At 51.9% G+C, this 56915-nt stretch carries 57 protein-coding genes (2 of these 57 only partly in view); 45 read left to right on the top strand and 12 right to left on the bottom strand.

All coding sequences use genetic code 11. From position 1 onward, the window contains the following. From CHB59_RS04815 to CHB59_RS04805, 3 genes are all read left to right on the top strand, one after another. Positions 1 to 325, top strand: the 3' end of a protein-coding gene (locus CHB59_RS04815; RefSeq protein ID WP_089375096.1) for a TonB-dependent receptor family protein. Its footprint begins 1868 nt before the window's first position; the window shows 325 of its 2193 coding nt (coding positions 1869–2193); its start codon lies beyond the left edge, outside the window; it ends in the stop codon at positions 323 to 325. A 204-nt stretch (positions 326 to 529) separates the two neighbouring features. After that, a complete protein-coding gene (mutS, locus tag CHB59_RS04810) occupies positions 530 to 3055 on the top strand; it encodes a DNA mismatch repair protein MutS (protein ID WP_089375095.1) in 2526 nt (841 codons plus the stop codon). A 96-nt stretch (positions 3056 to 3151) separates the two neighbouring features. Beyond that, positions 3152 to 3400: a hypothetical protein gene (locus CHB59_RS04805; RefSeq protein WP_089375094.1), complete on the top strand. Its 249-nt coding sequence runs from the start codon at positions 3152 to 3154 to the stop codon at positions 3398 to 3400. A 94-nt stretch (positions 3401 to 3494) separates the two neighbouring features. Here the strand turns inward: CHB59_RS04805 and CHB59_RS04800 are convergent, their stop codons facing one another. After that, on the bottom strand, positions 3495 to 3974 hold the full coding sequence (locus CHB59_RS04800) for an FKBP-type peptidyl-prolyl cis-trans isomerase (protein WP_089375093.1): 480 nt from the start codon (positions 3972 to 3974) through the stop codon (positions 3495 to 3497). A 165-nt stretch (positions 3975 to 4139) separates the two neighbouring features. On the opposite strand from CHB59_RS04800, the gene CHB59_RS04795 reads away from it, so the two are divergent. From CHB59_RS04795 to CHB59_RS04785, 3 genes are all read left to right on the top strand, one after another. Next, a complete protein-coding gene (locus CHB59_RS04795) occupies positions 4140 to 5309 on the top strand; it encodes a cupin domain-containing protein (RefSeq protein WP_089375092.1) in 1170 nt (389 codons plus the stop codon). Between the two features lie 76 nt (positions 5310 to 5385). Then, positions 5386 to 6141, top strand: coding sequence for a nodulation protein NolW (locus CHB59_RS04790; protein ID WP_143738691.1), 756 nt, complete (start codon positions 5386 to 5388; stop codon positions 6139 to 6141). A gap of 185 nt (positions 6142 to 6326) precedes the next feature. After that, positions 6327 to 6539, top strand: coding sequence for a hypothetical protein (locus tag CHB59_RS04785; protein WP_089375090.1), 213 nt, complete (start codon positions 6327 to 6329; stop codon positions 6537 to 6539). 78 nt (positions 6540 to 6617) lie between these two features. Here CHB59_RS04785 and CHB59_RS04780 read toward each other — a convergent pair whose 3' ends face one another. The 6 genes from CHB59_RS04780 to CHB59_RS04755 form a co-directional block, all read right to left on the bottom strand. Beyond that, positions 6618 to 7391, bottom strand: coding sequence for an MBL fold metallo-hydrolase (locus CHB59_RS04780; RefSeq protein WP_089375089.1), 774 nt, complete (start codon positions 7389 to 7391; stop codon positions 6618 to 6620). Positions 7392 to 7419: 28 nt separating this feature from the next. After that, on the bottom strand, positions 7420 to 8634 hold the full coding sequence (bamC, locus tag CHB59_RS04775; RefSeq protein WP_089375088.1) for an outer membrane protein assembly factor BamC: 1215 nt from the start codon (positions 8632 to 8634) through the stop codon (positions 7420 to 7422). A gap of 30 nt (positions 8635 to 8664) precedes the next feature. Beyond that, the gene (gene dapA / locus CHB59_RS04770) at positions 8665 to 9537 is read right to left on the bottom strand and encodes a 4-hydroxy-tetrahydrodipicolinate synthase (protein WP_089375087.1); all 873 of its coding nucleotides are present in this window, start codon (positions 9535 to 9537) and stop codon (positions 8665 to 8667) included. Positions 9538 to 9610: 73 nt separating this feature from the next. Next, positions 9611 to 10222 (bottom strand): YqiA/YcfP family alpha/beta fold hydrolase, encoded by a 612-nt coding sequence (locus tag CHB59_RS04765; protein ID WP_089375086.1) that lies wholly within the window; start codon positions 10220 to 10222, stop codon positions 9611 to 9613. Beyond that, positions 10222 to 11025: a TIGR01458 family HAD-type hydrolase gene (locus CHB59_RS04760; protein WP_089375085.1), complete on the bottom strand. Its 804-nt coding sequence runs from the start codon at positions 11023 to 11025 to the stop codon at positions 10222 to 10224. Before CHB59_RS04760 ends, CHB59_RS04765 begins: the two co-directional genes overlap by 1 nt. Before the next feature lie 103 nt (positions 11026 to 11128). After that, on the bottom strand, positions 11129 to 11905 hold the full coding sequence (locus CHB59_RS04755; protein ID WP_089375084.1) for an elongation factor-1 alpha: 777 nt from the start codon (positions 11903 to 11905) through the stop codon (positions 11129 to 11131). A gap of 193 nt (positions 11906 to 12098) precedes the next feature. Between CHB59_RS04755 and rsxB the strand changes: the two genes are divergently transcribed. From rsxB to CHB59_RS04735, 4 genes are read left to right on the top strand one after another with little or no spacing between them, the layout of a single operon-like run. After that, entirely contained in the window at positions 12099 to 12764 is a 666-nt protein-coding gene (gene rsxB, locus CHB59_RS04750) for an electron transport complex subunit RsxB (protein ID WP_089375083.1), read from the top strand. Then, on the top strand, positions 12761 to 13417 hold the full coding sequence (nth, locus tag CHB59_RS04745) for an endonuclease III (RefSeq protein ID WP_089375082.1): 657 nt from the start codon (positions 12761 to 12763) through the stop codon (positions 13415 to 13417). The genes rsxB and nth overlap by 4 nt, the downstream gene beginning before the upstream one ends. Positions 13418 to 13445: 28 nt before the next feature. Next, the gene (thiD, locus tag CHB59_RS04740) at positions 13446 to 14315 is read left to right on the top strand and encodes a bifunctional hydroxymethylpyrimidine kinase/phosphomethylpyrimidine kinase (protein WP_245835035.1); all 870 of its coding nucleotides are present in this window, start codon (positions 13446 to 13448) and stop codon (positions 14313 to 14315) included. Next, positions 14315 to 14752, top strand: a complete 438-nt coding sequence (locus CHB59_RS04735; RefSeq protein WP_089375080.1) for a DUF1841 family protein — start codon at positions 14315 to 14317, stop codon at positions 14750 to 14752. The genes thiD and CHB59_RS04735 overlap by 1 nt, the downstream gene beginning before the upstream one ends. Positions 14753 to 14830: 78 nt before the next feature. On the opposite strand, the gene nadB is transcribed toward CHB59_RS04735, so the two are convergent. Further along, positions 14831 to 16456: an L-aspartate oxidase gene (nadB, locus tag CHB59_RS04730; protein WP_089375079.1), complete on the bottom strand. Its 1626-nt coding sequence runs from the start codon at positions 16454 to 16456 to the stop codon at positions 14831 to 14833. 197 nt (positions 16457 to 16653) lie between these two features. Between nadB and rpoE the strand changes: the two genes are divergently transcribed. From rpoE to CHB59_RS04660, 14 genes are all read left to right on the top strand, one after another. Next, complete coding sequence (gene rpoE / locus CHB59_RS04725; RefSeq protein ID WP_089375147.1) at positions 16654 to 17271, top strand: RNA polymerase sigma factor RpoE; 618 nt, start codon at positions 16654 to 16656, stop codon at positions 17269 to 17271. Next, the gene (locus CHB59_RS04720; RefSeq protein WP_089375078.1) at positions 17271 to 17735 is read left to right on the top strand and encodes a sigma-E factor negative regulatory protein; all 465 of its coding nucleotides are present in this window, start codon (positions 17271 to 17273) and stop codon (positions 17733 to 17735) included. The genes rpoE and CHB59_RS04720 overlap by 1 nt, the downstream gene beginning before the upstream one ends. Positions 17736 to 17742: 7 nt before the next feature. After that, entirely contained in the window at positions 17743 to 18699 is a 957-nt protein-coding gene (locus CHB59_RS04715; protein WP_089375077.1) for a MucB/RseB C-terminal domain-containing protein, read from the top strand. 160 nt (positions 18700 to 18859) lie between these two features. Further along, positions 18860 to 20290, top strand: a complete 1431-nt coding sequence (locus CHB59_RS04710) for a DegQ family serine endoprotease (protein ID WP_089375076.1) — start codon at positions 18860 to 18862, stop codon at positions 20288 to 20290. A gap of 102 nt (positions 20291 to 20392) precedes the next feature. Continuing rightward, positions 20393 to 22186: a translation elongation factor 4 gene (gene lepA / locus CHB59_RS04705; protein WP_089375075.1), complete on the top strand. Its 1794-nt coding sequence runs from the start codon at positions 20393 to 20395 to the stop codon at positions 22184 to 22186. Next, positions 22183 to 22929: a signal peptidase I gene (lepB, locus tag CHB59_RS04700; RefSeq protein WP_089375074.1), complete on the top strand. Its 747-nt coding sequence runs from the start codon at positions 22183 to 22185 to the stop codon at positions 22927 to 22929. Before lepA ends, lepB begins: the two co-directional genes overlap by 4 nt. Before the next feature lie 9 nt (positions 22930 to 22938). Then, positions 22939 to 23298 (top strand): DUF4845 domain-containing protein, encoded by a 360-nt coding sequence (locus CHB59_RS04695; RefSeq protein ID WP_089375073.1) that lies wholly within the window; start codon positions 22939 to 22941, stop codon positions 23296 to 23298. 78 nt (positions 23299 to 23376) lie between these two features. Beyond that, the gene (rnc, locus tag CHB59_RS04690) at positions 23377 to 24057 is read left to right on the top strand and encodes a ribonuclease III (protein WP_089375072.1); all 681 of its coding nucleotides are present in this window, start codon (positions 23377 to 23379) and stop codon (positions 24055 to 24057) included. Next, the gene (gene era / locus CHB59_RS04685) at positions 24054 to 24944 is read left to right on the top strand and encodes a GTPase Era (RefSeq protein ID WP_089375071.1); all 891 of its coding nucleotides are present in this window, start codon (positions 24054 to 24056) and stop codon (positions 24942 to 24944) included. The genes rnc and era overlap by 4 nt, the downstream gene beginning before the upstream one ends. Positions 24945 to 25080: 136 nt before the next feature. Further along, a complete protein-coding gene (gene recO / locus CHB59_RS04680) occupies positions 25081 to 25812 on the top strand; it encodes a DNA repair protein RecO (RefSeq protein WP_089375070.1) in 732 nt (243 codons plus the stop codon). Beyond that, complete coding sequence (gene pdxJ, locus CHB59_RS04675; RefSeq protein WP_089375069.1) at positions 25806 to 26531, top strand: pyridoxine 5'-phosphate synthase; 726 nt, start codon at positions 25806 to 25808, stop codon at positions 26529 to 26531. The genes recO and pdxJ overlap by 7 nt, the downstream gene beginning before the upstream one ends. A gap of 8 nt (positions 26532 to 26539) precedes the next feature. Beyond that, positions 26540 to 26923, top strand: a complete 384-nt coding sequence (acpS, locus tag CHB59_RS04670; RefSeq protein ID WP_089375068.1) for a holo-ACP synthase — start codon at positions 26540 to 26542, stop codon at positions 26921 to 26923. A gap of 29 nt (positions 26924 to 26952) precedes the next feature. Continuing rightward, entirely contained in the window at positions 26953 to 27852 is a 900-nt protein-coding gene (locus tag CHB59_RS04665; protein WP_245835034.1) for a hypothetical protein, read from the top strand. After that, complete coding sequence (locus CHB59_RS04660; protein WP_089375066.1) at positions 27845 to 28642, top strand: tRNA threonylcarbamoyladenosine dehydratase; 798 nt, start codon at positions 27845 to 27847, stop codon at positions 28640 to 28642. Before CHB59_RS04665 ends, CHB59_RS04660 begins: the two co-directional genes overlap by 8 nt. A gap of 8 nt (positions 28643 to 28650) precedes the next feature. On the opposite strand, the gene CHB59_RS04655 is transcribed toward CHB59_RS04660, so the two are convergent. Next, a complete protein-coding gene (locus tag CHB59_RS04655) occupies positions 28651 to 28914 on the bottom strand; it encodes a hypothetical protein (RefSeq protein WP_089375146.1) in 264 nt (87 codons plus the stop codon). 33 nt (positions 28915 to 28947) lie between these two features. Beyond that, complete coding sequence (locus tag CHB59_RS11860; protein WP_281252016.1) at positions 28948 to 29079, bottom strand: hypothetical protein; 132 nt, start codon at positions 29077 to 29079, stop codon at positions 28948 to 28950. A gap of 23 nt (positions 29080 to 29102) precedes the next feature. Here CHB59_RS11860 and htpG point away from each other — a divergent pair, with 23 nt between their 5' ends. The 13 genes from htpG to CHB59_RS11725 all read left to right on the top strand — a co-directional run bounded on the left by htpG (position 29103) and on the right by CHB59_RS11725 (position 44512). Further along, the gene (htpG, locus tag CHB59_RS04650) at positions 29103 to 30989 is read left to right on the top strand and encodes a molecular chaperone HtpG (protein ID WP_089375065.1); all 1887 of its coding nucleotides are present in this window, start codon (positions 29103 to 29105) and stop codon (positions 30987 to 30989) included. Positions 30990 to 31224: 235 nt separating this feature from the next. Further along, entirely contained in the window at positions 31225 to 31842 is a 618-nt protein-coding gene (rpsD, locus tag CHB59_RS04645) for a 30S ribosomal protein S4 (RefSeq protein WP_089375064.1), read from the top strand. 622 nt (positions 31843 to 32464) lie between these two features. After that, a complete protein-coding gene (locus CHB59_RS04635; RefSeq protein ID WP_245835033.1) occupies positions 32465 to 33142 on the top strand; it encodes an energy transducer TonB in 678 nt (225 codons plus the stop codon). A gap of 56 nt (positions 33143 to 33198) precedes the next feature. Then, positions 33199 to 33948, top strand: coding sequence for a MotA/TolQ/ExbB proton channel family protein (locus CHB59_RS04630; RefSeq protein ID WP_089375061.1), 750 nt, complete (start codon positions 33199 to 33201; stop codon positions 33946 to 33948). Further along, entirely contained in the window at positions 33945 to 34370 is a 426-nt protein-coding gene (locus tag CHB59_RS04625) for an ExbD/TolR family protein (protein ID WP_089375060.1), read from the top strand. Before CHB59_RS04630 ends, CHB59_RS04625 begins: the two co-directional genes overlap by 4 nt. 349 nt (positions 34371 to 34719) lie before the next feature. Continuing rightward, the gene (locus CHB59_RS04615) at positions 34720 to 37206 is read left to right on the top strand and encodes a glycogen/starch/alpha-glucan phosphorylase (protein ID WP_089375058.1); all 2487 of its coding nucleotides are present in this window, start codon (positions 34720 to 34722) and stop codon (positions 37204 to 37206) included. A 50-nt stretch (positions 37207 to 37256) separates the two neighbouring features. Then, positions 37257 to 37937, top strand: a complete 681-nt coding sequence (locus CHB59_RS04610) for a DUF4197 domain-containing protein (RefSeq protein WP_089375057.1) — start codon at positions 37257 to 37259, stop codon at positions 37935 to 37937. Between the two features lie 166 nt (positions 37938 to 38103). Continuing rightward, positions 38104 to 38436, top strand: coding sequence for a DMT family transporter (locus CHB59_RS04605; protein ID WP_089375145.1), 333 nt, complete (start codon positions 38104 to 38106; stop codon positions 38434 to 38436). A gap of 105 nt (positions 38437 to 38541) precedes the next feature. After that, complete coding sequence (locus tag CHB59_RS04600) at positions 38542 to 38940, top strand: hypothetical protein (RefSeq protein WP_089375056.1); 399 nt, start codon at positions 38542 to 38544, stop codon at positions 38938 to 38940. A gap of 212 nt (positions 38941 to 39152) precedes the next feature. After that, positions 39153 to 39662 carry a sigma-70 family RNA polymerase sigma factor gene (locus CHB59_RS04595; RefSeq protein ID WP_089375055.1) on the top strand — a complete coding sequence of 170 codons (510 nt, stop codon included), beginning with the start codon at positions 39153 to 39155 and terminating at the stop codon, positions 39660 to 39662. A gap of 30 nt (positions 39663 to 39692) precedes the next feature. Continuing rightward, complete coding sequence (locus tag CHB59_RS04590; protein ID WP_089375054.1) at positions 39693 to 40652, top strand: FecR domain-containing protein; 960 nt, start codon at positions 39693 to 39695, stop codon at positions 40650 to 40652. Between the two features lie 121 nt (positions 40653 to 40773). Next, the gene (locus CHB59_RS04585) at positions 40774 to 44370 is read left to right on the top strand and encodes a TonB-dependent receptor (RefSeq protein ID WP_089375053.1); all 3597 of its coding nucleotides are present in this window, start codon (positions 40774 to 40776) and stop codon (positions 44368 to 44370) included. Between the two features lie 4 nt (positions 44371 to 44374). Then, positions 44375 to 44512, top strand: a complete 138-nt coding sequence (locus CHB59_RS11725) for a hypothetical protein (RefSeq protein ID WP_179212078.1) — start codon at positions 44375 to 44377, stop codon at positions 44510 to 44512. Between the two features lie 89 nt (positions 44513 to 44601). Here CHB59_RS11725 and CHB59_RS04580 read toward each other — a convergent pair whose 3' ends face one another. Both CHB59_RS04580 and CHB59_RS04575 read right to left on the bottom strand, forming a co-directional pair. Next, positions 44602 to 45345 carry a nucleotidyl transferase AbiEii/AbiGii toxin family protein gene (locus tag CHB59_RS04580; RefSeq protein WP_179212077.1) on the bottom strand — a complete coding sequence of 248 codons (744 nt, stop codon included), beginning with the start codon at positions 45343 to 45345 and terminating at the stop codon, positions 44602 to 44604. Continuing rightward, on the bottom strand, positions 45338 to 45811 hold the full coding sequence (locus CHB59_RS04575) for a helix-turn-helix transcriptional regulator (RefSeq protein WP_089375051.1): 474 nt from the start codon (positions 45809 to 45811) through the stop codon (positions 45338 to 45340). Before CHB59_RS04575 ends, CHB59_RS04580 begins: the two co-directional genes overlap by 8 nt. A 376-nt stretch (positions 45812 to 46187) precedes the next feature. On the opposite strand from CHB59_RS04575, the gene purL reads away from it, so the two are divergent. The 8 genes from purL to CHB59_RS04535 form a co-directional block, all read left to right on the top strand. After that, positions 46188 to 50081: a phosphoribosylformylglycinamidine synthase gene (gene purL / locus CHB59_RS04570; protein WP_089375050.1), complete on the top strand. Its 3894-nt coding sequence runs from the start codon at positions 46188 to 46190 to the stop codon at positions 50079 to 50081. 147 nt (positions 50082 to 50228) lie between these two features. Next, positions 50229 to 50717, top strand: coding sequence for an ankyrin repeat domain-containing protein (locus CHB59_RS04565; protein WP_089375049.1), 489 nt, complete (start codon positions 50229 to 50231; stop codon positions 50715 to 50717). Between the two features lie 245 nt (positions 50718 to 50962). After that, positions 50963 to 51532: a hypothetical protein gene (locus CHB59_RS04560; RefSeq protein WP_089375144.1), complete on the top strand. Its 570-nt coding sequence runs from the start codon at positions 50963 to 50965 to the stop codon at positions 51530 to 51532. Positions 51533 to 51650: 118 nt separating this feature from the next. Beyond that, complete coding sequence (locus CHB59_RS04555) at positions 51651 to 52889, top strand: MFS transporter (RefSeq protein WP_179212076.1); 1239 nt, start codon at positions 51651 to 51653, stop codon at positions 52887 to 52889. A gap of 73 nt (positions 52890 to 52962) precedes the next feature. After that, a complete protein-coding gene (locus CHB59_RS04550; RefSeq protein WP_245835032.1) occupies positions 52963 to 53847 on the top strand; it encodes an SMP-30/gluconolactonase/LRE family protein in 885 nt (294 codons plus the stop codon). Positions 53848 to 54139: 292 nt separating this feature from the next. Then, complete coding sequence (locus CHB59_RS04545; RefSeq protein ID WP_089375048.1) at positions 54140 to 55432, top strand: MFS transporter; 1293 nt, start codon at positions 54140 to 54142, stop codon at positions 55430 to 55432. A 35-nt stretch (positions 55433 to 55467) separates the two neighbouring features. Further along, positions 55468 to 56667, top strand: coding sequence for an isochorismate synthase DhbC (gene dhbC, locus CHB59_RS04540; RefSeq protein WP_089375141.1), 1200 nt, complete (start codon positions 55468 to 55470; stop codon positions 56665 to 56667). Then, positions 56668 to 56915, top strand: partial view of a (2,3-dihydroxybenzoyl)adenylate synthase gene (locus tag CHB59_RS04535; RefSeq protein WP_089375047.1) — the start only. It continues 1381 nt past the right edge of the window; the window shows 248 of its 1629 coding nt (coding positions 1–248); its start codon is at positions 56668 to 56670; the stop codon falls past the right edge of the window.

The raw sequence follows: 56915 nt of genomic DNA, 5'->3' as shown, positions 1-56915 counted from the left end.
GCATGTTGCATCCCTGAACTTTGGTTATGAGCATCCAGTCGGCTTCAATGCCCGTATTGGTGTGGATTATGTCAGTGCCCAGAGCGAGGATGTAATTTTCCGTGCCGGTCGTGCAGATTATGATCCTTTGAGTGGAATGAGCGGCCAGATTCCATCCTATACGTTGGTGAATGCCTCGGTCAGTTACCGGCCAATAGGCAGCAAGGCAACTTTCTTTGTCAGTGGGCATAACCTCGGTGACAAAGAGTATCTGGCAAGCCGGGTAGATGGTATGGCGGCAGGCCGTCAACGCCAGGTATTCGGGGGGGTACGCTACGACTTCTAAACACTGACTGCATCCTTCCGCCAGATTTTGCTGGCATTGTAATCACACGCCTCGTTTCGCGAGGCGTTTTTTTTTGCATGGCGATCAAGGGGGCAGCGCTATAATGAAAGTTTGTGATCGCGATGTTTGTATCCTGGCAAACGCATATGAATAGGCAATGGTTTGAGTAATACAGAAAATGTTTCCCTAGAGCAGCACACCCCCATGATGCGCCAGTATCTCGGCATCAAGGCGCAATATCCCGATATGCTGGTGTTTTACCGCATGGGAGATTTCTACGAGTTATTTCACGATGATGCGGAAAAGGCGGCGCGGTTGCTCGGTATCACGCTGACAAAGCGCGGCAGTTCCAATGGTGAGCCTATCCGCATGGCAGGTGTGCCTTACCATGCGGCTGAACAATATTTGGCCAAACTGGCAAAAATGGGTGAGGCCGTTGCCATCTGTGAACAAGTGGGTGATCCGGCAAAAAGCAAAGGGCCTGTAGAGCGCCAGGTCACACGTATCCTGACGCCAGGAACCCTGACGGATGCAGCGTTGCTGGATGATACACGTGACAATCTATTGCTTGCGATTGCACGAGGTGACGGTGTGCTGGGCCTGGCACGTATCAGTCTTGCTTCAGGGAGATTCGTATTAAGTGAAATTGCGCCGGGACTGCTGGCGCAAGAGCTGGAGCGCATCAGCCCCGCAGAAGTCATTTATGCCGATGATGATGCTCATCCCGCCCTCGAGGCCGTGAAGTGCTCCAAGAAACGCCTGGCGCCCTGGCAGTTTGACCTTGATTCCGCCATGCAGGGGTTGACCAAGCAGTTTAATACATATGATCTGGACGGTTTCGGTTGTGCCGACATGTCAGCAGCGATCATGGCTGCCGGCGCTCTGCTCGATTATGTCAAGCATACGCAGCGTACCAGCCTGCCGCACATCCAGGGCCTGCTGGTGGAGCAGGGCAATCAGTTTATCCAGCTGGATGCGGCAACACGACGCAACCTGGAAATAGACCAGACTTTACGGGGAGAGGCTGCGCCGACATTGTATTCACTTCTGAATACGACGGTGACAGCGATGGGCGCGCGCCTGCTCAGGAACTGGTTGCATCATCCCCTGCAGCACCAACCGGATATCCAGGCACGATTACAGGCCGTGGCCAGATTGCAGCCCCAGTATGAGGCGTTGCGTCCGGTGTTGCGTAATGTGGGGGATATTGAGCGCATTACCGCAAGAATTGCCTTGAAAACGGCACGGCCAAGGGATTTGTCTGGTTTGCGCGATAGTCTGCGGCAATTGCCGATATTGCAGCAGACTATCATGGCGGATGATTCTGCCTTGCTGCAATCCTTGCAGCATGAGCTGGAGGTGCCACAGGCCGCACTTGAGCTGCTGCTTGCAGCGGTCCAGGATGAGCCTGCAGCAGTATTGCGCGAAGGCGGGGTGATTGCCGATGGGTTTGACGCAGAATTGGACGAGTTGCGTAATATTCAAGCCAATTGTGGCGAGTTCCTCCTCAAGTTTGAAGCGCAGGAACGTGAGCGCAGTGGTATCAATAACCTCAAGGTGGAATATAACAGTGTGCATGGCTTTTATATTGAAGTCAGTCGTGCACAATCAGAACACGTGCCTGCTGAATATCGCAGACGGCAGACACTCAAGAATGTAGAACGCTACATTACCCCTGAGCTCAAGACGTTCGAGGATAAAGTATTATCAGCGAATGAGCGTGCCTTGGCGCGTGAAAAAATATTGTTCGAGACTGTGCTGGAGGAGTTGCAGCCTGCATTGGCGGTACTGCAGCGGAATGCCGGAGCTGTAGCGCAGCTGGATGTACTGGCAACCTTTACCGAGCGGGCAGAAGTGCTGAAATATGTGTCGCCGCAGTTCAGCTGTGAGCCTGGACTGAGTATCGAGGAGGGGCGCCATCCCGTGGTGGAGCAATTGACGCAACCCTTTATCGCCAACAGCGTATCGTTGTCGCCATACCGTCAATTGTTGCTGATCACCGGGCCAAATATGGGGGGGAAATCGACCTATATGCGGCAGACTGCATTGATCGTGTTGCTTGCGCATTGCGGATGCTTTGTCCCGGCAAAATCTGCCAGGATCGGCCCAATCGACAGGATTTTCACGCGCATCGGCGCTTCTGATGATCTGGCTGGTGGGCGATCTACATTCATGGTGGAGATGACGGAAACTGCCAATATTCTCCATAACGCAACCGAGCAGAGCCTGGTATTGCTAGATGAGATTGGTCGGGGCACATCTACATTCGATGGTCTGTCGCTGGCCTGGGCCGTGGCGCGCCAATTATTGGAAAAGAATCGCAGTTATACCTTGTTTGCAACGCATTACTTCGAACTGACCAGAATCAGTGACGAATTCAAGCACGCAGTCAATGTGCACCTGGATGCTGTGGAACATGGAAACGGCATTGTCTTTCTGCACAACGTGGAAGACGGCCCGGCAAGCCAGAGCTACGGCCTGCAGGTCGCACAACTGGCAGGTATTCCCCGATCAGTGGTCAATGCTGCCAGACGCAAGCTGGTTCAGCTTGAACAAAGCCAGGTGGCACAACAGGCTACTGCATGGCAGGGAGATATGTTTATTGCGGCCGAAGTTGAGCCTGAAGCTGTAATGCATCCTGCAGTGGCGGAGCTGGAAGTGGTTGACCCGGATGAGCTGACTCCCCGGCAGGCATTGGATGTATTGTACAAATTGAAAAAATTACTATAGAAAACCGACATAATTCTGAAACAACTCGCTGTCAGAATATGAACTGTAGTCCTTACCGGGACTGCAGTTTAATAACGTTAATCCCAAAAGGAATATATGGTTGTCGAGTATTTTATCAAGATTGTCATCCCAGTAGTCTTTGCCTCATTTGTGGCCATGATCGGCTGGTTTGCTGACGAAGAAATAGGTGCCATGGTGGCTGGTGGTGTGGCGTTGGCAGTATCCATTGCCTGGACCAGTTACAACTGGGCACTTTCCATCAGGCAGTCACGCGTCAGTGAGCGCCTGGCAAAACGCAAGAAAGTCCGTGCGAAAAAGCTTGGCCGCACAGTGTCTTGTGCATGAAATAAATAGTCTGGCGGCTTTCCAGAGTCGCCACCGGATACGAAAAAGGCAGCCAACAGGCTGCCTTTTTTATTGGGCATGCGCCCATGGTGTTTTAATGATGGTGGCCGCCAGCACCGTGTACATGGCCATGCTCAACTTCTTCCTTACCTGCTTCACGTACTGCAGTAATGGTCGCCTTGAACAATACGCGCTCGCCAGCCCATGGGTGGTTGCCATCCACAATGACTTTGCCATCCTCGATATTGGTAACTGTATACAGTATGACATCCCCGGTTTCATCTTCGCCTTCGAACTGCATGCCTACTTTCAATTCTTCCGTAGGAAAGGCTGAAGCTGGCTCAATTTGTACCAGCTCTTCATCGTAATCACCGAAGGCATCAGCAGGCTCAAGGCTTAGTTCGATCGAGTCACCGGTGGACTTGCCGTGAAGTTCTTCCTCCACGCGTGGAAAAATATTGTCATAACCACCATGCAGGTAGCTGACTGGGTCTTTACTGGACTCCAGGATATTTCCATCACTGTCGCGTAATTCATAAGTGATGGTGACAACGGTGTTCATGGCAATCTGCATGAAAGATCCTTCTTTAAAATAATGGGATAAGGCTAGTGTTATTAATGCAACAAGATGCAGCATACAACCCGGTGCGGTTGCCTGCAACATGACTGTGTTGTTGGAACTTGCAAAAGATTCTAACCTAATTTCTTTTCAAGGTAAGCAATACGCTATGATGCACACATGAAAAACACTAATTCTTCACATATCCTCCCCAATCAATCCTTGAGTTTGCTTGGTGGTTTGAGCGTTGAACAGTTCCTGGCTGAGTATTGGCAAAAAAAGCCCTTGTTGATCAGGCAGGCGATCCCTGGGTTTAGCGGGCTGCTGAGCCCAGATGAACTGGCAGGTCTTGCCTGTGAGGAAGAGGTGCAGTCCCGGTTGATTTCATTCAAGAGCAAGCGTTGGCATATGGAAAGTGGTCCATTTGACGAGGCACGTTTCAGCCAATTACCAGAACGGGATTGGACTCTGCTTGTGCAAGGGGTCAATCACCACATGTCTGAAGCAGCAGCATTGCTGCAACAATTTTCTTTTATACCGCATGCCAGGCTGGATGATTTGATGGTGAGTTTTGCGCCTGATATGGGCGGGGTAGGGCCGCACTTTGACTCGTATGATGTATTCCTTCTGCAAGGAGAGGGCAAGCGTTTATGGCGGATCAGTGAGCAGGAGGATTTGAGTCTGGTCGAAGGTGCTCCGTTACGCATATTGCAGAACTTCAGTATGGAGCAGGAGTGGGTGCTGGAGCCCGGAGATATGCTCTATTTGCCACCTCATGTGGCACACTGGGGGATTGCAGTCGGCAGTGCAATGACGTATTCCATCGGTTTCCGTGCTCCTGCTGCCCAGGAGCTTGCCGGTGAGTTTCTCAATTATCTTCAGGATAAATTGAAGGTGGAGGGCATGTATGCGGACCCTGAACTGCAATACCAGGAACATCCGGCGGAAATCAGCAATACCATGCTGGAAAAGGTAAGCACCATGTTGAATCAGGTGAGATGGCAGCCGCAGGACGTGGCGGCTTTTCTCGGGCGTTATCTTTCTGAGCCGAAACCTCACGTGATCTTCGATGCCGCAGACCATATCAGCCTGAAGACATTCAGGCAGCAATTGCCAAAACACGGTATTGTGATGTCGGGTAAAAGCCAGATGTTATTTCATGAAGCTCAGTTTTTCATGAATGGAGAACAGTTCACTCCTGCCAAGCAAACACAACATCTGTGGACAATGTTGGCGGATCAGCGCCAGTTACCTGCATATTGTTTTGATCAGTCAGTATTGCAAGATGATATCCTGATACAACAATTATATGACTGGTACCTGGCTGGGTATTTGTACTTGAATAAGTGAAGCAGTATTTTGCCATCCGGCACTTTCGAATCTTGCAGGGACAAAAATGCGGAGTTTGTTAATCAGTATATATCTGGTGAGCTTTTCTTTGCAGGCGGCAGAGCTGGATTTCCGCATGATCCCGCTTCAACACCGTTTTCCGCAGGATATCCTGCTAGCAATCCAGCAAGTGGTTGGTCCTGAGGGGTCTGTCAGCACCATGGACTATCACTTGGTTGTGCGTGCAACTCCGGAAGATATGGCAGTAGTAGAGGCTCTGGTGGAGAGGCTGGATGCGATACAACGGAATATGTACATTACCATCAGCCATGAGGAGCACTCTCCTGGTATGGGTGTCACTGAAAACGACACAGTGAACGATGTTGATGTGTCACAAGTGGCTGAGAAAGACGAAATTGGATCTGCACCGATTGAGTCTCACTCAATGGACATACACAAAAGCGAGCGATTTCTCACTGTGCAGGATGGAGAGCAAATTTTTATTTGCGTCAATGAGCAGACCACGCTCAATCCGCAGTGGGAGGAATTGATGACGCAATATCTTACTGAAGAACAAACTGTTGCACTTGATAAATTCGCAACAGGTTTTGCGGTGCGGTTTCGCTATATTGGTAACGAGATAGAGGTGGAAGTGACACCACGTATTGTACGTCAATATGATGATCATGATATTGATTTTGAACATCTTTCATCTGTTGTTAGAGTTGGGAGGGGACAGTGGTTGGATATCAATGCCGTGATGTGGAACCATGACCAGATGAGCCGTGAAATATTGTTCCAGCATCAGTATGCTGAAAGCAGAAATAAGCCTCTGCAAATCAAAGTGGATTAGCTTATTTACAAAAGATACAGAGCTACAACAATTAAACGGAATTAGGCAAAATCGAGAATTAAGTCTAAAAAACAGTGGTATTTTCTGTCGGAGATGGTAGAATTTTTGACACTCGGTTAGCCTTGAGGGCTGGCCGTAACTGGTTTTAATTATTTATTTGTCTACATATTAAATAGGGATACAAAATGACACGTTCCGCTCTGCTTGCCGCTCTGCTCGCACTTGCTCTGACTGCTTGTGGTCAAAAGGAAGAAGCACCTGCTGAAGCTCCTGTTGTTGAAGAAGCTGCTCCAGCTGTTGAAGAAGCACCTGCTGAAGCTCCTGCAGAAGAAGCTGCACCTGTTGAAGAAGCTGCTCCAGCTGAAGAAGCTGCACCTGCTGAAGCTCCTGCAGAATAATTGAGTACTGGCTTTCTGCCAGTCTTGATTGACGAAAAAAGCCGACTGATGTCGGCTTTTTTCATGACTGTAGCAAGGTTATTTTATTTCTCGCCAGTCAAATCCTTCGGCTTGCTGCGCAATGCCAATCCAGTGTTCCTCACAGTTGAGGCTTTGGCTTAAGGCTGCACTGACTAATGCCGGCTGATTGTTTTTTTCGCTTAAATGGGCTGCCACGATATGCTGTAGTTTACGGTTATCCAGCACTTGCAGCAGCCTGGCGGCACTGTCATTATCCAGATGTCCCAAACGGCCACCAACACGTTGTTTCAATGAATGTACGTAAGGACCTTTGCGTAGCATTTCCAGATCATGGTTACATTCCAGAATCAAGGCATCTGAGCCACTCAGCATGGCTTCGATATGAGGGGTGGATATGCCTGCGTCTGTCAGCACCCCAAGTTTATGTGAGCCATTCTCGAAGATATATTGCACAGGTTCACGTGCATCATGCGGGACAGGATAAGGCTGAACGTGTAAATCGCCAATGCTGAATGCCTGGTGACTGTCGATGATGTGCAGCTTGAAATCCTGCTGTTTTGGTAGGAATTTCTGGCTCGAGGCATAAGTGCCATGGGTCAGCCAGACAGGGATACGATATTTATTGGCAAGCTTGAAAACACCATGGGTATGGTCATCGTGTTCATGAGTGACCAGAATCCCGTCAATGGTGTCAGGCTCCAGGCTCAGCCTGGCGATACGTTTAATGGCATCACGCAAGCCAAATCCACAGTCCAGCAATAAGCGGGTGGCACTGTGCTCTATAATCAGACCGTTGCCTGCGCTGCCACTTCCGAGTGAAGCAAACCTCATGCTAAGCAGCGCGGGCTGGTTGTCATGACTATTTCAGTTGTTCGAATAGCAGGTTGATAATACGGTTGGCCGTGCTGGAGCGCTCACGTTGACCATCATTGTCGGTGATTGTCACGATAGAGTTATCTGAACCGGAACCTTCAACCTTGACCTGATATTGGGTGTCTCCAGCCTTACGCTTCTTGATGCCATCCTTGTCTTTGTCGTCACCCCAGAACTTCAGGCTTGCCAGCAGGCCCTTCTTCTCTTTTGGTGCTTCATCAATGTCGGTATCAGAATAACGTACATAGAATACGCCAGCAGAGCGATCCCGATCCTCAACCACGAAGCCGATACGATCCAGTGCAAGGCCAACACGACGCCAGGCACGATCAAAAGCATCATTGGTGCTGAGGCTGAGTGTGCCATCAGACTCTTTGTTGATGCTGGCACGAAGCTCTTGTGCTGGGTTGGCAACAATTTCGCGAGATTTCTTTTCTTCCACGCCTAGGCGTACCATGAGGCGGCGCAGCAGTTCGGCATCGATATCTTCTGCCATGGCGCGGGATTCATCGGCTCCTGCACGCTTGGTTTTTGTTGGCGCATAGCCCATATCGACCTCACCGGCGAGGGTACGTACCTTGATCTTGCCGTCATCAACGGTCTCGCTGACCGCACGGTGACTCATATAAATCTCAGTAGTACCTGTATCGAGACCACGATCAATACGGGTACGGAATTTTTGTCGACTTTGCAATGCATTCAGCTTGTCCAGCCAGCCCTGGAATTTCTCCAGGTAGCTTTTGTCTGTCGCTGTATCCAGTGAACTGGGGTCAACCCATTCTGTTTCCATGACGCCTGTCTGTGGATTTTCCACTTGTACAGCAAAGCCCAAGTCAGTCCAGAACTCACGAATGACTGGCCAGACCTTTTCCGGCGCGGCGTTCACTACCAGCCAGCGCTGGGCACCTGCACGCTCCATGCGTACACCGTCTGCATTTGGTAGCAGTTTGTCCTGCTCGTTTTCTTGTTGCCCGCTTTCATTGAGTGTCTGGCTGTAATCTGAGTAGTTGGTGGCAGCGCCAGGAATGGCATAGGCATCACTGGCAGAAATATTAGTCAGGTCAGGAGGCACTTCCAGCGGACGAGCACGTCCCGCAGCCTTGTAGTCTGAATCTGAGTCAAGAAAAGGCAGGGAGCAACCGCTCGCGGACAGGGTCAGTAATGTGGCCAGTAAAACAGGTTTCAGTGCGAATTGATTCATGGTCTCTATCTTGGCTGGTAAACGATAATATTAAAGGCCAGCTTGCTGCATGGCATGGCGTAATATCTCATGGTATTGCCCGGAAAGCGGTACCAGGGGCAGGCGGATACCTCCCTTGATCAGCCCCATTTGCTGTAATACCCATTTAACCGGGATCGGGTTTGCTTCAACAAACAATTTCTGGTGCAGCGCAAACAGTTTGGCATTGATCTCACGCGCAGCGGTAAAGTTCCCGTTCAGGGTCGCAGTACACATTTCGTGCATGAGCCGTGGCGCTACATTGGCCGTGACTGAAATCACGCCATGTCCGCCCAGCATAAGCAGGGCGAGACTACTGGCATCATCACCACTGTAAATGGCAAAATCTGCTGGCGCGCGCAGGATCAGGTCCGTAGCACGCTCAATATTGCCGGTTGCATCCTTGATGCCGACAATATTCTCGATGGCTGCGAGGCGCAGCACCGTCTCGTTGCTGATGTCGCAGCCAGTACGTCCTGGCACGTTGTACAGGATTTGTGGAATATCTACTGCTTCTGCCACAGCACGGAAATGCTGGTACAAACCCTCTTGTGTCGGCTTGTTGTAGTAGGGGGCAACCAGCAGGCAGGCATCTGCCCCGAGTTCTTTTGCCTTTTGCGTCAGGGAGATCGCTTCATTGGTCGAGTTGGCGCCAGTACCTGCGATGACAGGAACACGACCGGCACTGTGTTCGACAGTGGTTTTGATCAGCAGGGCGTGTTCATCGAAGTCAACAGTGGGAGATTCGCCGGTGGTACCCACGATCACAATGCCATCAGTGTTCTGTGCGACATGGAAATCTATAAGCGAACGTAGCGCCTGGATATCCAGGCTGCCATCGTCGTGCATGGGGGTAGCGATGGCAACAAGACTGCCTTGCAACATGGTTATACGACCTGATAATGATTAAACTTAGCCATTTTAACCGAAACTTGCACGATCATTACATGATTTTGTGCTATTTCAATGCTGTAGGTACAGGGGAGTGGATTGCATGAGTGGGTGCGCCGCTCCCATGCTGATGTGAAAGCATATCCTTGATACTGCTGATGATCAGCTCGGTACGAACGAAACGATGATTGCCGCCGCCTGGCAGCAACAACCTGGCCCTGCCCATGAAGTTTCTGATGCTTTCCTGGTAGGGAATCAACTCATCACCTTGTTCATGCAGTACACAGGTATGGCGCGGCTGTCCTACAGGCTGGTAGTGGGCATACCTGTCCAGATTGGCCTGCGTCAGTGTGCCACGTTCGTGGGTGTAGAAATTCTCTACGGTACCCAGATAGCGGTGCAGGCTTTTTTCTGGATACATACAGGGGTTGATCAGCAAGCATGGCAGGCGATAGCGGCAGGCAAAATGATAAGCCCAGAAACCGCCGAGTGATGATCCGGTGAGAAGTGCCCCCGATGTTGCTAGTGGACGGATGGTCTGGTCGAGCTGAGTATAGGAAATATCAGGATCCCAGGTATTGTATTCCGGCACCACGATATGCGGGAAATGCTGTCTGAGCAGGCATGATTTCTCACTGGCCGGGCTGGAGTTGAAGCCTGGCATATAGACGATACTCATCAGTCCGGTGTTCCTTCGGCTGTGGTTGACAATTGCAGCAAGCCGGGAAGATCGGCGATGGAGTCTATCACTGCATGCGGTTTGATGGTGGAAGTATCAAAGTATTCCTGGCGGAATTTCCCTGTGCGCACCAGTACACCGCGCATGCCTGCTTTTTGTGCGCCATCAATATCCGAATCGATATCATCGCCAATCACCATGACTTCTGATGGTGGTAGCTTGAGATCGGCAAGTGCGATCTTGAAAAAATCCACCGAAGGTTTGCCTATGATCATGGCTTCAGTGCCAGAAGCGTATTCCAGTCCATCAATAAAGCAACCGATGTCCAGTTGTAACCCATGCTCAGTTTGCCAGAAGCGGTTTTTATGGATGGCAATGAGTTTTGCGCCTTGTTTCAGGCAGTTGAATACTTCATTCATGATGGTGTAAGACCATGACTTGCCAATATCGCCCACCACGATGTAGTCAGCCGCGGTATTAGATTGGCGGAAGTGGGAGAAATCCTTCTTCACATCATCTGCCAGCAGGAATCGGCATAGCGGATTGCCTAGTTGTTCCAGGTATTTTAATGCCGCTTCCGGCGCACTGATGATTTCTTCCGGCGTGACGTAAAACCCCATATCCAGGATTCTTTTGTGCAATGAAGCACGGGAAAGGGTGCTGGTATTGGTGACAAAGCGGCAGCTGATGCCTTGAATGCGCAATTGGTCAATTGTTTCTATTGCGCCAGGGAGTGGACTCTTGCCAACATGGAGTACACCGTCCAGATCAAACAGAATGGCATTGACTGATGAAGTGTTCATATCAACCTCCTTACATGTCTTTGCTATCAAGCAAACCTTGTGCCCAAAAAAGCAAAGGGCCTGTGTATGGCCCTTTTGCAGTATGTCTTGATGATATCAGGACTCAGCCCTTCAGGTCTGCTTCCCAGGCGTTGCCGTAGATTTTACCCTTGCGGGACATGATGAGCATCTGGTACATACTGGTCACCCACATGAAAGTAGACGCCAGGCTGTAGCCAATGCCACCAATGATGGTCAACCAGGCAAAGCCGGGATTCAATTTTGTCAGCCACCAGGACAATACATCCAGAATCAGAAAGGCAAACGGGAAAGCAATTGCCAGCACTTTCAGTACGCGGGGCACGTTGACAGCGAAGCTGAAAATAAATGCCATGAGGAAAAAGATAAAACAGATGCCGAACAAGTGGATATGGGAAACACGGGTCAGGCTCTGGATGCTGGCACCTTCATTCACAGCCGATACTTGTTTGATGCCTTCATACGTTCTGTAGTCAGGAATGCCGGGAATGACGCTGTGGCACATGACACAGCGTTCTGCAAATACGCTCTTGAAATGGTTTTCCCACTGGGATTCTGGTGCACCATTGCGTACCCATTTGATGATATCCAGGCGTACCTCGGGAGGTGCATGAGGCTTCATTGAGCCATTGAGCTTGCTTTCCAGCTTGCTACCACTACGATCACCGTAATAACTGTAAACAATGTCATCCTTGGACAGCCCCAGTTTCCCGTCAGCCATGCCGTGCGTCAGCATGATTTGCAGGCCTGCCATGCACAGCCCGACGCCAATCACCAGCAGGTAGCCGACAAACAATGCCTTGATTGAAGTGGGTAAGTTGGGAAGGTTCAGCCAGGGTAGGCTGGAGGATGTGTCTTTCATGATAATCTCAATCGTGCGTTAACAGCGCAAGCATACCTGAATTTCAGTGTTAACACATAATTAAAGTAGGGTTATTGCAAATGAAAAGCCTTCTCTGCGACAGAGATGGATTACGTGAGCTAAATTGTGCAATGCACGGAATCTGCCTGGCTGTCAGGATATAATCAGGAGCTTGAATATAGTCAATGATGCCATGAGCGATTCTTCCATCACAGCATTAGCCGAACAGATTGATGCGATATTGCCGCAAACGCAGTGTACGCAATGCGGATATGCAGGTTGCCGCCCTTATGCGGATGCGCTTGCCAGGGGCGAAGCCCGTATCAATCAATGTCCGCCGGGAGGCGAGGCTGGTATTCATGTGCTCGCGCATATGCTGGGCCTGCCGTATATTTCCCTGGACCCGGCACATGGAGTGGAAAAGCCCCGATCAATGGCCGTGATTGATGAGTCCACCTGTATCGGTTGCACCTTGTGTATCAAGGCATGTCCTGTGGATGCCATTCTGGGGGCACATAAGCAGATGCATACTGTCATTGCGGACGAATGTACGGGATGTGAGTTGTGCATTGCGCCATGCCCGGTTGATTGCATCAGCATGCAGGCTCTGGAAGAGCAGGATTGGCATTATGCCGAGGCAGGCAGCCAGGCGCGCCAAATGGCTGATGCAGCACGTGCGCGGCATATGTTCCGGTTGCAGCGCCAGGAGAGTGCAAGCAAGAATGTAGTGCCTGCAAAACCACAAGTCGTAGGCGATACTGTCGCTGCGAAAAAAGCCGCCATTGCTGCTGCAATGGCGCGTGCCCGCGCTCTTCGTGAGCAGGGAATGTCACCTTCCAATATATCGCAAAAAACATGAACGCAAAAAAACGCCAGGAGCTGTTCCGGCGGCTCAGTATTGCCATCCCGGAGCCAACCACTGAACTGGTGCACCACAGCACATTCGAGTTGTTGATCGCCGTGATCCTGTCTGCGCAGGCAACCGATAAAGGCGTGAATATTGCGACGGCCAAACTGTTTCCGGTGGCCAATACACCACAGGCAATCTTTAATCTTGGCGTAGAAGGGCTGGAAGACTATATCAAAACCATAGGCTTGTACCGTAGTAAGGCAAAGAACGTGATAGCGACTTGCCGCATGCTGGTGGAGCATTATGATGGCCAGGTTCCGGATACGCGCGAGGGACTGGAAAGCCTGCCTGGTGTTGGCCGCAAAACTGCCAATGTCATTTTGAATACTGCATTCGGACAACCTACCATTGCAGTGGATACCCATATTTTCCGCTTGGGAAACCGTATTGGGATTGCGCCGGGGAAAACGCCGCTGGAAGTGGAAACCAAGCTGATGAAAGCAGTGCCCAAAGAGTATTTACATGACGCCCATCATTTGTTGATTCTGCACGGGCGTTATGTATGTGTGGCACGCAGGCCGAAATGTGAAGCGTGTGTCATTTACGATTTATGCGAATACGGGGCCAAGCCGACAATGGGACCTGTACCAGTAGCCGTGTAGTGAGGGTTGATAGAATGGTTAAGCGGAAATGAGTGAAATGAATACAGCGTTGAATTTAACTAACCGCTATCCACGCGTGCTGTCGATTGCAGGTTCGGACAGTAGTGGCGGGGCGGGCATCCAGGCGGATCTCAAAACATTTTCTGCATTGGGTTGTTATGGCATGACTGCCATCACGGCGTTGACCGCGCAGAATACACAGGGCGTGCGTTCAATTCATAGTATTCCACCCCAAATGTTGCGAGACCAGATTGATGCCGTTGTGGAGGATATCGGTGTGGATGCTGTCAAAATTGGCATGCTGCATTCTCCTGAGGTTGTCATGACCGTGGCAGAAGCGCTGGATGCACACAGACTGACGCAGGTTGTGCTTGATCCAGTGATGGTGTCAGCCAATGGTGCCAAGCTGATTTCTGATGAAGCGGTTGCCGTGGTGGTCAGCGAATTATTTCCTCGAGCACTGGTAGTAACCCCGAACCTGGATGAAGCCATGCTGTTGCTTGGCAGAAAGCTGACCGCTGCGGATGAGCTGGAGCTGGCGGCAGAGGAGTTACTCAAACAAGGCGCCCATGCCGTGCTGCTCAAGGGAGGACACCTCCCTGGGCATGATGTGGTGGATATCCTGGTACAGGAAAGTGTGGCAGGGCAGCTGGCTGAATTGCACAGATTACATTCACTGCGGATATCTACCCATAACCTGCATGGCACTGGATGTACCTTGTCCTCGGCGATTGCGGCTTATTTGGCGCTTGGTTTTAGCTTGCCTGATGCCGTGCAGGCGGCGCGAATTTATGTGCGATCTGCACTGGATGCCGGATCCCATGTGCGGACAGGAGCAGGAATCGGCCCATTGAATCATGGGTTTGCCCCGCAGGCCATGCAGGTGCGAGCAGCATAATGGCATTATTCAACCCCAGCCGCGATCAGGTGCGCCAGTTCTTTTTTGACAGTTGGTCCAAATGCAAGGCAAGACAGGCATTGACGGCTCTGGAGCAGTTGGCCGTCGATATCATGCAGCAGCACCCAGAATATCATCATGTGCTGGATGCCCCTGAAACCTACATGGATCAGGCTTATTTCCCGGAACTGGGTGAAACCAATCCTTTTCTGCACATGAGTTTGCACCTTTCTGTCCTTGAACAGGTATCGATAGACCAGCCGCCGGGAATCAAGACGGCCTACCATCGCCTATGGAGTAAGCACGGGGATGCCTGTGAGGCGCAACATGTACTGATGGAGTGTCTGGCCGAGACTATCTGGCAGGCACAGCGCACCGGAGGTGGGTTGGATGCCGAGGCCTATGCTGCTTGTGTCGGTGCGAAAGCGAGTGAATAGTGCCTGTCTATCTGCAGGCAAAACATGCAGCCGTACTTGATCTTGATCTGCTGAGTTTTTTTGTGCTGCGTGCAATGGCTAGGATGTTTCGCGGTGGTGATGGCCGTGATGCCTGTCCAGCAGACTGTAATAGTTTGAAGGTTCGAGCACGGTAGGGACAGCCTCTTCTGCCAGGAGCGGATAGTCCTTGCTGTAATGCAGGCCTCTGCTTTCCTTGCGCTCCATGGCGCTTTTCACGATCAGCTCGGCTACTTGCAGTAGATTGCGCAGCTCGATCAGGTTGTTGCTGATGCGGAAGTTGCTGTAGAACTCATGTACTTCATCGCGTAGCAGATGAATGCGGTGCATGGCACGGGTGAGGCGTTTATTAGTGCGGACGATACCCACGTAGTTCCACATGGTACGCCTCAGCTCACTCCAGTTATGGGTAATGATGATTTCCTCATCCGCATCGGTGACCCGGCTTTCATCCCAATATGGCAGGGTGATTTCCGGCATCCGGGGCTGGCTGATAATGTCATTGGCAACGGCCTGGCCAAATACCAGGCACTCCAGCAATGAGTTGCTGGCAAGGCGGTTGGCGCCATGCAATCCTGTGCATGCGGTTTCACCAATGGCATACAGGCGGGGTATATCAGTACGGCCGATATGATCCGTCATGATGCCGCCACAGCTGTAATGTGCAGCCGGAACCACGGGTATCGGTTCGCGGGTAATATCGATGCCCAACTCAAAGCATGTGCGATAAATAGTCGGAAAATGCGACAGGATGAAATCTGCAGGTTGATGGGAAATATCCAGGTATACGCAATCCAGGCCGCGTTTTTTCATTTCAAAATCAATGGCGCGTGCGACGATATCACGAGGCGCCAATTCCGCACGTTCGTCATGCCAGGTCATGAAGCGTGACCCATCTGGCAGTTTCAATATTCCGCCTTCGCCGCGGACGGCCTCACTAATCAGGAATGACTTGGCTTCGGGGTGGAACAGGCAGGTCGGATGGAACTGGATGAACTCCATATTGGCTACCCTGCAGCCGGCACGCCAGCCCATGGCAACACCATCTCCGGAGGCGACATCGGGATTGGTCGTATAGAGATATACCTTGCCAGTACCTCCTGTGGCCAGCACTGTCTGTTGGGCACCTACGGTGAGTACCTCGCCTGTCGTGTTGTCAAGCACATAGGCACCCAGGCAGGCACTGCCTTCCATATTGACTTTGCCTGCTGTAATGAGATCAACCGCGATATGTTCTTCCAGTACCGTAATATTCGGATGTTGGCGTACTTTTTCCGCCAGGGTCTTCTGCACGGCATGCCCGGTTGCATCTGCGGCATGGATGATGCGGCGGTGGCTATGCCCACCTTCGCGGGTCAGGTGGAAGCCACTGTTGTCATCTTCGCGTGTGAAAGGTACGCCTGCTTCAATCAGCCACTCAACAGTTTCCCTGCCATGCTCGGCGACCAGTCGCGTGACAGCCGCATCACACAAGCCGGCGCCTGCGATCAGGGTGTCTTGTATATGCGCTTCTGTCGAGTCATCATCTGTCAGTACTGCAGCAATGCCTCCTTGCGCCCAGTTGCTGGCACCATCATTGATACCTCGCTTGCTGATCAGGCAGACCTTCCGGTCTGTGCCGACTTTGAGTGCCAGTGTTAGACCTGCCAGGCCGCTGCCGATAATAAGGACATCATATTGCTGCATCAAGAATCCGTAGTTGGATGAACTTTCGCGAGTGTAGCGCTGTCTTCAACACTAAGCTAGTCATGAAAATTTATTAAGGGCAGGTCATGATCAAGACAAATAATTTTGAAAGATTTTCTCGCTTGAGCTTCGTTGATTCTGGTATGCGCGGGTATACTCCGTCTGTCAAGAACATACAGGCAGGGAGCATGACCGCGATGGCAGGGAGTCCTCCAGCGGGTAATCGGGAAATTGACCAGCAATTGGTAGAGCGCGCGCAAAGTGGTGACAAGCGCGCTTTTGGCCTGCTGGTGGAGAAATACCAGCGTAAGCTTGGTCGTTTGCTTTCGCGCTTGATTCGTGATCCGGCGGAAGTCGAGGATGTCGTGCAGGAGTCTTTTATCAAGGCTTACCGGGCATTACCCAGCTTCCGCGGCGATAGTGCTTTTTATACCTGGTTGTATCGTATCGGTATCAATACAGCCAAGAATTACTTGGTTGCCATGGGTCGTAGGCCGCAGGCAACTGGGGATATCGAAATTGAAGATGCCGAGAATTTTGATGACGGTGATGAGTTGCGCACCATGGATACCCCGGAAACCGAATTGATGAGCAAGGAAATTGCTCAGACGGTGAATGACACGGTAGCCAGTTTGCCGGAAGAGTTGAGAACGGCTATTACATTGCGCGAAATCGAAGGTTTAAGTTACGAAGAGATTGCGACCATGATGGATTGCCCTATCGGTACTGTACGGTCGCGTATTTTCCGTGCACGTGAAACAATTGCCCAGAAATTGCGTCCGTTACTGGACACCCCCGAAAACAGGAGATGGTAATGAAAAGTCAAGTTTCAGCGCTGATCGATGGAGATATTGCGCTTGAGGATGCAGAATACCTGTATACGACTTTGAAGTCAGGTGGAGAGTCCACCCGGACTTGGTCTGATTATCATTTGATTGGCGATGCCATGCGTGGCAATCCTGTTTTCAGCGCCGATTTCACCGAGCGCCTGATGGCACGCCTTGATGCAGAGCCTGTTGTCCTGGTGCCAGCTGCTGCGGCCAAGCGAAAGCGCGCATTGCTGCGAAACAGCAGGCTGTGGTCAGTGGCGGCATCGGTGTCTGCCGTGGCATTTGTAGGTTGGGTAGTATTGCAACAGCAGGTACAAACAGATATCGAAGACGATACTTCCCCGATGGAAATAGCGCAGAACCTGCCTGCTGATTACTGGCTGGCGCACCAGTCCCAGGCCTCAAACAACTCTGCGTACTATATACAGCCTGCCAACTATGCGGAGTAGTAGTTAGATGAAGCGCTTCCTGCTGGCAATTCTGCTGGTGACTCCAATTGCAACAGTGCATGCTGAATCAGAAGACCCTTGGCTAGTGCTGCAAAAAGCAGCCCAGGCAGCTCACGATCTTAGCTACAAGGGAGTGTTCATTTACCAGTCGGGTGACAACATCAAGTCAGTCCAGATTACGCATACGAATTCCAGGCAGGGAGAGTATGCGCGTGTGGTTGTGCTGGATGGTACGCCGCGTGAAATGTTGAGCCAGGGTGGCGATGTCGTCATCTTCAGCTCAAAAAATGAAAAAGTCGTGATGGAAAAACGACGGGCACACAATATGTTTCCAGCTGTGCTGCCTGACGATATTGAATACCTGAAAACCAGTTACAAGGCCAGGGTCGGCGGGATAGAGCGTGTGGCTGGCCGGGATGGCCGTGTGGTTTTTCTCGACCCACGGGACAATTTGCGCTATGCCTATAAATTCTGGGCAGACCGTGAATATGGTCTGTTGCTCAAATCATTGATGTTGAGCGAGCAGAAGCAAATGCTGGAGCAGATGACTTTCAGCCAGGTCAATATGCTGGAGGACCAGGGCATGGACTGGTTCCATCCCAATGTGGATCACGATAAGCATTACATATTGGAAGAGGCAAGTGCCCAGCCGATTGATGAAGTGAGCGGATGGGCTATCGGTACATTACCAGTGGGTTATCGCAAGGTAGAGCAGCTTACCCGCCTTGTGCCTGGAAAACCGGCGCCGGTGACACAGGTGATTTTTACTGACGGCCTGGCTTCTGTCTCACTTTTCATTGAACCTTTATCCAAAGGTATCCGTCCAAAAATCGGGCAGACATCAAAAGGCACTACCAATTTTTATGCTAATGTCAGCAAGGGCTACCAGATTCTGGTCGTTGGCGAAGTGCCGGCAGCTACTGTGGCTCAGATCGGCAGTGCAGTCAGTTTCAACGATAAGTAAATCTTGATAGTACAAGTTTAGGTATTGGATGTTTGCATCGTATTTATGCCTGGACCATGCAGCGTAGTGGCTGTGAGGTGCAGGCATTGTAGTAAATAGTGCATGGGTGCGCTGTTCAGCTGGATGGCGCAAGAGTTTGACGTATGAACGAGGTGAATCAATGGTTAAGAAACTGATTGCCGTTTCCGCAATTTGTTTATCTTTAGGATTATCTGTCGCAACGCCGGTTCTGGCGAAAGAATTGCCGGATTTCACGGAGCTTGCTGAAAAACAGGGTGATGCAGTTGTTAATATCAGTGTGACGCAGGTAGTGCAGGCCGGTTCCGGCTCTCCATTCCAGGGCATGCCGGACGATGAGGCGTTAAGTGAATTCTTTCGCCGTTTCGGGATTCCTGGTTTTCCAGGCGGACCACGTGGCCCGGGCAATTCCCAGCAGCCTGAATACAAGTCGCAATCGCTGGGCTCAGGGTTCATTATCAGCAATGATGGCTATATCCTGACCAATGCCCATGTAGTGCGTGAAGCAGATGAAGTCATTGTCAAACTGAATGACAAGCGCGAGTTCAAGGCCAAAATCATTGGCGCGGACCGCCGTACGGATGTGGCCTTGCTCAAGATCGATGCAACAGGCTTGCCCAAGGTGGTCATTGGCAATCCTGAGCAACTCCGGGTGGGGGAATGGGTGGTAGCGATTGGTTCACCTTTTGGCCTGGAAAGCACCTTGACGGCAGGGGTGGTCAGCGCTAAAGGGCGTGCCTTGCCGCAAGAGAATTTTGTGCCTTTTATCCAGACTGATGTTGCCATCAACCCCGGTAACTCCGGAGGTCCTTTGTTCAACCTCAAGGGTGAGGTGGTCGGTGTGAACTCCCAGATTTACAGCCGTACCGGTGGATACATGGGTTTGTCCTTCTCGATTCCTATTGATGTGGCCATCGAAGTATCAAACCAGCTCAAGGTTTCCGGTCGTGTTGCACGTGGATGGCTTGGCATCGGCATTCAAGAGATGACTAAGGACCTGGCTGACTCGTTCGGGATGAAAAATACGGAAGGCGCACTGGTTGCCGGGGTAGAGAAGGGTAGCCCGGCAGAAAAGGGTGGCCTGGAACCTGGTGATGTAGTGACCAAGTTTGACGGCAAGCCAGTTGTTGCGTCTGCAGACCTGCCACGGATTGTGGGTGCCACCAAACCAGGCAAACAGGTTCCTGTGGAAGTATTGCGTAAAGGCTCTAACAAGGTTCTGCATATTGCGCTGGGTGAAATGCCTGTAGACAAGGATGAAGTCAGTACTTCAGCCCCATCCAGTACCAAGTCGGAAGATAACCGTCTTGGATTGACATTGCGCGAAGTGAGCCCGCAACAGCGCCGGGACCTCAATGGGCGTAATGCATTTGTGGTGGTGGATGCGCAAGGGTCTGCTGCGCAGGCGGGTATTCGTCGCGGTGACCTGATTCTGGCGTTGAATAACACCGAGGTGCAAAGCCTGGAACAATTTGCCAAGCAGGTCAACGCAGTACCCGCAGGCAAGACCGTAGCGTTATTGGTGCAGCGTGGAGACAATACATTGTATGTGCCGGTCAAGATCGGCAAGTAAATATGCTAAGCGGCTGGGTTTGCTGTAAAATCCGGTCCTAATTAGTGTGTTATGAAAGGGCGCTGCGGCGCCCTTCTTTACTTGGCTTAATCTCGACATTACATGAAAAACATCCGTAACTTTTCTATCATCGCCCATATCGACCACGGCAAATCTACGCTTGCAGACCGTATCATCCAGTTGTGTGGCGGGCTTTCTGACCGTGAAATGGAGGCCCAGGTGCTGGACTCCATGGATATTGAGCGTGAACGTGGCATTACGATCAAGGCGCAGACAGCTGCCCTGGAATACAAGGCACTGGATGGACAGATCTACAACCTCAATCTGATTGATACTCCAGGCCACGTTGACTTTTCCTATGAGGTCAGCCGGTCGCTGGCGGCCTGTGAAGGGGCACTGCTGGTGGTGGATGCCTCACAGGGCGTTGAAGCGCAAAGTGTGGCGAACTGCTATACCGCAATCGATCAGGGTGTTGAAGTGGTGCCCGTGCTCAACAAGATTGATTTGCCTGCTGCTGATCCTGAGCGCGTAATGCAGGAAATCGAGGATGTCATCGGTGTCGATGCTTCCGAAGCCGTACGTTGCTCTGCCAAGACAGGCGTGGGTGTGCAGGATGTGCTGGAAGCCATGATCGCCAAGATTCCCGCCCCAGTTGGTGATCCTGATAAGCCATTGAAAGCCCTGATTATTGACTCCTGGTTTGATAACTATGTCGGTGTCATCATGCTGGTACGCGTGGTGGATGGCGTGCTCAAGCCCAAGGACAAGATCCGCATGATGGCGACCAAGGCCACTTATCTTTGTGAGCAGGTAGGCGTATTTACGCCAAAATCGCGGCAGCGTAGTGCGTTATCGGCTGGTGAGGTGGGGTTTATCATCGCCGGCATCAAAGAGCTGACCAGTGCCAAAGTGGGCGATACGATTACTCTGGCAGACAAAGCTGCCACTGAGCCATTGCCTGGTTTCAAGGAAGTGAAGCCGCAGGTGTTTGCAGGCTTGTACCCGGTTGAATCCAACCAGTTCGAAGCATTGCGCGAAGCACTGGAAAAACTGCGGCTCAACGATGCTTCGCTGCAGTTCGAGCCTGAAAACTCGAGCGCGCTGGGCTTTGGTTTCCGTTGTGGCTTCCTGGGCCTGCTGCATATGGAAATCGTACAAGAGCGGCTGGAGCGTGAGTATGATATGGACCTCATTACCACTGCCCCGACTGTGGTGTATGAGTTGCTGCTCAAGACCGATGAAGTCGTGCAGATCGAGAATCCATCACGTTTGCCAGAACCATCCCGCGTAGCGGAAATCCGTGAGCCTATCATCACCATTAACCTGCTGATGCCCCAGGACTATGTCGGGCCGGTCATGACACTGTGTAATAACAAGCGTGGTGTGCAGCGTAATATGCAATATATGGGCCGTCAGGTCATGCTTACTTATGAAATGCCGCTCAATGAAGTCGTGCTGGATTTCTTTGACCGGTTGAAATCGGTATCTCGTGGTTACGCCTCCATGGACTATGAATTCCTGGAATTCCGTGCTGCTGACCTGGTCAAGTTGGACATTCTGGTCAACGGCGAGCGTGTTGATGCGTTGTCGTTGATTGTGCATCGCACGACCAGTATTCATCGAGGACGTGAGCTGGTCTCCAAAATGCGTGAACTGATTCCTCGCCAGATGTTTGACATTGCTGTCCAGGCGTCTATCGGAGCCAATATCATTGCCCGTGAAACGGTGAAAGCCATGCGCAAAAACGTGCTGGCCAAGTGTTATGGTGGGGATATCACGCGTAAGAAGAAGCTCCTCGAGAAGCAAAAAGAGGGTAAAAAGCGCATGAAACAGGTAGGTAATGTTGAAATTCCACAGGAAGCGTTCCTGGCTATTTTAAGGGTTGAAGATAAATGATGTTTGCATTGTTCATGGTGGCTGTCTTGGTCATTACCGGCATGATCTGGTTGCTGGACAGCCTGATCTGGCGCAAAAAGCGCGATGCAGATGCTGCTGATCCGGTGATTGTCGAATACTCCAAGAGTTTCTTTCCCGTCATCCTGGCTGTATTCGTGATCCGCTCATTTATTATCGAGCCCTTCAAGATCCCTTCAGGCTCAATGATGCCGACCCTGCTCGCAGGGGATTTCATCCTGGTGAACAAATTCACTTATGGACTGCGTGTGCCTATCCTGAATAAGACATTTCTTGAAGTCGGGCAACCTGAGCGTGGCGATGTCTTTGTATTTCATTACCCGCCAGATCCATCCATTGATTACATCAAGCGTGTAGTCGGTTTGCCGGGCGATCGTATTGCTTATAGAAACAAGCGTGTGTACGTCAATGGACAGCCTGTGAAGACAGATTATGTTGATGATTACAAATATGTGGGTTCAGGCCTCAATATGATCGTGACAAAACGCTATGCAGAGCAGTTGGGCGAAGCGAAGCACGATATACTGATTGAAGAGAATGGACTTGCCTTTGATGGTGAAGTGGAAGTGCCAGCGGGACATTACTTTGCCATGGGAGATAATCGTGACAACAGCAAGGATAGTCGTGTCTGGGGGTTCGTACCTGAAGGCAACCTGGTGGGCAAGGCATTCTTGATTTGGTGGAATTTTGACGATTTTGGTAGAATTGGCACTAAAATCAAGTAGGAATCCTACATGAAAAAGCAGTATGGCATGCTACTCCTTGGCTTTCTGCTCGCAACCGGGATGTTGCTAGCCATGCTCGCAATCAGGTTAACGCCTGCCTATCTAGAATATTTTGCAGTCAAGCGCATCATGGTGCTTATGGCACATGATGCTGCCTTTCCCCGGATGAGCCGGGCAGACATGATCACGACTTTTCAGAAACGGGCAGATAGCGTTGATATCCGTAGTGTTGAAGTGAAAGACCTTGCTTTTCTGCGTGACGAGGATGGCAGGACGGCGCTTTCCGTAGATTACCAGGTCAGTGTTCCCGTTATTTCCAATGTCAGTATATTGCTGGATTTTGAGGCATCAACCGATGACGTTCGTTGATTGTCAGAGTTATCAGAGAGCCGTGGATGGCAGAGTGGTTTTATTAGTGAATAGTAAGATGGATGGTAGGCTGCGATCATGAGTGAGACTGGTCTGGTACGACAGCTTGCATATAAGTTCAAGGATAAGAATCTCCTGGCGCGTGCCCTGACGCACCGCAGTTATTCTGGCAATAATAATGAGAGGCTGGAGTTTCTTGGTGACGGGGTACTGAATTTCCTTGTTGCACACCAGCTCTACCAACGGTTCCCTAATTTGCCGGAAGGCGATCTCAGTCGTTTGCGTGCTGAACTGGTCAAGGAGCAAACGCTCAGTGAAATTGCGACCGGGCTGAGCGTTGGCGAATTCCTGAATCTGGGCGAGGGTGAGTTGAAGAGTGGCGGCTGGCGGCGCCCATCCGTGCTGGCTGACGCCATGGAAGCGATTATTGGCGCAGTGTTCCTTGACGGGGGGTATCCAGCGGCTGCCGAACTTGTTGGCCGTCTGCTCCAGCGGCGTCTGGAAAACATCAACCCGAAATCTATCGGCAAGGATGCCAAGTCATTGCTGCAGGAATGCCTGCAGGCGCAGAAATTGAATTTGCCGGAATATGCTGTGCTGGCAATTGAAGGGGAGGCACACTGCCAGATTTTCCGGGTGAGTTGCCATATTCCCGAGCTGGAAGTGACAACAGAAGGCAAGGGCTCCAGTCGGCGTGCAGCAGAACAACAGGCTGCGCAGCTGGCATACGAAAAAATTGCCAAAAAAGGTAAGAAATGAATTCATCATCAGCATTCCGTTGTGGCACGGTTGCCATTGTCGGCCGTCCCAATGTTGGCAAGTCCACCTTGCTTAATCATATTCTGGGCCTGAAGCTCAGCATTACTTCGCGCAAGGCACAAACCACGCGCCACCGTCTGCTCGGTATTCATACCACTGACGATACCCAATACCTGTTCGTGGATACGCCTGGTTTCCAGCAGAAACATATCAATGCGCTCAATCGCAATCTGAATCGCACAGTGACTCAGGTGCTGAGTGAAGTGGATGTCGTACTGTTTGTGATTGAACCCATGCATCTGGGCGACGCAGACCGCAAAGTGCTGGAGCTACTGCCAAAGAATCAACCGGTATTTCTGGTCGTGAACAAAGCAGACCTGATGGGCGATAAAGGTAATTTATTGCCGCTGATCCAGGATTTTGATCTGGAATTTCCGTTTACCGGCATCATCCCTGTCAGCGCCAAGAAAAATCTTTACCTTGATGAGTTGCTGGCGGCTGTTCGTGAGCACTTGCCTGAGCAGCCTGCGATTTATGGCGAGGATGAACTGACGGATCGCAATGAGCGTTTCCTTGCTGCTGAAATGCTGCGCGAGAAAATTTTCCGTCTGCTGGGCGACGAAGTCCCGTATTCCGTGGCGGTGGAAATCGAGAAATTTGAGCAGGAAGGCAACCTGCGGCGTATTCATGCGGCGATTATCGTCGATAAGGACAGCCAGAAACCCATGCTGATCGGCAAGGGCGGTGAAAAACTCAAGCGCATTTCGACAGAGGCCCGCCAGGATATGGAAAAACTGTTTGGCGGCAAGGTCTGGCTCGAAACCTGGGTCAAGGTCAAGGGCGGCTGGGCAGATGATGAGCGTGCCCTTAAAAGCCTGGGTTACTGAATATGATGGCGGTATAGTTACTGATCCAGGGCATGTCTGTATCTTGTCTTTACAATATGTTTGTTGAAGTAATGGATGCTCTTCATTCCCTAGTCCACATGAAAAGTATCCAGCTTTAGATTTCTTACCGTCCCATATGGCCGCTCCCATCAATCGCCAGGATAATCAGCCGGTTTTTGTCCTGCATACCTATCCTTTCAAGGAAACCAGCCTGGTTGTCGAATTGTTCAGCCGGGAGTTCGGTCGTATAGCAGCAGTAGCCAAAGGAGCGCGGCGTCCACGCTCTGTCATGCGAGGCATGTTGCAGGCATTTCAGCCGCTGCAGGCAACCTGGTCTGGGAAGGCCGAGCTCAAGAATCTGCACAGCATGGAGTGGAACGCTGGTTTAATGCTGCTGCACGGTGAGGCATTGATGTGTGGCTTTTACCTCAATGAACTGTTGTTACGCCTGCTTCCACGTGAAGACAGTCATGATGTATTGTTCGATTATTATCATCAGACACTGCGTATCCTGGCCCAGGGGCAAGTCTCTCCCGCGACCACCTTGCGTCGCTTTGAACTCCGCATGTTGCAAGAGCTGGGTTATGCCGTACCGCTTGAGCATGATGCCTACTCCAACCTCATCCAGACAGGGCAGCAATATATTTACATGGTGGAGCAGGGCGCCCAGCCCGTAGGTCAGTATATGACGGAGGCAAATGGCGTACAATTGATGGGCAAGACGTTGCTGGATATGGTGCAGGACGATTACAGCGATGTACTCACCCAGCAGCAGAGCAAGCAACTGATGCGTACCTTGCTGGCATATTATCTGGGCGAGAAGCCCTTACATACCCGACAATTACTCATGGATCTGCAGGCATTATGAAACTAGGCGTCAATATCGATCATGTAGCCACATTGCGCCAGGCGCGTGGCACGCAATATCCCAGCGTAGTGCAGGCCGCATTGCGTGCGGAAGAGGCTGGTGCCGACAGCATTACCATTCACCTGCGCGAAGACAGGCGCCATATCCAGGATGCAGACGTATTTGCACTGCGTCCATTGCTGCAAACCAAAATGAACCTGGAAATGGCCGTGACCGATGAAATGGTGGGCATTGCATTACAGGTCAGGCCGCAGGATGTCTGCCTGGTGCCCGAGCGGCGCGAGGAGCGCACGACAGAGGGCGGCCTAGATGTGGCTGGCAAACTGGGAACCATTAAGGCAGCCTGCAAGACCCTGGCTGACGCGGGGATTCGCGTATCCCTGTTTATCGGGCCTGACCTTGAGCAGGTTGAAGCCGCCAAGGCGGCAGGCGCTCCAGTGATTGAAATACATACCGGGGCATTTGCCGATGCAAAGAGCGAGATTGAAAAGGCGGTTGAGTTGCAGCGTATCCGCATGGCTGTGGATCATGGGTTATCCTTGGGGCTGACCGTGAATGCCGGGCATGGCCTCAATATTCACAACGTGCATGAAATCGTCGGGATTCCAGGTATTGAAGAGCTCAATATCGGTCACGCGATTGTGGCCCATGCCTTGTTCGTAGGTTGGGAATACGCAGTGCGCGAAATGAAGGCGCTGATCGTACAGAAGGCGAATTAAGTCTGCCCATGATTTACGGAATAGGTACCGATATCGTCGAAGTCGTGCGCATAGAGGAATCCCTCAGCCGTTTTGGCGATGCATTTGCACAGCGCATCCTGACGCAGGATGAATGGCAGGAATATGCCACCATCCGGGTCAAGGCCAGATTTCTTGCCAAGCGGTTTGCTGCCAAGGAAGCATTTGCCAAGGCATTGGGAACCGGTATCCGTGGCGCAGCCAGTTTTGAGAATATCGGCATAGGCCATGACGCCCTGGGGAAGCCTGTCTTCCAGCTTGCGCCAGTTTTGCAGCAATACCTGCAGGACAAGGATATCAACAGCTTCCACTTGTCTATCAGTGATGAGAAGGCGCTGGCAGTGGCATTCGTGGTACTGGAAAAATCTGCGTGATGCGGGGGATAGGATTGGCCGCGGGGCTCATGCTGGCAATGACTGCGATGGCGGCAGATCAATGGGAGCTGTCGGGCGAGAGTAGTGCTGGCAAGCATTTTGTTGATCACAGCAGTGTGGTGCGTGATATGGCTGAGCAGCGCTTCACCGCACAAACCAAGGTGGAGCAGCCTGATGGCAGTGTCTGGATCACGACGATGCAGGTGGACTGCAAGTCCAGCCGGTTCAGTTATTTGCAGGGATATCAGATCAGGAATGGTCAGCAGGTTGTCAGGTTCGATGTGCCACGTGCGGCGGAAGCTATCAACCCCGGCTCCCTACCGGATCAATTGCAGCAACAATATTGCATGAAAAAGGCGGCCCCAGTAGTGAAGTCTCCACAATGGGAAGTGATCAGCAACAGCAATAGTGGTGAAGTGGCGCTTGACCGTGCTTCATTGCAACAATCGGCAGCCCATGAATTGACAGTCAATGCCCGCGTGAAATCATTCAGGAATGATGAACAGATGCTGAGCACGCTGCAGCTGAATTGCGATCAGGGTACTTTCAGGCTGCTGCAAGCGCAAAAAATACATGCGGGTAAAACCACGCCGATTTTTGACAAGCCACAGCCATCAGCACCTCTTGCCAAATCTGCAACTGCCCAGCAGCTTGCCAAGGCGGTGTGCAGCCCGGCAGGGAAGCAGGCGCGCAACCCTTTTCAGGAGGATAGCTGCAAGGAGATCCTGACGGAGTTGCAGGCCCTGGAGGGAAAAGTGCAGGCGGATGTGGATGCTAATGCTTTGTATTGTGATGCTATGCAGAAATATCTGGATCAGCTGGCGGATATTGCAGATAAAGTAGAAAAGAATCATTGTGCCATCCATAACCTGGATCAATATCAACGCCAGATACGCGCAGCCGGATGTGAAGGAAGCCTGGATGACTGATTATCCCAACAATCAGGCTGACATTGACTGGGAGCGTCGCTTCGGTGGTGTGCGCAGGCTGTATGGCGCCTCTGCCTTGCAGCGCTTCAGTGCAGCACATGTCTGCGTGATCGGTATGGGAGGGGTCGGCTCGTGGGCAGTGGAGGCATTGGCCCGTAATGCCATTGGCAAGCTCACCCTGATAGACCTGGATCATATTGCCGAGTCCAATATCAACCGCCAGCTGCATGCGCTGGAAGCAACCCTGGGACAGGCCAAGGTGACTGCAATGGCTGAGCGCATCCGAGCCATCAACCCATTGGCTGAAATTGAAGAAATCGAGGATTTCATCACACCGCACAATCTGGGTGAACTATTGTCTGGGCATTATGATGCTGTTCTGGATGCGATTGATGATGCCCGTGCCAAAGTGGCGCTGGCTGCATGGTGTCGCCAGCACCGCATGCCGTTGGTAGTGGCCGGAGGGGCGGGTGGACGTGTTGATCCGACCAGAATCAGGGTTGCGGATATGGCAGAGGTCCATGGTGACCGTTTACTTGCCAAGGTGCGTAATCAGTTGCGCCGGGACCATGCTTTCCCCCGGGGCGCTGATGGTAGGAAAAAAGTACAGAAATTTGGTATTAGCTGTGTTTATTCTGATGAACCCATCCGGCAACCGGATGCAAGCTGTGAGGCGGAATCTGCAGGTATTACTGGCCTGAACTGTGCTGGCTATGGCTCATCTGTCGCGGTGACGGCACCGTGCGGCATGACAGCAGCCTCTTTAATACTGAATCTGCTGGCGGCTTAAGTGCAGTATTAATTGGTCATGCTTTTCTCATATTCCGGAAAGTAGCGTGCAATGACCGCAAGGTCAAAACTGCGCAGTATGCTGGTATTGGATTCCCGCTCAAGCAGAAACTCAAAAGACCGCCTGATCAACTCCTCAGTTTCAAATCGTCCCCGGCTGAGTCTTTGCGCATATTCGGGATCGACTGTCACACGGTGAATGGTGGAAGCGCGGGCATCAACGGCTACTTCAAAAGCCTGCGCATGCAGTTTGCTGATTGTGATATTCGCCATCTTGCATCCCCATGCTGCCAGAAAGGACATAGTCTAGCGCAAATCCTCCATGGCAAGATAAATTACCGCAGCGTTTTCAATCGCATGCGCGTTGATGATGCCGAGAGATTCAGCATCGCCGCTTGAAATCCGTAGCACCAACCCCATATGCGCAAAATATTGCATCAACGAGTAACAGGAGCCAAGTAATGTCCACGGAAAACGTGAAAAAAGAAACACTGGGTTTTCAGGCTGAGGTCAAACAGCTTTTACAACTGATGATTCATTCACTCTACAGCAACAAGGAAATTGTGTTGCGGGAGTTGATTTCCAATGCGAGTGACGCTGCCGACAAATTGCGTTTTGCAGCACTGGCGGACAACAGCTTGTATGAAAATGACAGCGATCTCAAGATTCGTGTGAGTTTCGACAAAGAGGCTCGCACTGTCACTATCTCCGACAATGGGATAGGCATGGGCCGTGACGAAGTGATCAACAACATTGGCACCATCGCCAAGTCTGGTACCAAGGAATTTTTCCAATCACTGACTGGTGATCAGGCCAAGGATGCGAACCTGATTGGCCAATTCGGTGTGGGCTTTTATTCTGCCTTTATCCTGGCTGACAAAGTGACGCTGATTACGCGCCGTGCCGGTAGTACTGATGCTGTGCGCTGGGAGTCAGCAGGCGAGGGTGACTACACACTGGAAAGCGTTGATAAGCCCAGCCGTGGCACGGATATCGTGCTGCACTTGCGGGAAGGTGAGGACGAGTTCCTCAATGACTGGAAGCTCAAGACCATCATCCGCAAATATTCTGACCACATCACCTTGCCGATTGTGATGAAAAAATCCGAATGGAATGAGGGTGAACAGGTCGCAACCGATGAAGATGAAACCGTCAATCGCGCATCTGCGCTGTGGGCGCGTAGCAGGAATGACATCACGGAAGAAGAGTATCAAGAGTTCTACAAACATGTTTCTCATGATTTCGAGAACCCTCTGGCCTGGAGCCACAATCGCGTCGAAGGCAAGCAGGAATATATTTCCTTGCTCTACCTGCCATCCAAGGCTCCGTTCGATCTATATGAGCGTGACCGCCAGCATGGTATCAAGCTGTATGTGAAGCGTGTCTTCATCATGGATGATACCGAACAACTCATGCCGCAATACCTGCGTTTTGTGCGTGGCGTGATCGATAGCGCAGACCTGCCGCTGAATGTATCGCGTGAAATCCTGCAGCACTCCAAGGATATTGATGCGATCAAGGCTGGTTCCGTGAAAAAGGTACTGGGCCTGCTGGAAGACCTGGCTGAAAACAAGCCGGAAGAATATGCCAGCTTCTGGAAGGAATTCGGGCGTGTACTTAAGGAAGGTCCGGGTGAAGACTTCTCCAACAAGGATAAAATTGCCGGGCTGCTGCGTTTTGCCAGCACCCATGCCGATGATGCCGACCAAATTGTGTCCTTCAAGGATTACATCAGTCGTATGAAAGATGGGCAGGACGCTATTTACTACATCACGGCAGATAGTTTCGCTGCTGCGCAGCACAGTCCGCACCTGGAAATCTTCCGTAAGAAGGGTATCGAAGTCCTGTTGTTGTCAGACCGAGTGGATGAATGGCTGCTGGGCAGCCTCACCGAGTTCGAGGGCAAGAAACTGCAATCCGTCGCCAAGGGTGACCTGGACCTGGGCAAGCTGGAAGACGAAGCGGAAAAAGAACAGCAGAAGAAAACCGAGGATGAATACAAACCATTGGTTGAGCGGGTTCAGACTGTGCTGGGTGAAAGTGTCAAGGAAGTTCGGGTGACACACCGCCTGACAGACTCGCCGGCCTGCCTCGTGGCAGGGAAACATGATCTGTCAGGTAATCTGGAGCGATTGCTCAAGGCCGCCGGACAGAAGACACCGGATAGCAAACCTATTCTGGAAATCAATCCGGAACATGGCATTGTCCAGCGCCTCAAGGCAGTGGAAGATGATGCAAAATTTACGGATTGGGCACATCTCCTGTTCGATCAGGCCTTGCTTGCCGAGGGTGGGCAGCTTGAAGACCCTGCCGCTTTCGTACGCAGGGTGAACAGCATGCTGGCCTGATATTGACATAGTGTGAACAACCGGCATTTTGACTTGGTCAATGCCGGTTTTTATTGTATAATCCGCGCCTTCGTGCAAAGGATTTTGCTGTTTGTGCGGAAATGTAGTGTGCAGGTATGCCATGTATGAACATGGTGATAGCGTCAAGCTATCCATCCCGAGGCAGTGTTGGGATGCAGGAAGCTATTTTGTCAGGTCAGCCTGATCAATCCAACTATTGAAGGAGTTTTACAGAATGTCTAGATTCACCGGCCCACGTCTTAAAGTAATGCGCGCACTTGGTATTGATCTGCCTGGCTTGTCCCGCAAGACCATCGAGGCACGTCCAACCCCTCCTGGCCAACATGGTGCCAAGAACACACGTCGCAAGAAGTCTGACTTCGGCGTCAAGCTGCAGGAAAAGCAAAAGCTGCGTTTCAACTATGGTTTGTCCGAAAAGCAACTGCGCCGTCTGGTGGTTGATGCACGTAAGGGTAAATCCCCTACCGGCGAAACATTGCTGCAACTGCTGGAACGTCGTCTGGACAACGTGGTATTCCGCGCTGGTTTCGCACCGACGATTGCTGCAGCTCGTCAGCTGGTTTCCCACCGCCACGTATTGCTGAACGGCAAGTCCGTGAACATCCCGTCCATCCGCCTGCGCGTGGGTGATGAGATTTCCATGAAGTCCAGCAGCACCAAGCTGCCTATCGTCGTGGAAACATTGGCTAACATGCCATTGGTTCGCCCTGAGTGGTTGTCATGGGCTGAGCAAGGCCAACAAGCCAAGGTTGCCCATCTTCCAGCTGCTGAAGATGTACCGTTCCCGGTAGATGTACAGCAAGTGGTTGAATACTACGCCAACCGCCTGTAATTTTCAGGAACATAAAAAAGACCGCTATATGCGGTCTTTTTTTTGGCCATTTCACAGGATGAGAACGATCTGCGTACGCTAAAAATAACAAGAATCGTGTTCAATTAGCTGCTAGAATGGTAACTATTCTTGACGAAGTAACTGAGAATAGTTATCATTTTCTGCTTATTCGCAGAATCATTTCTGCGTTAATATTGACGACATCTTGCAGATGTTAAGTCGAACTATGAGCGGATAACGATGAAAACAGCGAACAATTGTAAGCGTGTAGTACTTGCAGGAGGCGAAGGGTGCAGGGTGCTGTATTGTGAAGAATGTAATGTGGCAGAAGTGGAAGTTGGGGCACTAAGTCTACGCCTGGAGGCACATGCCTTTAATTCACTTGCTGAAATGATGCAGGAAGCCGCTGCCCGGTTGGCTATCCATTACGCAAACAACTCCCATAGTCAATTCACCGCCAGTGTCAAAAATGTCCATTGATACTCAGTTTGCACGCCTTTCAAAAGCGCACTATGGAGGGCAAGTGAGTCAACAACCAACTCGTAGCTTAAAACCTACCCGGGTTTTTCGAGTACAAGATAATAGCGATTTTTCTGGCAAAGCCCTGGCAGGTACAGTGGTCATGCACATTGCTGTTTTTGCAGCCTTGATCGTGGCTTCTACCCGTGAGCCACTACAGGAAAATGCTGCGCCGCCTATCATGGTCAGTATTGTCAAGAGTCCGGAACCAATCCCGGAAGTTGCCATTACTGAGCCTGAGCCGGAACCAACGCCAAAACCACCGGAACCAAAACCGAAGCCTAAACCCAAACCAAAGCCCAAGGTGGTAGATAAGCCGGTACCAATTGAAGCGCCGCAGCCTGTGGAGCCGGAACCAGAAGTGCAGGAAGAGATTTCTGAACCGCCACCTCAGGAAATGAAGCAGGCTCCTGCCCAGGCTCCTGTACAGGACACGCCAGTTGTGGCGGAGAGGGTTGAAGAAGTCAAGCCACCTGAACCGAAGGAACAGGCGATTCCCGAAATCCCGATCAGTGGTGTTTCATATCTGCATCAGGAAATACCTGTATATCCTGCCATGTCCAGGAGGTTGGGCGAGCAGGGGATCGTGATGCTGCGGATGCTGATTTCAGAAACCGGTGTGCCGGAAACGATCCAGATCGAGAAAAGCAGTGGGTCTGAGCGGCTGGACAAGGCAGCGATGGAAGCAGCCAAGAAGTCCAGGTTCAATCCTTACAAGCGTGATAACAAGCCGATGAAGGTATCTGTGATCGCACCGGTCAGATTTACTATTTCGGATTAACCAGTTGTTTTATCAGATTAGCCATACATACTTTTATATATAGGATTTAATGCACTATGGAAAATTCATACGAATTTAACAGCCTTGACTTTATTCTCGCTGGTGGCCCCGTATCCATTCTGGTTGCGGTGATACTTCTTGTCATGTCCGTGATCAGTTGGTATCTCATGATCGTCAAGTTTTATCAGGCGCTGACCATTCGCAGTGCTGGACGCGAATACAACAACCATTTCTGGCAGGCACCTTCCATTGAGGCTGGCTTGCGTCACCATAATGGCGAGTCACTGGTGTCCCGCGTTGCCAACCAGGCAGTGGATGCTGCCGAGCATTATCAAACACATGTGCCTGGCAAGAACGAAGATATCTGCAACAAGGATGAGTTCATTGCGCGTGCTATGCGCCGCCAGATCGCTGTGGAAAGCGAGCATCTGGACTACGGCCTGACTGTGCTGGCTTCAGTCGGCAGTGTGGCGCCGTTTGTGGGCCTGTTTGGTACCGTGTGGGGTATTTATCACGCATTGGCAAGTATCAGCCAAAGCGGCCAGGCAACTCTGGACAAGGTGGCTGGCCCAGTGGGTGAAGCCTTGATCATGACAGCGCTTGGTCTGGCAGTAGCGATCCCTGCCGTGCTGGTGTACAACGCCCTGGTGCGCCGCAACCGCGTGATCCTGGGTGAGGTGGAAGGTTTTGCCAATGACCTGCACATCCTGCTGACCACTGGTTCCACGCTGAACCCGAGTAGCAAGACCACTGCTGGCGTAGTCACGATGCGTGCTGGTGCCAAGTTGCAAGAGGTGACAGCATGATAGTGGGAGGCGGAATCGGCGGCGGGGGCGGCAATAGCAGCCCCATGTCCGAAATCAATACCACGCCTCTCGTCGACGTGATGCTGGTATTGTTGGTGATCTTTATCATTACAGCGCCCTTGCTGACTCATGCGGTCAAGATTGACCTGCCGCAGGCAACCAGCCAGCCATCTCCGGAAAAGCCGGACATCATTGACGTGGCAATTGACGGAGCAGGCGTTATTTACTGGAATGACCAGACCATCAACATGGATGAGATGAATGTGAAACTGCACGAAGTGGCAGACAAGGAACCACAACCTGAGTTGCATATTCGTGCTGATAAGGAAACTCGTTACCAGATACTGGCTGAAGTCATGGCTTATGCCCAGAATGCCGGAGTGCAGAAACTGGGATTTGTCAGCGATCCAACTCCTCAGTAATACAACGATTGCATCATGAAAAAAGCCGGGATTTCCCGGCTTTTTGCATTCTGGAGCATCACGTCATGGTAGAGACTACTCCACATTGGCATCATATTTGTGATGCCTGGAGCCAGCTTTTTCCTGTTCAAGTTCCTGATGCTGTTGTAGTCTTGTAAGGGGGGATCATCGTTGAAGGAATGAAGCGAAGCGTGGTAAGTACCCACGATGGCATGAAAAGTGGCCTGATTTTTGCTGATGAAATATTACCAGTTTCGCAAGAGTGTCATACATACCGTTCAGGATGATGTTTGGGAAAGCATGTGAACACATGCCTGGAAATTTGCAATTTCAATACAGAAAGACGCCGATGACTGCTGCCAATAATAATGAATCCCGAAAAACCAAAACTTCGACACCAGTGATCACCACTGAGCAAACACCCATTGCTCAGGCTTTGCAGAATCACCTGATATTTTCCGCATTCAAGACCAGTGAAACCTCCACGCCTCGTGACTGGTATGTCGCGACTGGTCATACCGTACGCGACCACGTAGTGGAGCGCTGGGCCAAGACCGCAGAAGCCTATAACAGCCAGGACCCGAAACGGGTGTATTACTTGTCCCTGGAATTCCTCATTGGGCGCATGTTGCAGAATGCTGCACTGAATCTGGGCGTCGAGGATGAAGTCCGCGATGGCCTGAAGGCATTGGGACATAAATTTGAGGATGTCGTCGAGCTGGAAAGCGACGCTGCGCTGGGTAATGGTGGCCTGGGCCGTCTGGCGGCGTGTTTCCTTGATTCCATGGCGAGCATGAATATCCCGGGAACCGGTTATGGTATCCGCTATGAATATGGCATGTTCCGCCAATCCATCAACCAGGGGCAACAAATAGAAAACCCGGATAACTGGTTACGTTATGGAAATCTCTGGGAATTCCAGCGGCCTGAAAGCCAGTACCCGGTCAAATTCTATGGGCGCGTGGTTGAATTTCCCACCTCCAAAGGCACGGAGTGTCACTGGGTGGATGCTGAGAGCGTGCTGGCGGTGGCCTATGATATGCCGGTGCCGGGCTATGATACTGAAACCGTCAACACCCTGCGCTTGTGGTCAGCCAAGGCGGCGCGGGAGTTTGACCTGGCGCATTTCAATGATGGTAATTACGAGAAGGCAGTAGAAGAGCGTAATGCCTACGAAAACATCTCCAAAGTCCTGTATCCCAACGATACATCCGTGCTGGGACGCGAGCTGCGCCTGAAGCAACAATACTTTTTTGTCTCGGCTTCCATCCAGGATATCTTGCGCCGTTTCCTCGCCAAGCATGACGACTGGAATGCATTGCCGGATAAGGTTGCCATCCAGCTCAACGACACCCATCCTGCCATTGCCGTTGCCGAGCTGATGTACCAGCTGGTGGATGTGCATCACCTGAGCTGGGAGCAGGCCTGGAAAATCAGCAACAAGGTATTTGCCTATACCAATCACACCCTGATGCCGGAAGCACTGGAAACATGGTCAGTGGAAATGTTCCAGAAACTGCTGCCGCGTCATCTCAAGATCATTTATCGCATCAATTTTGATTTTCTGCAGATGGTGAATCATAAATTCCCGGGAGATACAGGTCTGCTGACCCGGGTATCCATCATTGACGAAGAACATGGTCGCCGGGTGCGCATGGCCCATCTGGCGGTTGTTGGCAGCCATACCGTCAACGGCGTGGCCGCATTGCACAGCGAACTGCTACGTACTACCCTGTTCGCGGACTTCAACCGCATCTTTCCGGGACGCTTCATCAATATCACCAATGGCATTACGCCGCGACGCTGGCTCAACCAGTGTAATCCCGGCCTGACACACTTGCTTGAAACCGTGATCGGCAAAGGTTTTCATCATGACCTCAGTAAACTGCGTGCGCTGGAACCATTGGCCAATGATGCGGAATTCCGCCAGACCTTTCGCAAGATCAAGCATACCAACAAGGCACGGCTGGCCAAGCGCATTGCGCAGTTGACCGGGGTGCAGCTGAACCCTGATGCCTTGTTTGATGTGCAGATTAAACGCATTCATGAATACAAGCGCCAGTTGCTCAATGTGCTGCACATCATCACGCTCTATAACCGCATTCGCGGCGGCCATGTCCGGGATGCAACACCGAGAGTGGTGATCTTCGGCGGCAAGGCAGCCCCCGGCTACAAGCTTGCCAAACTCATTATCCGCCTGATCAATGATGTGGCCTCCATTGTCAATGAAGACCCGGCAGTCGGTGACAAGCTCAAGGTTGTGTTCTATCCCAATTACGAAGTCTCGGCAGCGGAATTACTGTTCCCGGGCAGTGACTTGTCAGAGCAGATATCGACCGCAGGGACGGAAGCATCAGGCACCGGTAACATGAAAATGGCCTTGAATGGCGCGCTGACCATAGGCACGCTGGACGGTGCCAATGTGGAAATCCGCGAAGAGGTTGGCGCTGAAAATATCTTTATCTTCGGCCTGACCACACCGCAAGTAGCGGAACTCAAAGCCAATCACTACAATCCCTGGGATTATTACCATGGCAATTTTGAGCTGAAGCAGGCCATCGACATGATTACCAACGGTTTCTTCTCCGTGGATGAGCCAGACCGCTACCAGGAAATCGGTGAAACCCTGCTCAATAATGGCGATCATTATCTGCTGCTGGCAGATTACGCCAGCTATATTGAAACTCAGGATGCCGTGGCACAACTATACAAGGACCAGGAAGAGTGGAGCCGCCGCGCCATCCTCAATGTGGCGCGCATGGGTAAATTTTCCAGTGACCGCACCATCGGGGAATACATCAGCGAAATCTGGAAGGTAGAACCTGTACACAGCTGATGGACTATACTGCATCGGGGATAATAACATTTACTGTTTGGAGGAGATTTATGCGTCAATTAATTACAGCACTGGGTTTTGCATTGGTGGCTACACATGCTGCTGCCGTGAGCCTGAGTGACATCAGCAACACGGATGCCAGCCAGGGCCTGAAAGAGGCACTGACACAAGGTGCGGAACACGCGGTCAGCAAGCTGGGGGCTGCGGGTGGCTTCCTCAACAATTCAAAAGTCAAGATACCGCTGCCGGACACCATGAAAAAGGCCGAGAAAGCCATGCGCATGTTCGGCATGGGCGCTCAGGCAGATGAACTGGTGCTCAAGATGAACCAGGCGGCTGAAGCGGCAGTGCCCGAGGCCAAGGAGCTACTGGTCAACTCTGTGAAGCAGATGAGCGTGCAGGATGCCAAGGATATCCTGACGGGCGGACAGGACTCAGCCACACAGTATTTCCGTAAGACCACTTCCGGTCCGATGGCAGAGAAATTCCTGCCTATCGTGAAAAAGGCTACAGAAAATGTCAACCTGGCTCAGCAGTACAACAAGTTTGCAGACATGGGCAGCAAATATGGCTTGGTAGGTAAGGATCAGGCCAGCCTGGAGCAGTATGTGACCCAGAAGACACTGGACGGGGTTTACCTCATGATGGCAGAAGAAGAAAAAGCCATCCGTAGTGACCCGATGGGCCAGGCCAGCAGCCTGCTGAAAACAGTATTTGGCGCAGTGAAATAACTGTCCTGCCACATATGGCCGGGGCCGTGGAGCATTCCACTTGCCCCGGCTTTTTTATGTGGAATGTAAACAATTGATTGCTCTACCATTTTGCCCGTATTTTGTTGCGGTGCAGTCGTGCGGCCGATATTAAAATACCGATTTTGCACGGAGGCAGAGTAGAATGATGCAGAGCTGGCTGTTTCTTGCTATCGCCATTGTCAATGAAGTGATTGCCACTTCAGCACTCAAACTCAGTGATGGATTCACCCGGCCTGTGCCCACCATCATTGTCGTCGTTGGTTATATCCTGGCTTTTTATTTCCTTTCCCTGACGTTGAGGTGCATTCCGGTTGGTGTTGCCTATGCCATCTGGTCTGGATTGGGAATGGTGCTGGTATCCGTGATTTCCCTGGTGCTGTATGGACAAAAACTGGATTTTGCTGCCATTCTTGGCATGGAATTCATCATTGCAGGAGTCATCATCATGAACCTGTCTACCAAGTCACTGTCGCATTGAGCGTACTTGCAATGTGCCATACCGGGATAGCAGAGGCTTGTGGGCTATCATGGAGCACGGCTTTGTCCGTGAACCGGTATCAAAATGAATTGGAAAGGAAAACATATGGCAGCTCCCTGGTTGGCTGTAGTCTTGAGGAATGTTCCCTGGGGTGAAGTGATACGCCGCGCGCCGGAAATTGCAGATGGTGCGCGCAAACTCTGGCAGAACGTTTCCGGGAAACAGCAGGAGGCACCAGTCGCGTATGAGCAGGCTGACGCGACACCTTATATGGACGATGACGACAAGGCAGCACGTATCCATGCACTGGAAAAACGGGTCGCGGAACTGCGCGGGCAGATGGTGGAAACCTCGCAACTGATCAAATCCATGGCAGACCAGAATGCGCAACTGGTTGTGAACATCGAGGACAATCGCCGGCGCATTACCCGCCTGCAGCGTATCGTAGTAGTGCTGTTGATTGCCGTCCTGGTAGTGGGCTGGAAACTCTGGCAATTGAACTGAAATTGTGGGCGGTGAATACTCATCGCCTTCATTTCCCTCCTTCAGTTGGTTGTATACAGCCAATTGGCTATATATAGCCAACAGATGGTTGCAAAATTGGCTGTATATAGCCAATTTGAAAAATCATGATTTTTATTTTCAATAAAAACAATGAGTTATAAATTGGCATTAATTTTGCATGTTTTTCTGCAAAACGACTCATTGCCAACGATATGACACAAGATCATTTCAGCAGGGAAGGAATCATCCAGTTACTGTACCAGGAGCATCATGCCTGGCTGCGCAACTGGATCAACAAAAAACTTGGCTGTACAAGCGGTGCGGCAGACCTGGCTCAGGATACTTTTCTCAGCCTGTTGCTGAAAGCAGAACTGCCAGCACTACAGGAGCCACGTGCCTATCTGAGCCGCGTGGCGCATGGCCTGTTGGTAGATCACCTGCGCCGGCGCGATTTCGAGCGAGCCTATCTGGAAGCGCTGGCACATTTCTCCCAGCCGGAAGCAGGCTCTCCGGAGAGCAGGGCATTGATGCTGGAATTGCTGATACGCATTGATGTCATGCTGGATGGCTTGCCTGCCAAGGTACGCACTGCATTCCTGTTGTTACAACTTGAAGGTTTGAGTTATACGGAAATTGCAGCGCAACTCAATGTCTCCACGCGCACCGTGGGCAATTATATCGCCAAGGCCATGCTGCAATGCATGCTGCTGCTTGAGGAGTGATGCGCTTGTCCATGACCCTGGAGTTTCCCCATGAGTGATCAGCAGAGCCATCCGGGTGCCGCCATGCGCGCCGCCAGCGAATGGTACGCCAGGCTGGCTTCCGGAGAAAATACTGAGCATGAGCAACGCGCCTGGTTGGCATGGCTGGAGGCCGATCCAGAACATCGACATGCCTGGCAGAAACTTGAACAGGTCACGCAGCAATTCGGCAAAGTCCCGCGTGAAGTCGGCATGGCAACCCTGCAATTGCCGCCATCCACCGATCGCCGCTACGTCATCAAACACCTTACCTTGCTGCTCAGTGTCGGCGCATTGGGTACTTACGCCTACCGCGAGCAACCCTGGCGTGAAATGCTCGCTGATTACAGCACCAGAGTAGGGGAGCATCATCAGTTGGCATTGGCAGATGGCAGCCAACTGCACATGAATACGGACACAGCCGTCAACATCCGTTACACGGATACTGAACGCCGGATAGAACTGATTCGTGGCGAAATATTCATCGAGACCGCGCAAGAAGCCAACATGCCATACCGGCCTTTGCGTGTTGAAACCCGCCATGGTACAGCCACAGCCATGGGCACCAAGTTTACTGTGCGTTATCAGCCCCAGCGTAGCAAAGTCAGCGTATTCGAAGGTACCGTGGCAGTGCTGCCAAGACAAGGTGCCGAGGCGCTTTACGTGCAGGCCGGGGAATCTGTGGAATTTACCTCCAGCCAGCTGTCAGCCAAAGGCAAGGCACAAACCAGCGATGCAGCCTGGACAAACGGCATGATTGTGGCCTATGCCATGCGCCTGCAGGATTTTGTCGAAGAATTGTCCCGTTACAAGAGTGGTATGTTGCGCTGCGACCCAGCCGTGGCAGAGCTGCGTATCTCCGGCTCATTCCCAACAGGAGATATGGAATCTGTCCTGCACACCCTGGAAAATATCCTGCCAATCAAAGTACAACGCTTCACCCGCTTCTGGGTCACCCTGACACCAGCATGAGATGAGATAAAAAGTCACCGCTGAAAAAATATTCATCAACGTTTTCCGGATTTTCAATTTCATTCGGCATAGCAGCAAGGCAATACAAAAAATAAACTTTGCTGCATAAGGGAGAAATTGAATGAACAAGGTGGTTGCTGGCGTAAAGGGGAAACACGGTTACAAGGTCAAACCCATTGTGCTCATGTGCATGATGTTGGGGAACATGCCGTTATGGGCGGCAGAACCGCTGGATAAAACCATCCCCAAAAAAACCTACGACATCCCAGCAGGCGATCTCAGTGACACCTTGCCCAGCTACGCTGCCGAGTCCGGCATCTTGCTGGGGTTTGATCCCGCCTTGACCAAAGGCAAACGCAGCCATTCCCTCCGTGGGCAGTTCAGCACCAACGAAGGGTTTGCCAACCTGCTCCGGGACAGTGGCCTGGAGGCGGTGCAGGATGAACAGGGCAGGTACCAGTTGAAAAAGGCAGATCCTGAAGCGGATAAATTGCCAGGACAGCAATCTTTCATTAATTTCAACGTGGATGCCGTCGAAGTTCGCGCCAAACGCTTCTACGAAGTCGGGCCATTACCTGGATTGGGGCTGACCAAAGAGGAAATTCCCGGCAATGTCCAAAGCCTGACCGCCAAGGATATCAAGGAGGCGCATTCCTTGAGCCTGACAGAGTTAATGAACTCCAAATTACAATCAGTCAATGTGAATGACTATCAGGGTAACCCTTTTCAGATGGATGTGACCTATCGTGGATTCACAGCGGGACCACAGATTGGTACACCTCAGGGATTATCTGCATTTTTTGATGGTATCCGAGTGAATGAGCCTTTCGGTGATGTCGTCAACTGGGACATGATTCCCATGAATGCGCTAGCGACTTTCGATGTATTTCCTGGGTCTAATCCAGTTTTTGGCCTGGGAACACTAGGTGGCGCATTATCAATGAAAACAAAAGATGGTTTCAATAACCCTGGAGTTGAAGCTGAAGTGTTAACTGGTTCTTTTGGGAGACGGCAACTTCAAGCATCAGGTGGCTGGAATAATGGCACAGTGGCAGGATTTGCTGCCGCTAACATATTTCTTGAAGATGGCTGGCGTACCAATTCACCAAGCCGGGTTAACCAAGTATTTGGCAAGGCAAGTTATCGCGGAGATAAGCTAGACCTCAACTTGAGTACCCTTGTTGCCTGGAACGATCTTGTGGGGAATGGTTTATTGCCCAATGAAATGTATAAGCAGGATAGAAATGGAGTTTTTACTTCTCCGGATACTACGGATAATCGACTGTGGCAGTTTCAGTTATCTGGAAGTTACTTTGTGAATGAAAACTTTACTGTAACAGGACAAGTATACAGAAGAAATAGCAAACGAAAGTCTTTGGGAGGGGATGTATATACAGAGTTTGGCAATCAGCAAGTCAAGCGTAATTTAGCAGAAGGTGAACAGTTTACCTGCCTGTTCAATAGTACCAATCAGTATGGCCTGCCAGATTATGCTGTGATCCCGTGGCAGAATGGAGATTGGGGGACTTTATTTGACGATCCGGCATTATCCGCATTTCTTTTTGCTCCCACGATTGAAGAGGCTTTTGCTGCGTTACCTCCTAGTGCCCTAAATGCTGAGTTTACTGATCCTGCATTTTTAGCGCGTGCACTTGATAATTTTCAACGCCAGAAAAATTTTGAGCAAACCAATATCTTTACTCCGGGTGGAGAAGGTTATCCCGAGGCGCCTAATGGAGAGACTTCGTCTTATTCTAATGGAGACCTTTCGTATTATTTTGAATCAACTACAAGTCTTTCTAGTCTATCGGTTGCCAATGACCCCATATCGACATTTGTGATAGGAGCCACAAGTTTTTACTACTATACCCCGGATACTGTTGAGGCTGGAGATACAACTCCCGGGGATGGAGCTGGAGTCAAGCATGTTGTCGTGTTTAGGCCTCCAATCAATGGAGATGTATGTCATGGGGATATAACACAGCCGGAAGATCAAGGCTTGCGTGCACTTTCAATACCTGTGCCAGGTCTTAGGACTCCTCAAACAGTGGATGGGGCAGTATATGGGACTGGACCAGGGTCAGAAGGTGTGGTTGACGGTACACCTACTGCTGTATTAAGCAACACTCAAATTGATCAAGTTACTGATGGTGCCTCAATTCAATTCAACTGGAATTATCCCAAGCACAAATTCATGATCGGAATGTCACTGGATGCGCCATCTGCCAGTTATACCAGCAGCCAAATGCTGGGGATGATGGATGCTGAGCGTGATGTTTTTCTCGCTCCAGATCAGATTCGTGATCAATATGCTGCTGCTAGTCAGGCTATCAGTAATAATAATTTTGATGGCAGCCAACTCACCAAAAGTATTTATGCCAGCGAAACCTGGAGTCCTGTAGAAACGTTGCATTTTACTGCGTCAGCCCGTTATAACGAGACGCGAGGCAAGAACAAGATTGCTTCGCGAACCTTTGGTACTTTTGTATGGGATTTGGCGCAATTTCAAGCCTACCCCAACTATTATGACGTATGTGTTAACGGTGAGTGCCCTACCACTGGCTATATTACGCCGGATGCTTCTAAACTTTTGCATCCTGCTGAAAAAGAGAAGTTTAGCTATTACTCTTTTAACCCTTCATTGGGAGCAACCTGGCAGGCTAGTCCTAATCTAAATGTCTATGGTAATTGGTCGCAGGGAACACGTACACCATCAGTTATTGAGTTAGGGTGCGCTTTTGACAAAACACTGATCCCGGCTGGTGTGAATCCAGATGGAACAATGAAATACATTGAAAAAAGTATCGGTGAAAACCGTTCCTGCTCTTTGCCTACTACACTCTCAGGTGACCCTTATCTACCACAGATCAAGGCGACAACTTATGACCTGGGCATGCGTGGTACATGGGGAGATAACGTGGAGTGGAATCTTGGTTTGTATCAGACAGACCTCAAAGACGACATTTATATGATCAGCTTCCCGGGGAATCGTAACTTCTTCGATACCATCGGCAAGACCCGGCGTAGAGGTCTGGAGGCTGGCATCACTGCGGCTTTTGATAAGCTGAGGATTCGCGTCAACTATGCGCTGACTGATGCGACTTTCCAGGACACTTTTACCATGACGGCGGATGATAACAGCAGTTCTACATTAGATCCGTATTGCAATGACTCTGGGGCGTGTGTGTATGATCTGGAGAATACTGGCCGCCGGATTAAGGTCAAGCCTGGTAATCGCATGCCTGGGGTCCCATTACACAATTTAAATGCCACTCTCAGTTATCAGGTAACTCCAAAGTGGCAAGTCGGAATAACGGCAGTTGCTCATTCCTTCGCCTTTGTGCGAGGTAATGAAAACAACAAACACAGGAGCGGTGAAACTATTTACGAATTGGACAATAACGGTCAGTTGCGTGCTAGGCCAGTATCTGATAATCCAGGGACTACACCGGGATATCTGACTTTGAATTTTCAAACCAGCTACAAGATCAATTCAGAATGGACATTGGGTTTAAGAGTCAACAACTTACTGGATAAAGAGTATTTCACTGCCGGAAGGTTAGGAAGAAATCCTTTCTCGCCATCTATCAATGGAGCTATTGGTCCAGATGGCTACAATCACAACTCCAACGACTGGTTGATGACCAACTTTTTGTCTCCTGGGGCACCAAGAGCGGCATGGGTTAGTCTGAGCTATGACTTTGATCCTCGGAAATAAGTGGATGTCATTATCCAGGCTCATCATCTGCCTCAAACAATGGCTGCTGCACGAAAGTTGGCTGGTCGTGCTGCCTGCGTTGTTCTTCCTGCTACTGGCAATTGAGTTGAGTCTGCTGATATCAGGGTTTTACTGGATGTAGGATTCTCTCATGCCGGATGATGTCCGGCATGAGAGGATCATCTTCTGGTGACGGAGGTTTTCTGGCGGTAGTGATTTACCTGCGAAGGGTTACGGTGTCTTGTGTGCTGTCAGGATGGTTTGGGCCAGGGTGATTTCATAGTGGTTGATACGCTCGTGGAAGAAGGCGTGAATATCCTTGATATCCAGATCGAGCCCGATGGATGCGAAGCCTTCGTCATGGGCATCCAGGGGGATAGTGCCGAGCAGTACGTCTTTTGCATATTCTTTAGAGAAGCTTGGGTCGGCAGCAAGGCCTGCGGTCAGGATGTCTTCAATGGATTTGCCATGATCTCTTGTGAGTACCATCAGGTCGTACAAGTCGCGTGAGCGGGTTCTTTGGGAGATAAGCCAGGATTTCATCCGGAATATGCCATCTTGCGACATGATGTCGAAGTGCATGCTGTTCTCCCTGCTGCGAGGGAGTGTTGCAAAGTGGGTGTAGGGCACGTCGAGCCTGGCAAAGAAGGTGACTTTTACTCCTGCAATCACATGGTCGCGCGATTGGATGAGCAGGTCGATGCCGTTGATTTTGGCCTGGCTGATTTGCCAGGCCGGGGTGACCAGCTGGTTGTGATAGCCCTGCGTATGTAGGTTGGCCAGGATGGAGTTGATGCGAGGTGTCGACAGGCTGGATGCGGGCAACCAGAAATCGAGGTCTTCGCTCAGTCGGTGTCCGATCTGGATGGATAATGCGGTGCCACCGATGAGTATGAAGCCTGACATCAGGGGTTCTTGTTTCAGGGCGTCGTAGACGATGCGCGTGCGCTCTGGCATCCAGGTGCGGTTAAACATGTTGCAATGCCTTGCTAATGTTGCCAAGCATGCGATGTAGGCTTGCAGCCGCCATGGGGTTGTTTGCCGCGAACGGGGCAGCGATGGACTGGATTCTTGCCAGGCCGTAATGGGCCGTGATGCGCACGATGTCCTCAAATAGTCCACGTTCGATGACATTATGGATCAGGATATCGTCATCCAGTCCAGGGTTGCTCCAGTCGTAGGGAAAAGACAGGTTGAGTATCCGGGCTTTTCCATCCGGTAATGTTGCAGCGGGTGTTGTTGGCGCAGGCGATAGGCGTTTTGCGGCTTCTACGATGGTGAAAAGCCGGTTGACGCCAATTTCCCGGAGTCCGCCATTTTCCAGGGTATTGATTGTGGCGCGCGAGACACCGGCGCGTTTGGCTAAGTCGGCTTGTGTAACGCTGGCTTGCGTCCTGAGCATTTTGACTTGTTGGCCTATGGAGGAAAGATTGATCAACATGGTTTTACTATAGCACTCTGGATGTCATGACTGTCAAATATATTTGACATTTCAATGCAGGCTATCTTGCTGTCTCTGGATATTGCTTAGTGTTTTGCATTCCACGGTGTGCGTTACGTGATCATTTCAGACTCTATGCAGCCGTTTGCAAACTCTTGCAGCGAATAGACGGCGGATTGATCTGGTGCGCTTCAGGATGGATTGGCAGGCATGTGGGTAAACGCTAGACATCACCCAATCCGTTTTCTCTCACTGTTGCCTTTGGGCATGTTCTTCTTTGTTGAATTTATATCAATAGCGCGTGGCTACATACTGGGCGCTAAGGCCAGGCATAATCTGGTAAAATTCCGTTTTTGCCAACTGTTTGAATTTCTTCATGTCCAGCCAAATGATCAGTTTCCGTGGCAGTGCCGCTTTATCCCCGTTCCGTATCGAGAAAATCCAGGTTGCGTTGCAGGCGGTTGCGCCGCGCATTACGCATTTGTATGCCGAGTTCTGGCATTTTGCCTGGAGTGATGTGCCCCTGAGTGTTGCGCAGCAGGATACGCTGAAGCAGATCCTGACTTATGGCCCGCGCACGGGCGAGGAGATATTGGCTGGCGAGTTGTTCCTGGTGATTCCGCGTCCGGGTACGATTTCTCCCTGGGCGTCACGCGCAACGGATATTGCCCGCCATTGCGGTATCGAGGCGATCCAGCGTCTGGAGCGTGGGGTGGCTTATTATGCAGGCACTGCGGATGGCAGCCCGTTGACCGAAGCAGAAAAGGCGGCATTGCGTCCCTTGATTCATGACCGTATGACGGAGGCGGTGTTTGCCAACCTGGATGATGCGCAGAAGCTGTATCACACGGCAGAGCCTGCACCTTTATCCAGCGTGGATATCCTGGCAGGCGGCAAGGCAGCGCTGGATGCGGCGAACTCAGATATGGGTCTGGCGCTTTCCCCGGATGAGGTGGATTACTTGGTGGAGAATTTCCAGCGTATCGGCCGTAATCCGACGGATGTTGAGCTGATGATGTTTGCGCAGGCAAATTCCGAGCACTGTAGGCACAAGATTTTTAATGCGGATTGGGTGATTGATGGCGTGGCCCAGGCGCAATCGCTGTTCGGCATGATCCGCAACACGCATAAGTTGCATCCCGGCAAGACGGTGGTGGCTTATGCAGATAATGCTTCTATCGTCGAAGGCAGCAAGACGCAGCGTTTTTATCCGCAAGCCGATGGTGAGTATGGCTTTGTGGAAGAGGATATGCATTTCCTCATGAAGGTGGAAACGCATAACCACCCGACAGCGATTTCTCCGTTTGCCGGTGCGGCCACTGGCGCGGGCGGTGAAATCCGTGATGAGGGCGCGACAGGGTCTGGTTCCAAGCCAAAAGCCGGTTTGACTGGTTTCTCGGTTTCCAACCTGAATATTCCTGGCTTCAAGCAGCCATGGGAGCAGGATAACGGCAAGCCAGGCCGTATTGCTTCACCGTTGCAGATCATGGTGGATGGCCCTCTGGGTGGTGCTGCCTACAATAATGAATTTGGCCGCCCGAATATCGCCGGTTATTTCCGTACCCTGGAAATCGAAGCGGCTGGGGAAATTCGCGGTTATCACAAGCCCATCATGCTGGCAGGTGGTGTGGGCAATATTTCTGCCAAGCATTCGAAAAAGAACCCGATCCCTCCTGGTGCAGCACTGATCCAACTGGGTGGCCCGGCCATGTTGATCGGTCTGGGCGGCGGCGCGGCATCCAGTATGGATACCGGCGCCAATACTGAAAACCTGGATTTTGACTCTGTGCAGCGTGGCAACCCGGAGTTGGAACGCCGCGCGCAGGAAGTGATCGACCGTTGCTGGCAGCTGGGCGACAAGAACCCGATTCTGAGCATCCATGACGTAGGTGCAGGCGGTATTTCCAATGCTTTCCCGGAGCTGGTGAACGATGCTGGCGTGGGTGCTCGGTTCCAGTTGCGCGATGTGCACAATGAAGAGCCAGGCATGGCACCGCGTGAAATCTGGAGCAACGAGGCGCAAGAGCGTTATGTGATGGCAGTGCGCAAGGAAGACCTGCCATTGTTTACCGCTATCTGCGAACGCGAGCGTTGCCCGTTCGCAGTAGTCGGCGAGGCGACTGAAGAGAAGCATTTAACCGTGGCGGACAGCCATTTCGGCAACAATCCGGTGGATATGGATTTATCCGTGCTGCTGGGCAAGCCGCCGAAGATGACGCGTGATGTCACGCATGCGGAACGTACATTGCCGGCTTTTGACCATGCCAATATCGATCTGAAAGAGGCGGCTGGCCGTGTGTTGCGTCTGCCGGGTGTAGCAGACAAGACTTTCTTGATCACCATCGGTGACCGTTCCGTTACCGGCCTGATTGCACGTGACCAGATGGTCGGCCCATGGCAGGTGCCGGTGGCTGACGTGGCGGTGACACTGGCTGGATTTGAGACTTATCGTGGTGAAGCTTTTGCGATTGGCGAGAAGGCACCGTTGGCGTTGATTGATGCGCCTGCCTCTGGTCGCATGGCGATTGGCGAATCCATCACCAATATCGCTGCCAGCCTGATTGATGACATCAGCGAGCTTAAGCTTTCTGCCAACTGGATGGCACCAGCCGGACATCCGGGTGAGGATGCTGCCTTGTTTGACACCGTGAAGACTGTCGGCATGGAGCTTTGCCCTGCGCTGGGAATCAGCATTCCAGTGGGCAAGGATTCCATGTCCATGAAAACGGTATGGGAAGAGGGCGGCAAGAAGAAAGCCGTGACTTCGCCGATTTCACTGGTAGTGACTGCATTTGCCCCTACGCCGGATGCACGCAAGACTCTGACGCCGCAATTGCGCATGGACCTGGGCGATACCAAGCTGGTATTGATTGACCTGGGCGCAGGCAGGAACCGCATGGGCGGTTCCGCATTAGCACAGGTATATGGCGCAGTTGGCAATGTGGCACCGGATGTGGATGATGCTGCGCGCCTCAAGGCATTTTTTGACGGTGTGCAGAAGCTCAACCGCGAAGGTAAATTGCTGGCTTATCATGACCGTTCTGACGGCGGCTTGTTCTCCACGGTGGTGGAAATGGCGTTTGCCGGGCGTTGCGGACTGGATATCGATATCACCAGCCTGGGTGAAGATGCCGTGGCTGCGCTCTACAACGAGGAGTTGGGCGCTGTGCTGCAAGTGCGTGCTGCGGAAGCCGATGCGATTGTGGCTGAACTCAAGCCGCAGCTTGCTGGCCTGGTGCATGTGATTGGCACGCCAGCCTCACATGGTGATATTCGTATTCATCAGGATGGCCGCGTGGTGTTTGCGGAAAGCCGTGTTGCCCTGCATCGCGCCTGGTCTGAGACGACTTACCAGATGCAGAAGATGCGTGACAATCCGCAGTGCGCGCAGCAGGAATATGACCGCATCCTCGATGAACAGGATGCCGGCCTGCATGCCAAGTTGAGTTTTGATCCGGCTGAGAATATTGCCGCGCCTTACATTGCCAGTGGCGCCAGACCCAGGATGGCCATTCTGCGTGAGCAGGGTGTCAACGGCCAGGTGGAAATGGCGGCGGCATTTGATCGCGCTGGTTTTCAGGCACATGATGTCCATATGAGTGACATTATCAGTGGTCGTGTCAGCCTCAAGGATTTTGCCGGTTTTGTTGCCTGCGGCGGTTTCTCCTATGGTGATGTACTGGGTGCGGGTGAAGGCTGGGCCAAGTCCATCCTGTTCAATCCGCGCGCGCGCGAGGAGTTCTGGACTTTCTTCAACCGGGCTGATTCGTTTGCGCTGGGTATCTGTAATGGCTGCCAGATGATGAGCAACCTGCACAGCATCATTCCGGGGGCAGGGCAGTGGCCGCACTTTGTGCGTAACCGTTCTGAGCAGTTTGAGGCCCGTGTGGCGATGGTGGAAGTGCTGGAGTCGCCATCCCTGTTCTTCAGTGGCATGGCGGGAAGCCGCATGCCGATTGCCGTGGCGCATGGCGAAGGCTATGCCGAATTTGCAGATGAGGCCACCCAGCAACGTGCTGTGGCAGACAAACTTGTGACCATGCGTTTTGTGGGTAACAATGGTGCTTCGACCGAAATTTATCCGTTTAATCCGAATGGTTCCCCGCAGGGAATTACCGGCCTGACTACCGCTGATGGGCGTTTCAGTATTATGATGCCTCATCCTGAGCGGGTTTTCCGTGCAGTACAGCATTCATGGCACCCTGATGGCTGGGGTGAGGATGGACCATGGATGCGCATGTTCCGCAATGCCAGGAAGTTTATTGGCTAAGACGGTCAACAGTGTAAAAAGATGTGCGTTAGACAAGAAGGTGCGTGGCTTGCCATACCACCTTCTGCTTTGGCAACAAGCACACTGAATAATAAATAAAGGGCAGGGACCCTGTATTAAATCATTATTACTATGGAGAAGAAGTAAATGAGCAAGATGTTGAAAGCAGTGCTGATGGCACTGATGCTGGGGGTTGCCGGACTTTCTGTCGTGGCGCATGCCGAAGATATGCAGGTGGAATACACTGATGCTATCGGCAAAAGCAACATGAAGATAGTCAAGAAGTACTTTAACAACCCCTATACCGTCGACGAGCTTTTCTTTGCCTGGACCGGGCTGCAGGTGGCTGCTAACAAGGGCCAGCTGGAAGCTGTGAAATTTTTCGTTGAAAAAGGTGCGGACGTGAATTACAAGCACCCGATCACCAAGATGACAGCGCTGCACCTGGCTGCGTATCAAGGCAACCAGGATGTGGTGAAGTACCTGATCGCCCACGGTGCTGACGTTAATGCCAAGTTGCGCGGCAATGTATCCATCGTTCGCGCCCTGAACGACGAAGGCCGCACGGAAATGGTGGAGCTGCTGACCGCTGCTGGTGCCAAGAATGATGGCTGTCAGGAAGAGAAGTGCAATTGATGTAACAGCTACTGGCTTGCACCCTGAGCCGTTGCCAGATGTTTGCATCTGAACTTGCAATGCCGGACTTGTTCCGGCATTTCTTTTTCTGCTCATGCACAGGCAAATATGGCCAGTGCTGTCTGTGAACCTATGCATGATTTCAGGATCAGATAACTGATTGCCGGGCCATGATGATCGTGGTTTGGTGTATCGTGTTACTTGTGTTGTGTGGAAAAGCAGTTATCAAGTTTGAGGAATATGGAATGAAAAAACGCATTCTCGGATTGGTTACTTTGTCGCTTATTGCCAATCTGGCCATGGCCGAAGAACCGCAGCCAACCAGCAAGGTCGTGGTGTATATCAGTCCGCAGGAATATACCAACCAGATCAAGCTCTGGCATTTCGTAAAGGATTACTGGTTTGCCCAGGGACCGTTGGTGGCGCCGGTGCTGACGCAAACCCTGAGCGCAAAGCTGGGTAAAACTGTCATGTGTGATGCAGGTGTGACCGGTGATGTGCTGTTGTGGGTGCGGCCACAGATGTTCTATAACCCGCATATGCGCAATTTCTACGGCACCATCAAGGCAACTGTTTATACCGGTGCCGGTAAGGCCATTGCTCACTATACCGGTGAATCCCGTTATAGCGGGGACCTGGATATCCTGCCTGCAAAAACAATACAAGCCACCTATGACCTGGCGATCCAGCATGTAGCCGACAAGATCCAGGCTGATCCTGTCGTCAGGCAGCTGATTAGTGAAGGTGTTTCCAGCAAGGAAGGCTACACTCCCTGTGCCATGATTGCCTTGTTGCCAGGACGAATACAACCGTAAATCGTTGTGATGATCTTGTGTAATCCGCGGGAGGATTACGCAAGATAACGTATGGTGGTTGTATTACTGCCGTCCTATATTGCCTGCTATCCCGTCAATATCTGCAGGTGATCTGTTCATGGCCAATTTTTCTGCTGAGTCCAGCAAGCTTTCCAGTTCCAGTCCTACTGCTTCAATACAGCATCCTGTTTTCCCGGCTTCCGGTGTTTCTGTCGGTTTTGCCATTGCGGCGATCATCCTGGTCGCCATTGCGCTCCGGCCTGGCATTGTGTCCATGGGTCCGTTGCTGCCCGCCATTATTGATACATTCCAGTTATCGCATAGTACGGCCTCGTTGCTGACGACCATTCCTGACCTGCTGATGGGGTTGCTGGCCTTGCCCACGCCCTGGCTGGCACGGCGTTACGGGCGTGACCCGGTGTTGCTGCTGGCATTGTTGCTGTTATGCATTGCCATTGCCGTGCGGGCCTTTGCCAATAGTGTGGATGTGCTGCTTCTGGCAACTGCCGGGGTAGGAGCCGGGATAGCTGTCGCCGGGGCACTGATTGCCGGATATATCAAGGGTAATTTCCCGCACAAGGCTGCCCTGGTCATGGGGATCTATGCCACTGCACTTTCTTTTGGCAGCACATTGTCAGCCGCGGTTTCCGGGCCGATTGCCATGCACTATGAGTCGGGGTGGCGCATGGGAGCTGGTATCTGGAGCGCCCTGGCTGCTTTGGCGGTCATGGCGTGGTGGCTACTGGCACGGCGGGAGAAAGGGCTTGTGATTGCCCAATCGCGTCCGGCAGCCTTGCCGTGGAGAAATCGCACGGCCTGGCTGATCGCCCTGTTTTTTGCTGCCGATAATTTCCTGTTTTATGCCGTGCTGTCCTGGACGGCGCCAATGTATATTGAATATGGCCTAGATACTGCCACTGCAGGATTTATCCTGGCGACATTCACCACGGTATTCATGATTTCCAACCCAATACTGGGGGCGATCAGTCGATCCACGGACAGGCGGGTTTTGCTGGCAGCCTGCGCCATGATGGCAGTCATTGGATTGGCATGGATGGCGCTGCTGCCCACCAGTCTGCCTTTCCTTAGTATTGCCTTGTGTGCGTTTGGCCTTGGAGGCGCTTTTACTCTGGGAATGACATTGCCGCTGGACAACACGCATAGCGTGGATGAGGCCAACGCCTGGAATGCTTTTGTCCTGACCGTGGGCTATCTGATTGCAGCGGCTGGGCCTTTATCTGTTGGTGTCCTGCGTGACTGCATGCAGGATTTTCATCTGGCAAGGTGGCTGTTGGTATTGATGGCATTTGTCATGCTGGCTATTACGCCCTTACTTAAACCGCACCAAGCGCATTAGTTGAGTTAGTTGGCATTCAAACGCATAATCCAAGACAACCATGGGTCGCCAGACCCGGATGATGACATGATGAATGCGAGAGGAACGCGTGATGCGCAAGGCTGTGATTGGTTCGTTGGTGGGTAGTTTGTTGATGATGTCAGGATTGGCATCCGGGCATGAGGTGCAGGTAGTCAAGGGTTTCAAGAACCCGGAATCGGTGGTGGCAGACAAGGCTGGCAATATTTACGTATCTGAAATCGGCGAGTTTGGTAAAGACGGCGACGGGCAGGTCAGTGTCATCGGGCCGGACGGCAAACGCAAGCTATTTGCCCAGGGCATGGACGACCCCAAGGGGCTGGCTCTCGTCGGTGACGATCTCTATGTTGCGGACAAGGATCGTATCCTCAGGGTGGGCAAGGATGGGAAATGGACGGTGCTGGCGGATAAAACGGCTTTTCCGGCGGTGCCTCAGTTCCTCAATGACCTGGAGCCGGACTTTGCCGGAAAATATCTTTATGTCAGCGATAGCGGTGATATTTTCAATCAGGGCGGCACCACTGGCGCGATTTATCGCGTGATCCTGGAGACAGGCAAGGTGGACACCGTCATCAACCATCAGCAGGACGCTCGCATCAAGGCACCCAATGGCTTGTGGATGGATGATACGGGCGAAACGCTGATCTATGTCGATTATGCCAGTGGCTTGCTATACAAGCTTGACCTGCTCAACCGCCACCTGATCGAGCTTGCCAGCGGGTTCGGCGGCGGTGATGGCATCGCGCTGGGTGCCAATAAAAAGCTTTATATCAGCGACTATAACAGCGGCAAGGTTTTCAGCCTGAGTATTGAGGATGAAGTGAAGCTGGAAATGGAGGGATTCCAGAGCGCGGCTGATATCGGGGTGACACGTGACGGCAAGATATTGCTGATCCCGGATATGAAGGCCGGTACTGTGACGTGGAGGCACTTGCATTGAGTGTGAGGTGTTAGAAAAAGCCGGCATTGCCGGCTTTTTTATTTTTTCCGGTTCGTACGTTTTCATCTGCGTACTCATTGCCTGAATGGCGCCATGACTGGAGTCTGCCTGATTTTCAGTTGTCAGTGGTTGTAGTTGCGCAAACAACTTTCTTGTTTCAGCAAAAAATAATGTTCCCGGGTTCCAGTATCATGCACATGATTGTTGGGAATAATTATCATTTATCGGGTTGTGGTTATGACACCACGTTGTTGTCATGCATCAGCCCGTGTTTGCAATAGGGCGAAACAGGATGCAGGTATCGGATATTCAGAAAAAACCGGAAGCACTTTTACCAAGACAGGAAAAGTACCTGGTATTTACTTTGGCGGGAATCCAGTTTTCCCACATTCTCGATTTTATGGTCATGATGCCGCTGGGGCCTGTTCTGGTGGCAAGCCTGGGGATCGGTACCGGGGAATTTGCGCTGTTGGTGGCAATTTACACACTGGCGGCTGCAGTGAGCGGGCTGGTCGCCGCCACATTCATTGATTTCTTCGAGCGCAAGGGCATGTTATTGACCTTGTTCGCGCTGTTCATCGTGGCCACCTTGTCCTGCGCGCTGGCACCGGATTATCAAACATTGTTACTGACACGCGCCCTGGCAGGTGTATTTGGCGGTGTGCTGAGTGCCATGCTGCAAACCTTGATCGGCGACCTGATACCGTTTGAACGCCGCGGGCGTGCCAGCGGTACTGTCATGTCCGGCACTGCAGCAGCAACTGTGTTGGGAGTGCCGGGAGCCTTGCTGCTCACCAATGCGCTGGGCTGGCAGTCGGTGTTTGTGGCAATTGCCGTAGTGGCGTTGGTTTTCCTGCTGCTGGCAATGCGTACAATTCCTGCGATCCAGGGGGCGCAACAGGCAAACCGCCAATGGCGCCATGCGATCGGCAATATGCGTGCGGTGTTGTCGAACCGCAATCATTGGACCGCTTTACTGTTCATGTTCCTGGGTGCGTTTTCCACGTTCACCATCATTCCTTATCTCACCTTGTACCTGACTGGCAATGTCGGCCTGAGCATGGAGCAAATGCCGGTGGTGTATGTGCTGGGCGGCCTGGCCAGCTTTTTCGGCGCACGTTGGGTTGGTGCGCGGACTGACCGCCTGGGCAAGGTGCAGACTTACCGTCTGGTGGCCTTGTTCTCTATCGTGCCTATCCTGCTGCAGACCAACTTGCCCCCGCTTGCCATGGGTTGGGTATTACTTTGCAGCACCTTGTTTTTCACTTTGGGCACAGGTCGTGCCGTACCCGCGATGGCGATTACGGTGTCGGCAGTGCTGCCACCACAGCGTGGCACTTTCATGTCGCTGAATGCGGCATTACAGCAACTTGCCTGTGGAGCGGCTGCTTTTCTGGGAGGGGTGATCATCAGCCAGGACAGCACTGGCGTGATCAGCGGGTATGGAATGGCTGGCTGGCTGGCCGTTGGGCTGACGGTGTTCACCATGATATTGGCAGGAAAAATCCAGATGCATAGCAAGCCGGTCGGGGCGATCAAGACTCATGCAGAACAGCCAGTACAGGGCGCACGCCATGGCGCGTGATTGATATTCATCCAAATAACAGTGAGGGATGCAAAATGAATGATATTTTCAGAGGAATGTTGGAACTGAAGGCCGAGCATATGCTGGCCAGTGTTGGCGAGGGGACGCCATTCTTTTTCGCTTCGCCGGAAGAAACCATGCTGGCGGAGGGGCACTTTGCCACTGTGCCAGCCGCCGCCAACCTGCAGGAGTTGAGTGCGCTGGTCGAAGCTGAGCTGCAAAAGGCAGTGGAGGCAGGACATCCTGATCCCGTGGTCGTGGGGGCTATTCCTTTTGATGTTGGTCAGCCAGCCAGTCTCATCATTCCTGAAAAAGTATTGCGTGCAGGGCCGTTGTCGCGCTATGTCGAACTACCAGGGCTGAGCGCGAAAACCGAGGTTGAGGCTGCTTGTGAGGTTAGGCCGGTACCGACCCCGCAGGTCTACGCCGCTGGTGTGCAGGAGGCGGTGGAGCGGATACGTCAGGGTGAACTGAGCAAGGTTGTGTTGGCACGGACACTGGAGCTTGAAGCCGCGCAGCCCATCGATCTGCAGGGGTTGTTGAGGAAGCTGGCGCAGAGCAACAGCCGCGGCTATACATTTGCGGTTAGTATCAACGATAGGCAGGGTGCGCTGGTGGGCGCCAGCCCTGAGCTATTGCTGAGCCGCCATGGCAATCAGATACGCTCCAATCCGCTGGCAGGCTCGGCAGCGCGTACCCGCGACCTGCAGGAGAACATGCGGCGCAGCCAGGCGTTGCTGTTGTCCGAGAAAGACCTGCACGAACACAAGATGGTGGCTGACGCCGTGGTGCAGGCATTGACGCCTTATTGCCGCAGCCTGTATGCGCCGGCTGGGCCATCCCTCGTGAATACTGAAACCATGCTGCATCTTGCCAGCGATATCCGTGGTGAACTGGCCGATCCTAGTGTCAGTTCCTTGCAGTTGGCATCCAGCATGCATCCGACACCGGCAGTATGCGGATATCCATTCGCGGCGGCGCGCGAGATGATTGCGGAAATCGAGCCATTCGAACGCGGCCTGTATGCCGGCATGGTGGGATGGTGCGATGCACATGGCAATGGCGAGTGGGTGGTGACCCTGCGCTGCGCCGAGGTGAGTGGCAAGCAGGTGCGCCTGTTCGCCGGTGCAGGCGTGGTGGCCGATTCCGATCCTGCTCATGAGTTGGCTGAGACTGGCGCCAAGTTCCGCACCATGCTGAATGCGCTTGGCATTGCCAACGTAGGAGAGGCTTGAATGTTACCACATTGCACAGCATGGCCTGAAAACTTGGCAGCACGCTACCGGACTGCCGGATACTGGCGCGGTGAAACATTCAGCGACATGTTGCAGGCGCGGATAGAACAGGATGCACAGCATATTGCCGTGGTCAGTGATCGTCATCGTTGGAGCTACCAGCAGCTTGGACAGGAAGTGGACAGGCTGGCACGGGGTTTCCATGCTATGGGCATCACGGCCAATGATCCGGTGGTGGTTCAACTGCC

Source organism: Methylobacillus rhizosphaerae, from assembly GCF_900187985.1.
Classification (GTDB): domain Bacteria; phylum Pseudomonadota; class Gammaproteobacteria; order Burkholderiales; family Methylophilaceae; genus Methylobacillus; species Methylobacillus rhizosphaerae.
This window is presented reverse-complemented; position numbering and strand designations above follow the sequence as displayed.

Excerpts from the sequence above, each read along its gene's own strand:
- mutS (WP_089375095.1), top strand. The coding sequence starts at position 530 with ATGATGCGCCAGTATCTCGGCATCAAGGCGCAATATCCCGATATGCTG.
- CHB59_RS04805 (WP_089375094.1), top strand. The coding sequence starts at position 3,152 with ATGGTTGTCGAGTATTTTATCAAGATTGTCATCCCAGTAGTCTTTGCC.
- CHB59_RS04800 (WP_089375093.1), bottom strand. The coding sequence starts at position 3,974 with ATGCAGATTGCCATGAACACCGTTGTCACCATCACTTATGAATTACGC.
- CHB59_RS04795 (WP_089375092.1), top strand. The coding sequence starts at position 4,140 with ATGAAAAACACTAATTCTTCACATATCCTCCCCAATCAATCCTTGAGT.
- CHB59_RS04785 (WP_089375090.1), top strand. The coding sequence starts at position 6,327 with ATGACACGTTCCGCTCTGCTTGCCGCTCTGCTCGCACTTGCTCTGACT.
- CHB59_RS04780 (WP_089375089.1), bottom strand. The coding sequence starts at position 7,391 with ATGAGGTTTGCTTCACTCGGAAGTGGCAGCGCAGGCAACGGTCTGATT.
- bamC (WP_089375088.1), bottom strand. The coding sequence starts at position 8,634 with ATGAATCAATTCGCACTGAAACCTGTTTTACTGGCCACATTACTGACC.
- dapA (WP_089375087.1), bottom strand. The coding sequence starts at position 9,537 with ATGTTGCAAGGCAGTCTTGTTGCCATCGCTACCCCCATGCACGACGAT.
- CHB59_RS04765 (WP_089375086.1), bottom strand. The coding sequence starts at position 10,222 with ATGAGTATCGTCTATATGCCAGGCTTCAACTCCAGCCCGGCCAGTGAG.
- CHB59_RS04760 (WP_089375085.1), bottom strand. The coding sequence starts at position 11,025 with ATGAACACTTCATCAGTCAATGCCATTCTGTTTGATCTGGACGGTGTA.
- CHB59_RS04755 (WP_089375084.1), bottom strand. The coding sequence starts at position 11,905 with ATGAAAGACACATCCTCCAGCCTACCCTGGCTGAACCTTCCCAACTTA.
- rsxB (WP_089375083.1), top strand. The coding sequence starts at position 12,099 with ATGAGCGATTCTTCCATCACAGCATTAGCCGAACAGATTGATGCGATA.
- nth (WP_089375082.1), top strand. The coding sequence starts at position 12,761 with ATGAACGCAAAAAAACGCCAGGAGCTGTTCCGGCGGCTCAGTATTGCC.
- thiD (WP_245835035.1), top strand. The coding sequence starts at position 13,446 with ATGAGTGAAATGAATACAGCGTTGAATTTAACTAACCGCTATCCACGC.
- CHB59_RS04735 (WP_089375080.1), top strand. The coding sequence starts at position 14,315 with ATGGCATTATTCAACCCCAGCCGCGATCAGGTGCGCCAGTTCTTTTTT.
- nadB (WP_089375079.1), bottom strand. The coding sequence starts at position 16,456 with ATGCAGCAATATGATGTCCTTATTATCGGCAGCGGCCTGGCAGGTCTA.
- rpoE (WP_089375147.1), top strand. The coding sequence starts at position 16,654 with ATGGCAGGGAGTCCTCCAGCGGGTAATCGGGAAATTGACCAGCAATTG.
- CHB59_RS04720 (WP_089375078.1), top strand. The coding sequence starts at position 17,271 with ATGAAAAGTCAAGTTTCAGCGCTGATCGATGGAGATATTGCGCTTGAG.
- CHB59_RS04715 (WP_089375077.1), top strand. The coding sequence starts at position 17,743 with ATGAAGCGCTTCCTGCTGGCAATTCTGCTGGTGACTCCAATTGCAACA.
- CHB59_RS04710 (WP_089375076.1), top strand. The coding sequence starts at position 18,860 with ATGGTTAAGAAACTGATTGCCGTTTCCGCAATTTGTTTATCTTTAGGA.
- lepA (WP_089375075.1), top strand. The coding sequence starts at position 20,393 with ATGAAAAACATCCGTAACTTTTCTATCATCGCCCATATCGACCACGGC.
- lepB (WP_089375074.1), top strand. The coding sequence starts at position 22,183 with ATGATGTTTGCATTGTTCATGGTGGCTGTCTTGGTCATTACCGGCATG.
- CHB59_RS04695 (WP_089375073.1), top strand. The coding sequence starts at position 22,939 with ATGAAAAAGCAGTATGGCATGCTACTCCTTGGCTTTCTGCTCGCAACC.
- rnc (WP_089375072.1), top strand. The coding sequence starts at position 23,377 with ATGAGTGAGACTGGTCTGGTACGACAGCTTGCATATAAGTTCAAGGAT.
- era (WP_089375071.1), top strand. The coding sequence starts at position 24,054 with ATGAATTCATCATCAGCATTCCGTTGTGGCACGGTTGCCATTGTCGGC.
- recO (WP_089375070.1), top strand. The coding sequence starts at position 25,081 with ATGGCCGCTCCCATCAATCGCCAGGATAATCAGCCGGTTTTTGTCCTG.
- acpS (WP_089375068.1), top strand. The coding sequence starts at position 26,540 with ATGATTTACGGAATAGGTACCGATATCGTCGAAGTCGTGCGCATAGAG.
- CHB59_RS04665 (WP_245835034.1), top strand. The coding sequence starts at position 26,953 with ATGCTGGCAATGACTGCGATGGCGGCAGATCAATGGGAGCTGTCGGGC.
- CHB59_RS04660 (WP_089375066.1), top strand. The coding sequence starts at position 27,845 with ATGACTGATTATCCCAACAATCAGGCTGACATTGACTGGGAGCGTCGC.
- CHB59_RS04655 (WP_089375146.1), bottom strand. The coding sequence starts at position 28,914 with ATGGCGAATATCACAATCAGCAAACTGCATGCGCAGGCTTTTGAAGTA.
- CHB59_RS11860 (WP_281252016.1), bottom strand. The coding sequence starts at position 29,079 with ATGCAATATTTTGCGCATATGGGGTTGGTGCTACGGATTTCAAGCGGC.
- htpG (WP_089375065.1), top strand. The coding sequence starts at position 29,103 with ATGTCCACGGAAAACGTGAAAAAAGAAACACTGGGTTTTCAGGCTGAG.
- rpsD (WP_089375064.1), top strand. The coding sequence starts at position 31,225 with ATGTCTAGATTCACCGGCCCACGTCTTAAAGTAATGCGCGCACTTGGT.
- CHB59_RS04635 (WP_245835033.1), top strand. The coding sequence starts at position 32,465 with ATGCACATTGCTGTTTTTGCAGCCTTGATCGTGGCTTCTACCCGTGAG.
- CHB59_RS04630 (WP_089375061.1), top strand. The coding sequence starts at position 33,199 with ATGGAAAATTCATACGAATTTAACAGCCTTGACTTTATTCTCGCTGGT.
- CHB59_RS04625 (WP_089375060.1), top strand. The coding sequence starts at position 33,945 with ATGATAGTGGGAGGCGGAATCGGCGGCGGGGGCGGCAATAGCAGCCCC.
- CHB59_RS04615 (WP_089375058.1), top strand. The coding sequence starts at position 34,720 with ATGACTGCTGCCAATAATAATGAATCCCGAAAAACCAAAACTTCGACA.
- CHB59_RS04610 (WP_089375057.1), top strand. The coding sequence starts at position 37,257 with ATGCGTCAATTAATTACAGCACTGGGTTTTGCATTGGTGGCTACACAT.
- CHB59_RS04605 (WP_089375145.1), top strand. The coding sequence starts at position 38,104 with ATGCAGAGCTGGCTGTTTCTTGCTATCGCCATTGTCAATGAAGTGATT.
- CHB59_RS04600 (WP_089375056.1), top strand. The coding sequence starts at position 38,542 with ATGGCAGCTCCCTGGTTGGCTGTAGTCTTGAGGAATGTTCCCTGGGGT.
- CHB59_RS04595 (WP_089375055.1), top strand. The coding sequence starts at position 39,153 with ATGACACAAGATCATTTCAGCAGGGAAGGAATCATCCAGTTACTGTAC.
- CHB59_RS04590 (WP_089375054.1), top strand. The coding sequence starts at position 39,693 with ATGAGTGATCAGCAGAGCCATCCGGGTGCCGCCATGCGCGCCGCCAGC.
- CHB59_RS04585 (WP_089375053.1), top strand. The coding sequence starts at position 40,774 with ATGAACAAGGTGGTTGCTGGCGTAAAGGGGAAACACGGTTACAAGGTC.
- CHB59_RS11725 (WP_179212078.1), top strand. The coding sequence starts at position 44,375 with ATGTCATTATCCAGGCTCATCATCTGCCTCAAACAATGGCTGCTGCAC.
- CHB59_RS04580 (WP_179212077.1), bottom strand. The coding sequence starts at position 45,345 with ATGTTTAACCGCACCTGGATGCCAGAGCGCACGCGCATCGTCTACGAC.
- CHB59_RS04575 (WP_089375051.1), bottom strand. The coding sequence starts at position 45,811 with ATGTTGATCAATCTTTCCTCCATAGGCCAACAAGTCAAAATGCTCAGG.
- purL (WP_089375050.1), top strand. The coding sequence starts at position 46,188 with ATGTCCAGCCAAATGATCAGTTTCCGTGGCAGTGCCGCTTTATCCCCG.
- CHB59_RS04565 (WP_089375049.1), top strand. The coding sequence starts at position 50,229 with ATGAGCAAGATGTTGAAAGCAGTGCTGATGGCACTGATGCTGGGGGTT.
- CHB59_RS04560 (WP_089375144.1), top strand. The coding sequence starts at position 50,963 with ATGAAAAAACGCATTCTCGGATTGGTTACTTTGTCGCTTATTGCCAAT.
- CHB59_RS04555 (WP_179212076.1), top strand. The coding sequence starts at position 51,651 with ATGGCCAATTTTTCTGCTGAGTCCAGCAAGCTTTCCAGTTCCAGTCCT.
- CHB59_RS04550 (WP_245835032.1), top strand. The coding sequence starts at position 52,963 with ATGCGAGAGGAACGCGTGATGCGCAAGGCTGTGATTGGTTCGTTGGTG.
- CHB59_RS04545 (WP_089375048.1), top strand. The coding sequence starts at position 54,140 with ATGCAGGTATCGGATATTCAGAAAAAACCGGAAGCACTTTTACCAAGA.
- dhbC (WP_089375141.1), top strand. The coding sequence starts at position 55,468 with ATGAATGATATTTTCAGAGGAATGTTGGAACTGAAGGCCGAGCATATG.